This window comes from Flagellimonas amoyensis (assembly GCF_003058265.1).
Classification (GTDB): Bacteria; Bacteroidota; Bacteroidia; order Flavobacteriales; family Flavobacteriaceae; genus Flagellimonas; species Flagellimonas amoyensis.
In genome coordinates this window covers 1-57,671 of sequence record NZ_QBUK01000002.1, presented here as the reverse complement: position 1 = coordinate 57,671, position 57,671 = coordinate 1, and the positions used below count along the sequence as shown (strand labels likewise).

General features: G+C 44.0%; 48 protein-coding genes, 1 tRNA gene and 1 other RNA gene (1 of these 50 running past the window's edge). 23 read left to right on the top strand and 27 right to left on the bottom strand.

All coding sequences use genetic code 11. The features are described from left to right. Together DB398_RS02720 and clpB are read right to left on the bottom strand one after the other, a co-directional pair. On the bottom strand, positions 1-406 hold the start of the coding sequence (locus DB398_RS02720; protein WP_108422880.1) for a gluconate:H+ symporter. The gene continues 908 nt to the left of window position 1, outside the view; only the first 406 of its 1,314 coding nucleotides appear in the window; its start codon is at positions 404-406; its stop codon lies off the left edge, out of view. 279 nt (positions 407-685) lie between these two features. Next, on the bottom strand, positions 686-3,286 hold the full coding sequence (clpB, locus tag DB398_RS02715) for an ATP-dependent chaperone ClpB (RefSeq protein WP_108423206.1): 2,601 nt from the start codon (positions 3,284-3,286) through the stop codon (positions 686-688). A 142-nt stretch (positions 3,287-3,428) separates the two neighbouring features. Between clpB and ytxJ the strand changes: the two genes are divergently transcribed. Next, on the top strand, positions 3,429-3,818 hold the full coding sequence (ytxJ, locus tag DB398_RS02710; RefSeq protein ID WP_108422879.1) for a bacillithiol system redox-active protein YtxJ: 390 nt from the start codon (positions 3,429-3,431) through the stop codon (positions 3,816-3,818). Positions 3,819-3,972: 154 nt separating this feature from the next. On the opposite strand, the gene DB398_RS02705 is transcribed toward ytxJ, so the two are convergent. Further along, positions 3,973-5,157: a hypothetical protein gene (locus DB398_RS02705; RefSeq protein ID WP_108423205.1), complete on the bottom strand. Its 1,185-nt coding sequence runs from the start codon at positions 5,155-5,157 to the stop codon at positions 3,973-3,975. 247 nt (positions 5,158-5,404) lie between these two features. Here DB398_RS02705 and glyA point away from each other — a divergent pair, with 247 nt between their 5' ends. Further along, on the top strand, positions 5,405-6,679 hold the full coding sequence (glyA, locus tag DB398_RS02700) for a serine hydroxymethyltransferase (RefSeq protein WP_108422878.1): 1,275 nt from the start codon (positions 5,405-5,407) through the stop codon (positions 6,677-6,679). Positions 6,680-6,703: 24 nt separating this feature from the next. On the opposite strand, the gene DB398_RS02695 is transcribed toward glyA, so the two are convergent. The 8 genes from DB398_RS02695 to DB398_RS02670 form a co-directional block, all read right to left on the bottom strand. After that, complete coding sequence (locus DB398_RS02695; protein ID WP_108422877.1) at positions 6,704-7,357, bottom strand: hypothetical protein; 654 nt, start codon at positions 7,355-7,357, stop codon at positions 6,704-6,706. Between the two features lie 175 nt (positions 7,358-7,532). After that, positions 7,533-8,201 (bottom strand): response regulator transcription factor, encoded by a 669-nt coding sequence (locus DB398_RS02690; RefSeq protein ID WP_108422876.1) that lies wholly within the window; start codon positions 8,199-8,201, stop codon positions 7,533-7,535. A 23-nt stretch (positions 8,202-8,224) separates the two neighbouring features. Further along, positions 8,225-10,222, bottom strand: a complete 1,998-nt coding sequence (locus DB398_RS02685; RefSeq protein ID WP_159076290.1) for a tetratricopeptide repeat-containing sensor histidine kinase — start codon at positions 10,220-10,222, stop codon at positions 8,225-8,227. Between the two features lie 190 nt (positions 10,223-10,412). Continuing rightward, positions 10,413-10,541 carry a hypothetical protein gene (locus tag DB398_RS18605; protein ID WP_262497735.1) on the bottom strand — a complete coding sequence of 43 codons (129 nt, stop codon included), beginning with the start codon at positions 10,539-10,541 and terminating at the stop codon, positions 10,413-10,415. Between the two features lie 103 nt (positions 10,542-10,644). Further along, positions 10,645-10,815 carry a hypothetical protein gene (locus DB398_RS18295; RefSeq protein WP_159076289.1) on the bottom strand — a complete coding sequence of 57 codons (171 nt, stop codon included), beginning with the start codon at positions 10,813-10,815 and terminating at the stop codon, positions 10,645-10,647. Between the two features lie 143 nt (positions 10,816-10,958). Further along, entirely contained in the window at positions 10,959-11,693 is a 735-nt protein-coding gene (locus tag DB398_RS02680; protein ID WP_108422874.1) for a LytR/AlgR family response regulator transcription factor, read from the bottom strand. A gap of 416 nt (positions 11,694-12,109) precedes the next feature. Further along, complete coding sequence (locus tag DB398_RS02675) at positions 12,110-12,499, bottom strand: acyl-CoA thioesterase (protein WP_108422873.1); 390 nt, start codon at positions 12,497-12,499, stop codon at positions 12,110-12,112. Continuing rightward, entirely contained in the window at positions 12,499-13,563 is a 1,065-nt protein-coding gene (locus DB398_RS02670) for a glutaminyl-peptide cyclotransferase (protein WP_234416008.1), read from the bottom strand. The genes DB398_RS02675 and DB398_RS02670 overlap by 1 nt, the downstream gene beginning before the upstream one ends. Before the next feature lie 75 nt (positions 13,564-13,638). Between DB398_RS02670 and ffs the strand changes: the two genes are divergently transcribed. From ffs to fsa, 3 genes are all read left to right on the top strand, one after another. Further along, an RNA gene (ffs, locus tag DB398_RS02665) (signal recognition particle sRNA small type) lies at positions 13,639-13,737 on the top strand. Between the two features lie 23 nt (positions 13,738-13,760). Next, positions 13,761-14,570, top strand: a complete 810-nt coding sequence (locus DB398_RS02660; RefSeq protein WP_108422872.1) for an SDR family oxidoreductase — start codon at positions 13,761-13,763, stop codon at positions 14,568-14,570. A gap of 39 nt (positions 14,571-14,609) precedes the next feature. After that, positions 14,610-15,266, top strand: coding sequence for a fructose-6-phosphate aldolase (gene fsa, locus DB398_RS02655; RefSeq protein ID WP_108422871.1), 657 nt, complete (start codon positions 14,610-14,612; stop codon positions 15,264-15,266). A gap of 163 nt (positions 15,267-15,429) precedes the next feature. Here the strand turns inward: fsa and DB398_RS02650 are convergent, their stop codons facing one another. Next, the gene (locus tag DB398_RS02650) at positions 15,430-16,821 is read right to left on the bottom strand and encodes a TlpA family protein disulfide reductase (RefSeq protein ID WP_234416006.1); all 1,392 of its coding nucleotides are present in this window, start codon (positions 16,819-16,821) and stop codon (positions 15,430-15,432) included. 173 nt (positions 16,822-16,994) lie between these two features. On the opposite strand from DB398_RS02650, the gene DB398_RS02645 reads away from it, so the two are divergent. Then, complete coding sequence (locus tag DB398_RS02645) at positions 16,995-18,623, top strand: ABC-F family ATP-binding cassette domain-containing protein (protein WP_108422869.1); 1,629 nt, start codon at positions 16,995-16,997, stop codon at positions 18,621-18,623. Here the strand turns inward: DB398_RS02645 and DB398_RS02640 are convergent. Beyond that, positions 18,620-19,339, bottom strand: coding sequence for a hypothetical protein (locus DB398_RS02640; RefSeq protein WP_108422868.1), 720 nt, complete (start codon positions 19,337-19,339; stop codon positions 18,620-18,622). The genes DB398_RS02645 and DB398_RS02640 overlap by 4 nt on opposite strands. Before the next feature lie 212 nt (positions 19,340-19,551). Here DB398_RS02640 and DB398_RS02635 point away from each other — a divergent pair, with 212 nt between their 5' ends. Beyond that, entirely contained in the window at positions 19,552-20,088 is a 537-nt protein-coding gene (locus DB398_RS02635) for a fasciclin domain-containing protein (protein ID WP_108422867.1), read from the top strand. 7 nt (positions 20,089-20,095) lie between these two features. Here DB398_RS02635 and pheT read toward each other — a convergent pair whose 3' ends face one another. Further along, on the bottom strand, positions 20,096-22,510 hold the full coding sequence (pheT, locus tag DB398_RS02630) for a phenylalanine--tRNA ligase subunit beta (protein WP_108422866.1): 2,415 nt from the start codon (positions 22,508-22,510) through the stop codon (positions 20,096-20,098). A 129-nt stretch (positions 22,511-22,639) separates the two neighbouring features. Between pheT and DB398_RS02625 the strand changes: the two genes are divergently transcribed. Then, complete coding sequence (locus tag DB398_RS02625; RefSeq protein ID WP_108422865.1) at positions 22,640-23,869, top strand: peroxiredoxin family protein; 1,230 nt, start codon at positions 22,640-22,642, stop codon at positions 23,867-23,869. Between the two features lie 98 nt (positions 23,870-23,967). Here the strand turns inward: DB398_RS02625 and leuB are convergent, their stop codons facing one another. Together leuB and DB398_RS02615 are read right to left on the bottom strand one after the other, a co-directional pair. Further along, positions 23,968-25,086 (bottom strand): 3-isopropylmalate dehydrogenase, encoded by a 1,119-nt coding sequence (gene leuB, locus DB398_RS02620; RefSeq protein WP_108422864.1) that lies wholly within the window; start codon positions 25,084-25,086, stop codon positions 23,968-23,970. 48 nt (positions 25,087-25,134) lie between these two features. Next, the gene (locus DB398_RS02615) at positions 25,135-26,307 is read right to left on the bottom strand and encodes a 2-isopropylmalate synthase (protein WP_108422863.1); all 1,173 of its coding nucleotides are present in this window, start codon (positions 26,305-26,307) and stop codon (positions 25,135-25,137) included. A gap of 146 nt (positions 26,308-26,453) precedes the next feature. Here DB398_RS02615 and DB398_RS02610 point away from each other — a divergent pair, with 146 nt between their 5' ends. After that, positions 26,454-27,998, top strand: a complete 1,545-nt coding sequence (locus tag DB398_RS02610; protein ID WP_108422862.1) for a hypothetical protein — start codon at positions 26,454-26,456, stop codon at positions 27,996-27,998. On the opposite strand, the gene DB398_RS02605 is transcribed toward DB398_RS02610, so the two are convergent. Beyond that, the gene (locus DB398_RS02605) at positions 27,988-28,695 is read right to left on the bottom strand and encodes an RluA family pseudouridine synthase (RefSeq protein WP_108423203.1); all 708 of its coding nucleotides are present in this window, start codon (positions 28,693-28,695) and stop codon (positions 27,988-27,990) included. The genes DB398_RS02610 and DB398_RS02605 overlap by 11 nt on opposite strands. Before the next feature lie 26 nt (positions 28,696-28,721). Further along, complete coding sequence (panB, locus tag DB398_RS02600; RefSeq protein WP_108422861.1) at positions 28,722-29,540, bottom strand: 3-methyl-2-oxobutanoate hydroxymethyltransferase; 819 nt, start codon at positions 29,538-29,540, stop codon at positions 28,722-28,724. A gap of 70 nt (positions 29,541-29,610) precedes the next feature. On the opposite strand from panB, the gene DB398_RS02595 reads away from it, so the two are divergent. Further along, on the top strand, positions 29,611-30,093 hold the full coding sequence (locus DB398_RS02595) for a nuclear transport factor 2 family protein (RefSeq protein WP_234416004.1): 483 nt from the start codon (positions 29,611-29,613) through the stop codon (positions 30,091-30,093). A gap of 3 nt (positions 30,094-30,096) precedes the next feature. On the opposite strand, the gene DB398_RS02590 is transcribed toward DB398_RS02595, so the two are convergent. Beyond that, entirely contained in the window at positions 30,097-31,206 is a 1,110-nt protein-coding gene (locus DB398_RS02590; RefSeq protein WP_108422860.1) for a glycoside hydrolase family 88/105 protein, read from the bottom strand. 55 nt (positions 31,207-31,261) lie between these two features. Then, positions 31,262-32,686 (bottom strand): L-serine ammonia-lyase, encoded by a 1,425-nt coding sequence (locus tag DB398_RS02585; protein WP_108422859.1) that lies wholly within the window; start codon positions 32,684-32,686, stop codon positions 31,262-31,264. Between the two features lie 219 nt (positions 32,687-32,905). On the opposite strand from DB398_RS02585, the gene dnaK reads away from it, so the two are divergent. Further along, complete coding sequence (dnaK, locus tag DB398_RS02580; RefSeq protein ID WP_108422858.1) at positions 32,906-34,819, top strand: molecular chaperone DnaK; 1,914 nt, start codon at positions 32,906-32,908, stop codon at positions 34,817-34,819. Positions 34,820-34,893: 74 nt separating this feature from the next. Here the strand turns inward: dnaK and DB398_RS02575 are convergent, their stop codons facing one another. Beyond that, positions 34,894-35,538: a response regulator transcription factor gene (locus tag DB398_RS02575; RefSeq protein ID WP_108422857.1), complete on the bottom strand. Its 645-nt coding sequence runs from the start codon at positions 35,536-35,538 to the stop codon at positions 34,894-34,896. A 699-nt stretch (positions 35,539-36,237) separates the two neighbouring features. After that, complete coding sequence (locus DB398_RS02570) at positions 36,238-37,086, bottom strand: TolB-like translocation protein (RefSeq protein ID WP_108422856.1); 849 nt, start codon at positions 37,084-37,086, stop codon at positions 36,238-36,240. Between the two features lie 334 nt (positions 37,087-37,420). On the opposite strand from DB398_RS02570, the gene DB398_RS02565 reads away from it, so the two are divergent. Continuing rightward, positions 37,421-38,905, top strand: a complete 1,485-nt coding sequence (locus tag DB398_RS02565; RefSeq protein ID WP_108422855.1) for a potassium/proton antiporter — start codon at positions 37,421-37,423, stop codon at positions 38,903-38,905. 9 nt (positions 38,906-38,914) lie between these two features. Here DB398_RS02565 and DB398_RS02560 read toward each other — a convergent pair whose 3' ends face one another. Beyond that, complete coding sequence (locus tag DB398_RS02560) at positions 38,915-39,253, bottom strand: tRNA-binding protein (RefSeq protein WP_108422854.1); 339 nt, start codon at positions 39,251-39,253, stop codon at positions 38,915-38,917. A 64-nt stretch (positions 39,254-39,317) separates the two neighbouring features. Further along, the gene (locus DB398_RS02555) at positions 39,318-39,701 is read right to left on the bottom strand and encodes a DoxX family protein (RefSeq protein WP_108422853.1); all 384 of its coding nucleotides are present in this window, start codon (positions 39,699-39,701) and stop codon (positions 39,318-39,320) included. 173 nt (positions 39,702-39,874) lie between these two features. On the opposite strand from DB398_RS02555, the gene DB398_RS02550 reads away from it, so the two are divergent. Further along, entirely contained in the window at positions 39,875-41,032 is a 1,158-nt protein-coding gene (locus DB398_RS02550; RefSeq protein ID WP_159076288.1) for a TlpA disulfide reductase family protein, read from the top strand. A gap of 147 nt (positions 41,033-41,179) precedes the next feature. Here the strand turns inward: DB398_RS02550 and DB398_RS02545 are convergent, their stop codons facing one another. Continuing rightward, positions 41,180-42,229, bottom strand: coding sequence for a ligand-binding sensor domain-containing protein (locus tag DB398_RS02545; RefSeq protein ID WP_108422851.1), 1,050 nt, complete (start codon positions 42,227-42,229; stop codon positions 41,180-41,182). Positions 42,230-42,812: 583 nt separating this feature from the next. Between DB398_RS02545 and DB398_RS02535 the strand changes: the two genes are divergently transcribed. From DB398_RS02535 to DB398_RS02500, 8 genes are all read left to right on the top strand, one after another. Continuing rightward, the gene (locus DB398_RS02535) at positions 42,813-44,375 is read left to right on the top strand and encodes a type I restriction-modification system subunit M (protein WP_108422849.1); all 1,563 of its coding nucleotides are present in this window, start codon (positions 42,813-42,815) and stop codon (positions 44,373-44,375) included. Further along, the gene (locus DB398_RS02530) at positions 44,375-45,658 is read left to right on the top strand and encodes a restriction endonuclease subunit S (protein ID WP_108422848.1); all 1,284 of its coding nucleotides are present in this window, start codon (positions 44,375-44,377) and stop codon (positions 45,656-45,658) included. The genes DB398_RS02535 and DB398_RS02530 overlap by 1 nt, the downstream gene beginning before the upstream one ends. 2 nt (positions 45,659-45,660) lie before the next feature. Continuing rightward, on the top strand, positions 45,661-46,869 hold the full coding sequence (locus DB398_RS02525) for a pentapeptide repeat-containing protein (protein ID WP_108422847.1): 1,209 nt from the start codon (positions 45,661-45,663) through the stop codon (positions 46,867-46,869). A 117-nt stretch (positions 46,870-46,986) separates the two neighbouring features. Beyond that, positions 46,987-48,174, top strand: coding sequence for a PDDEXK-like family protein (locus DB398_RS02520; protein ID WP_108422846.1), 1,188 nt, complete (start codon positions 46,987-46,989; stop codon positions 48,172-48,174). A 13-nt stretch (positions 48,175-48,187) separates the two neighbouring features. Beyond that, entirely contained in the window at positions 48,188-48,754 is a 567-nt protein-coding gene (locus DB398_RS02515) for a hypothetical protein (RefSeq protein WP_108422845.1), read from the top strand. Next, the gene (locus DB398_RS02510; protein WP_108422844.1) at positions 48,755-51,589 is read left to right on the top strand and encodes a type I restriction endonuclease subunit R; all 2,835 of its coding nucleotides are present in this window, start codon (positions 48,755-48,757) and stop codon (positions 51,587-51,589) included. Positions 51,590-51,598: 9 nt separating this feature from the next. Then, on the top strand, positions 51,599-52,423 hold the full coding sequence (locus DB398_RS02505; RefSeq protein WP_108422843.1) for a hypothetical protein: 825 nt from the start codon (positions 51,599-51,601) through the stop codon (positions 52,421-52,423). A 68-nt stretch (positions 52,424-52,491) separates the two neighbouring features. Further along, on the top strand, positions 52,492-53,601 hold the full coding sequence (locus DB398_RS02500) for a DUF4238 domain-containing protein (protein WP_108422842.1): 1,110 nt from the start codon (positions 52,492-52,494) through the stop codon (positions 53,599-53,601). Between the two features lie 79 nt (positions 53,602-53,680). Here DB398_RS02500 and DB398_RS02495 read toward each other — a convergent pair. After that, positions 53,681-53,765, bottom strand: a tRNA-Ser gene (locus DB398_RS02495). 101 nt (positions 53,766-53,866) lie between these two features. Here DB398_RS02495 and DB398_RS02490 point away from each other — a divergent pair. Together DB398_RS02490 and DB398_RS02485 are read left to right on the top strand one after the other, a co-directional pair. Next, complete coding sequence (locus DB398_RS02490; RefSeq protein ID WP_108422841.1) at positions 53,867-54,625, top strand: sulfite exporter TauE/SafE family protein; 759 nt, start codon at positions 53,867-53,869, stop codon at positions 54,623-54,625. Between the two features lie 18 nt (positions 54,626-54,643). Continuing rightward, on the top strand, positions 54,644-55,837 hold the full coding sequence (locus tag DB398_RS02485; protein ID WP_108422840.1) for a DegT/DnrJ/EryC1/StrS family aminotransferase: 1,194 nt from the start codon (positions 54,644-54,646) through the stop codon (positions 55,835-55,837). A gap of 682 nt (positions 55,838-56,519) precedes the next feature. Here the strand turns inward: DB398_RS02485 and DB398_RS02480 are convergent. Beyond that, positions 56,520-57,671 (bottom strand): BspA family leucine-rich repeat surface protein (locus DB398_RS02480; RefSeq protein ID WP_159076287.1); only part of this gene is annotated, 1,152 nt, incomplete at its 5' end.

The following is a 57,671-nucleotide window of genomic DNA, read 5'->3' as shown; positions in this document are numbered from 1 at the left end:
AGGGCAGTCCAGTGGAGATGGCAACGGTAAATACCAAAGGTATCAGGATCACGAAGCCCACCGAATAGAACATGGGAATGCCCACAATGAAACCGGTGACCACCATGGCCCACTGCACATGTTTTATACCGAATTTGGCCACCAGTTGGGTAGTGATCTGTTGGGCGGCCCCACTATCTGCTACCAGTTTGCCCAGCATGGCGCCAAGCCCCAATATCAATACCAAAAAGCCCAGGGTGTTCCCGATGCCCCGTTGGATGGACGACACTAGGTTTCCCAGTTCCATTCCTTGGAAAACCCCAACAAAAAGGCATACAATGATAAAGGACAGAAAGGCATTCAACTTGAATTTGGCAATCAACAGAAAGAGCAAAAGGATGCCCAGAACGGCTATGAGGAGTGGCATATTTCGGAAATGTGTTTGAGCTAAAATAAGGATTTAAACGAAATACACTACGAATGTTGTCGATTTCAAACCAGATGTCCGGAAAATACATGGAAAATAAAAGAGGCTGTCTAAAAAGGGATTTAATTGTCATTTTGAGCTGTCACCCTGAGCGTAGTCGAAGGGACAGTCGAAAAATCTTTATTAACTCAATATATAGTTGAATTAGTAGAAGATTCTTCTTTTCATTCAGAATGACACTTTTTAGACAGCCTCATGTTCTGCAAATGATGGTGGCAATTAATTCACCAACTCATTTTGGTTCCGGAACACCAATTGATCGTCAAAACTGTCCAAGAGAACAATGCTGTCGGTCGTGATTTTTCCGGAGAGCAGTTCCTTGGAAAGGTTGTTCAGCACCTCTTTTTGGATCAATCGCTTTACGGGTCTGGCGCCATATTGGGGGTCGAATCCTTTTTTGGCCAGATAATCGATGGCTTCCTCGGTCGCATCCAACGTAATATGCTGTTTGGACAACATTTTCTTCAGACCGTCCAACTGCAGCCCCACGATATCCTTGATGTCCGACTTGTTCAAAGGTGCGAACATGATGATGTCGTCTATTCGGTTCAAGAATTCTGGGCGAATGCTTTGCTTCAACAATCCCATCACTTCAATTCTTGCGGCTTCCGAGGCACTTTCCAAATCCACTGCATTTTCAAACTTCTCTTGGATAATGTGGCTGCCCATATTGCTCGTCATGATGATGATGGAGTTCTTGAAATCCGCCACCCTGCCTTTGTTGTCGGTCAATCTACCTTCATCCAACACTTGGAGCAGGATGTTGAAGGTATCTGGGTGTGCTTTTTCAATTTCATCCAACAAGATCACGGAATAGGGCTTTCTTCGCACGGCCTCGGTCAACTGACCTCCTTCGTCATAGCCCACATACCCTGGAGGTGCGCCTACCAGACGGCTCACGGAGTGGCGTTCTTGGTATTCGCTCATGTCTATCCGTGTCATGGCGTTCTCGTCATCGAACAGATAGGCGGCCAAGGTTTTTGCCAATTCGGTCTTACCCACCCCGGTAGTTCCCAAGAAAAGGAAGGAACCAATGGGTTTTTTGGAATCCTGCAATCCGGCCCTGCTTCTTCGTATGGCGTCCGAAACGGCAATGATGGCCTCGTCTTGGCCCACTACACGCTTATGGAGCACATCTTCCAGTTTCAGGAGTTTTTCGCGTTCGCTCTGCATCATCTTGGTCACGGGGATTCCCGTCCATTTGGCCACTACCTCGGCAATGTCCTCGTAAGTGACCTCCTCTTTGATCAAGGTGCCAGCAGTCTGTTGGCTTGCAAGTTCATCCTGTAATTTTTCCAGTTTCTCCTGGGCTTCCTTTATCTTTCCATACCGCAGTTCGGCTACCTTTCCGTAGTCCCCGTTCCGTTCGGCACGTTCGGCCTCCAATTTATAGTTTTCAATGTCCTCTTTGGTCTTTTGGATGTTGTCCACCACTGTTTTTTCACTTTCCCATTTGGCAAAGATTTCGTTGCGGTCTTCCTTCAAATTGGCGAGATCCAAGTTCAGGGTCTGCAATTTTGCCTTGTCGTTTTCCCTTTTGATGGCCTCTATCTCAATCTCCAACTGCATGATCTTTCTATCCAGCACATCCAGTTCTTCGGGCTTGGAATTGATTTCCATACGAAGTTTGGATGCAGCTTCGTCCATAAGGTCGATGGCTTTATCGGGCAAGAAACGGTTGGTGATGTAGCGTTGGGAAAGTTCCACGGCACCGATCACCGCCTCATCTTTGATACGGACTTTGTGATGGCTCTCATATTTTTCCTTGATGCCCCTAAGAATGGAGATGGCACTCTCGGTATCGGGCTCGTCCACCATTACTTTTTGGAACCTACGCTCCAAGGCCTTGTCCTTTTCAAAATATTTTTGGTACTCGTCCAGTGTGGTCGCTCCAATGGCTCTTAATTCCCCTCTGGCCAAAGCAGGTTTCAAGATGTTTGCTGCATCCATGGCACCTTGTCCGCCCCCGGCACCCACCAACGTATGGATCTCGTCAATAAAGAGCACGATGTTGCCATCGGATGAGGTGACTTCTTTGATGACGGCCTTCAACCGCTCCTCAAACTCCCCTTTGTATTTGGCCCCGGCGATCAATGCACCCATGTCCAGGGAGTAAATGATCTTGTCCTTCAAGTTTTCAGGTACGTCACCTTGTACAATTCGGTGGGCCAAGCCTTCGGCAATGGCGGTCTTACCTACACCGGGCTCACCGACCAACATGGGGTTGTTCTTGGTCCTTCGGGACAAAATCTGCAAAACCCTTCGGATTTCTTCATCACGCCCGATCACAGGGTCCAATTTTCCGCTGTCCGCAAGTCGGTTGAGGTTGTTCGCGTATTTGTCCAAGGAATTGTAGGTCTCCTCGGCACTTTGCGAAGTCACCTTGCCACCTTTGCGCAATTCTTGGATGGCGGCTGTCAAATCTTTTTCCGAGGCACCCTGATCCTTTAGGATCTGGGCTATTTTGCTCTTTGATTTAAAAATGGCCAGCAAAAGGTGTTCGATGGAAACAAATTCATCGCCCATGTTCTTGGCCACGATGCTCGCTTCGTTCACGGTTTTTCCCGCTTCCCTGGAAAGCATGGTCTCCCCACCGGATACTTTGGCAAAGCTCTGGAGCTCCTTGTCCAGAATTTGGTTGAGCAGGTTCACGTTCACGTTCAATTTCTTCAGGATGAAGGGAAGTACGTTTTCGTCCACTTCCGCAATGGCCTTGAAGAGGTGTTCGTTCTCAATTTGCTGATGCCCTAATTCTTGGGCCAATTGCTGGGCCCGTTGAATGGCTTCCTGTGATTTTATGGTAAAATTATTAAAGTTCATCGTGTTGTTTTTTTTCTGGTATGTCAACAATCCTACCATCTATGGGTTAGCGTCAAAATGTCTGTAAAACAAGAAAAATGCAAGACATTTCGTCAGTTGTAAGCTTTTGCATCAATCCCGACTTATCCCTTAAATTTGCAACATGGGAATATTTGACAGCGTCTTCGGAAGGAAGCAACACACCGAAACTCAAGATACGAAACTACCGTGGATTTTTTTGGAGTCCATGGAACAATTGGAAACGTTGGAAGCTGATTCCAATGAGCGGCCCCAGGTCGTTTTTAAGCACTCATCCACCTGTGGCATCAGTAGTATGGTGCTGAAGATGTTCAACGGGTCGTATGACCCTGCTTTGGATTGTGATCTCTATTTTTTGACCATTCAGGCACATAGGGACCTGTCCAATGCGATTGCGGACAAGTTTGGGGTAAGGCATGAGTCGCCCCAATTGCTGGTCGTCAAAAATGGGGAGGTGACTTTCCATACGTCACACGGTGCCATTGCGGACTTGGATCTGAAGGATCATCTATAAAAGGGGCTAACTGAAAAACTTGTTATCTGTCAGTTCGAGCGTCCCGAAAGCTTTCGGGAAAAACCTAAAATGTCAATAACAATCAAGGGGTTTCGACTGCGCTCAACCTGACAAAGTTGAAATTTTCTGTTTTTGACAGCCTCTTTTTAAAGATTTAGTTGAACTGATATTTTGCTACAATGCCCTTGAGCCTTGCCTTGAGGTCTTCCCCGGCATCGTACACCATTTGCTCATTGGAGGGAAAAGGGACTTCCCTTGCATTTAGAAAGATTAAAAGGTCGTCTTCCAAAGCTCTTTTATCTCCTTGGTAATTGGCAAATACGTGCTCAAAAACAAACTGGCTTGATAGGGGATAGGCATTGATCTCCTGTCCGTTTTTCAAGTCGGTGAACCGTACTTTGGCCCCGATCTGGGCGCTTTTGGTCTGGGTAAACTGGAAGAATTTACAGGTCACGGTACGCATTTTGTCCACTTTGATGCTATTGCCCAAACTGTCCTTGACCACATTGCCGTTCCGGTCCAACAAATATTCCCAGCCATCCTTGATCTGTTTTTCCTTGATGATCTGGGTTTCGTTCACGCGCTCTGGTGAAACATTGATTTCCATAAAATCGAGGTTCATGGCGTAATCATATTTTACGTTGGCCAATGGATTGGTATGGTACTGCAACCAAAAATTGTCGATGCCAAAGGCATTGAAGTCCAGAAGGTCTCGTTCCAAACGCTCGGGAATGATCTGCTCGGTCATGTTTCCGATCTCTACCCGCACAAACTCCAGTCCCTTGTTGTAGGCCTCGTCCATTTTGGATACGGTTTCCTTGTATCCGGGGCTGATTTCCTGCACATATTTCAAATCGTCATAAGCGGCGCGATAATCACTTTTGTATTTGGCGTTTTTCAATAGACCGATGGCATTTTCATACAAATGCTCGGAGAGTTCGTCCTTGGTGTTCAGAATGGCGTTGTCATAGTTCTCAAAATGGAACTTCGCATTCCGCCCTTGGTCGTTGATACGGAGGGGCAGCAATGGTTTGATGCGTTCCTGTATCCGTTTCAACTGCACATATTTGTTGTAGATGGTTTCCAGGTTGGCGGGATTGCCGTCGTTCTGCAAAAAGGCAATTTCCTGTTCTTCCCTTTCCGCATTTTTGGCAAAGGCCTCTTCCAATAGGGTGATGTATTCCTGGTTGCCCTTTTTGGTCTTGTTTTCCGCCAAATTTCTGATGGCCTTGTCCATGGCGGTAACATAGTTGCCGGTGTTCAGGGCCTCTTGGGTCTTCTTGACGCCCCCGCAGGCGGCAATCATCAAAATCGTGGTTAAGAGTAGAATTTTTTTCATGGTGTTGGGTATTGGTTGTTTGATCAAGTTCAATAGCTGTGCCAAAAATGGCTATCTATAAACGAAAAAGTAGCACAGGTAGTGTGCAGGTGAGGTATAAGTTTCAAATATAGAGCATTTAACGATAGTTTCAACTTGCAGCAAGAATGTTAATTTCCGTTTGATAAAATTGGGATGGATATTGCTTTTTTTGAATATAAATCCCCTTTCAATTCGTAATTTTGCGGCTTATCAAAATAATTTGCAGATGCAACGAGACCACAAGATTTTTGAACTGATAGCACAAGAGAAGGACAGACAGATTGAAGGCATAGAGCTGATAGCTTCCGAGAACTTTACCAGCCCGCAGGTCATGGAGGCCGCTGGCTCCGTATTGACCAACAAATATGCCGAGGGCTATCCTGGAAAGCGCTATTATGGGGGTTGTGAAGTGGTGGACCAAGTGGAACAACTGGCCATAGACCGCGCCAAGGAACTGTTTGGGGCCGCCTACGCGAATGTCCAGCCACATTCCGGTTCCCAGGCGAATGCATCTGTATACCACGCCTGTTTGCAGCCCGGGGATACCATTTTGGGCTTTGACCTGTCCCATGGCGGTCACTTGACCCATGGGTCGCCCGTAAATTTCTCCGGAAAACTGTACAATCCCGTTTTCTATGGTGTTGATGAGGAAACAGGTACACTTAACTATGATAAGATCCAAGAGATTGCGGACAAAGAGAAGCCTAAATTGATCATTGCCGGTGCTTCTGCCTATTCCCGAGATATGGATTTTAAACGTTTCCGTGAAATCGCGGACAGTGTTGGGGCCATTTTGATGGCCGATATTTCCCACCCAGCCGGGTTGATCGCCAAAGGTATTTTGAGCGACCCCATCCCACACTGCCATATTGTGACCACGACCACCCACAAAACGTTGAGGGGCCCTCGTGGAGGTCTCATATTGATGGGTGAGGATTTTGACAACCCATTTGGGATCACATTGAAGAACGGAACCCTACGAAAAATGTCGGCCCTTTTGGACCTTGCCGTGTTCCCCGGAAACCAAGGTGGACCATTGGAACATATCATTGCGGCCAAGGCCGTGGCCTTTGGCGAGGCACTTTCCGATGAGTTCCTGCACTACATGATCCAAGTGAAGAAAAATGCGGCGGCCATGGCAAAAGCCTTCATGGCCTTGGATTATAAAGTGATTTCTGGAGGTACGGACAACCACATGATGTTGATAGACCTTAGGAACAAGAACATCACCGGAAAAGATGCCGAAAAAGCGTTGGAACATGCCGCCATCACGGCGAACAAGAACATGGTGCCTTTCGACACACAATCCCCCTTCATTACTTCGGGAATCCGATTTGGTACTCCGGCCATCACCACCAGAGGGTTGAAGGAAGCCGATATGGAGACCATCGTTGGATTCATCAACGAGGTAATCATGGATCCTGAGAACGAGGAGAAATTGGGACAAATAAAACAAAAGGTCAACGATTTGATGAAATCGCGACCTTTGTTCAGTGTTTAGTATATATACTTTTTAAGTTTTTTGCTATTCGAAAAGGAACAGATCTACTTCGTACATTTTTCTTTTGTGTAGGGAGTAGATCATCACTTGGTGGGAATCGTCCTCGAAGTAAAGGCCCCAATAGTCAAAATAACTGCTTTTCCCTTTTTTGGGTTCAAAGACGCTGGGCGCACCATATTCGTATACGGGAACAAATATTTCATAGGGTATTTCGGTAAGGCCTTTGGTGTAGTACACAAAGTGTTCGCTGGCCTTTAGCAGGATATTGCCTATCTGGTCGGGGATACTTTGTTCATAGACCCTCGATATGATGATGGAAGTGTCCTTGAAGTGCAATGAGGCTTCCGATATATCCAAAAGAAAATTGTTTTTGGAGTTCAGTTCCGCAAAGGCCTTTTCAAGGGAAGAGGAGACCTTGTGCTCCCTTTCGGGGAATGTCATACCACCCCATGTGCCACTTGTAAAGAAATGAAGGCTCTCCGTAATACCAAAGTTGAAGTGCAGATCCAGGATCATATCTGTTTTTTTGCTTTCCTTGTCATGCTTGAAATGCATTTTGACCTCGGCAAAAAAATCTTTTTCGATGGTTTTCAGAAACTCGTCCAGCCCATTTGCGGCCTCAAATACCTTTGCGCCACTATGCTGATGATCGGTGTTGTTTTTCCTTGGGAGTGACATATGCTACGGGTTGTAATTTTCTTTCAACCTTAAAGTTAGGATGAATCTTTTTGTTGGGATTGAAGAAAATCCTTAAAAATTCTATGGGTTTTCCTTAGTTTGTAGGCTTTTTACCTCAGGAAGATGTAAAACCAATTACGGAAATCGACCAAAAGCACTTTTGGATACTCGGAGCTTAGATGAAGCCCCTGTTTTTTGCAGCAATGATCAAGGCCATATCATTCTCATTCTCCGTACCGAAAAGCGTCTTTAAGTGCCGTTTTCTGTTCTCGATGGAGGAGGGGGAAAGCCTGATGTGTTTTTCCAAATCCTTGTTTTTGGTACCCATGGAAAGGTGATATAGGATCTGCTTGTCTTTTTCGTCCAGTTCAATGTCGTTGGCCATTTTCTTGCGGATGGCGGACAAGGCCTTGGAGGAATAATAAGGAGGATTCAGGATGATGGTCTTCACGGCATCTTCCAGGGTTTTGGGGTCAATGTCCGTTTTGACCAGATAACCATCCGGGTCCACTGATTTTAGAATACTGTTGATCCTGAAATTGTCGCTGAAAGAGGACATAAAGGCTATTTTGCTTTCGGGGACCAATTTGCGGGCCAGTATGCCGAGATCTTCACCCGAATGTGGTTGGTTCTCGTTTGGGGCGAACAACTGCACATCCAACAAGAGGATATCATATTTAAAGGAGTTCACGGAGTCCTCTATGAGTTTTTTTCCGCCCTCGTAGGTATTGGCGGTATCAACAATAATGTCATAACCCTCAAAATCAATGTTCTCCAGGATGAACTTGTATCCGAGCATTGTCATTTCATGGTCGTCTATTGCCAATATTCTCAATGTCTTCATAACTGTTTTGCTTCTCGTAGGTTTTATGCGTTCATTGCAGGTTTCAAGCTGGTGGGGTCCTTGGCCTGAACCGGTTCAATATATTTTTCAGGAATGGCCACCGAAATCGTGGTGCCTTTTCCTTTGGTGCTTTCTATGTCGAATACGCCGTTTACTTTCTTGACCCGGGATATGATGTTCCTCAGACCAATTCCTCTCTTTCCTTTGTTGGTGTCAAAACCGACGCCGTCGTCCTTGATGGTCAGTTTCAAATTGCCGGCCGCAGACCCAAAGGAAATGGCAATATTTTTACATTTGGCGTGCTTCAAAGAGTTTTTGAGCGTTTCCTGTACAATCCGATAGGCATTGATCTTGATATCGCCCAAAAGGTTGTCCCAGTGTATCTTTTTGTCGTAGGTGAAGGAACACGATATGCCGGAAGACTTTTGAAAGCCATTGACCAGTTCCTCCAACGACACGATAAAATTATGAAATTTTTCATAAGAGGCGTGGTTGAGTTCGTGCGAAATGGTCCTGATATCTTCCTCCACTTCCCGTAATTTCTCTATGAATGCCGCCCGTTGTTCCACCGAATTGCTATCTCCGCGTTCATTCAATCCGCTCAGTAACAGTCGTATGCCGAGCATTTCGCCCAAAATCCCGTCGTGCAGTTCTTCGGAGATGCGTTTTTGTTCCAATTGTCTACCTTCTTCAAATTTGCCCTGTTGGGAGAGCATCAGATTGTAGATCTCCTGATTGCTTTCCTGCTGTTTTTGCTTGAACTTGAGCCTGTTGTTGTTGATGTACTGTAAAACGATCACCGTGGTGGTCAACCCGAATACAACAAGGCCAAGTACGGCCCCGGCCCAGATTTGTCTTTCTCGTGAAAGGATCACGTTCTCTTCCTTGATTTTATCTGTGTCCAGGCGTATCCGGGCAAACTTGTCCCGCTTGGTGCGCTCTTCTTCTTGGATAACTTCGTTGAGATCGTAGTAGGCGTTGGAGTACAAGGCTGCATTGGGTTTGTCCAGTTGGGTGAGCAATCGGAGCACTTCCAGCAAGCGGTCGTTGTTGCGGGTTTCTTGGGCCACAAACCGCGATTCCTTGGCATATTGTAGGGCATTGGCGGTATCACCCTTGGCAGCCAACAATTCGGCATAATACTGCTTGGCTCTGGCTTTGTCATCCAGATAATTGATACTGTCATTTATTTCAATAGCTCTTTCGAGCAATTGCTGTGGCCTCTCTATTTTGTTTTCGCTCTTGAAAATAGCATAGGCCAGACTAGTATTGGCCAATGAATAAAGTTCCAAGTCTGTTTCTTCAAGACCTTTGTCTTTAAGTAGCTTCTCATAGGATACTTTTGCAGATTGGTAATCTTCATTTTGCAAAAGCTCGTATGCAATATTGTTCTGGTTTTGCCAGACAAGATTATCTGCTGAAGGATTGTCGACTTGATTTATATATGCCCCAGCCTGCTTATAGTATTCCAAAGATTTATCCTTATCACCTAAGCCACTGGAAAGAATGCCCAGCAAATTATAGCAATTGTAAATTCTTTGAGTATCTCCCAATTCATCAAAGATTCTCAGGGCGGTGGTAGCACTGATTTCAGCACCCAAATAGTCTTTGTAGGAATCTTGGATCTGCCCCATGCTGTATAATATCCTAGCTCTTAGGGAGCTAGATTCGGGACTCTTAGGGAGCTTTTCAAAACTGTTCAAGGCTTTTTTATAGTGGTAAAAGGCACTGTCCAAGGCCCCATAGGATTTAAAAAAAGAGGCCATATCCCAATGCGAATAGCCAAGCGGGGTATACATGTCGGTTTCTTGGGACATGATCATGACCTGTTTATTGGTGTCCCTAAACCCAAGGGAATCTTTCAAGCTTCTATAAGTCAATGAAATGGTCAAAAGCTGGTCCAAGGTGATGGAGTCGTTGGTGGAGGCGAAGGCTTCCCTTTTGGCTTTCTCCAAAAAGCGGGTCCGCTCTTCAAGGGGAAGTTGTGTGCTGTCCTTGGCCATTTTTGTCCATTTACGCACAGCGTCTGCAGTTGTATCTTGTGTAGAGATTTTCTCTGCGGATGATCCGGAACACCCAAGAAAGATAAAGACTAGCGATATAATGGTCCAATTTTTCAATGGCAACGGGTTGTTTATTGTTGATACAAGGTACTAAAAAAGCCCCATACCTTTTCAGGGGATGGGGCTTTGGTTCAAATTTATATCGTGGTCATAGGCTGCGGTCGTCGTTGGCACTCTGGTTCAAACGGAACATCCTTTTTTGGTCTATCCCAAAAAGTGTTCGCTCGTTGAATGCCTGCTCCTGCGCAGAGGTCCTATTGCCTTCTATCGGTATCATTTTTTGGGATTCGTCCCTATAGCAGAAAAGCATACTGCCAGAAAAGCATAGTAGGAATAATGACCGTATGAGGTTGTTCATTACTTAACCTATCTTTAAATACTTAGTCCTCGCCGTCAGTACGGTCATCATCATTGGAATGTGTTCCATCTGTTGCATTTTGATCCAATTGTTGGAAAAGCGCTTCGGTTTCTTGGATATCGGTTTCAGCTTCGCAAGAGTAGAATCCAACGGTCAATAGAGCAAGGGCCAAAATACTTAGTAATTTTTTCATAATAATAGGTTTTAGGGTGTTAATTAAATTGGTTTGTCTAGACCAAAAGTACCCAAGACCTATACGGCGGCACATTGCAGAACGGACTATTTAGAATCCGTGGGGATTCTGTGAGTATTCTGCCATAAACTGTTAGAATTTTGTCAATTAAGGGCCTTTACGGCCGTTTTGGAGAGCATTTCCTTCAAAAGGTCTATCCTGTCCTTGTAGGTCTTGGAGAAGGGGAGTTCCTCCTCGCTCCCATTACGTAAGGTGCAGATGGATTTGCCATAATTGATACGGGACACATACCTGCTGTTCAGTATATAGCTCTGGTGGATGCGGATGAATACTTTGGGCAATTTGTCCTCGAACGATTTCAACGTTTTGAAGGCGCTGATCACATTGCCGTCCCTCATGAAAAAATCCGTGGTGTTGTTGTCCGATTTTAGATAAAGAATATCCTTGGTGTCCAGATACCTATAATCGTTATAGGATTTAAGGCAGATGGTGGACGGCATATCCTGCTTTGGGTGTTTCTTTCTGAGGCGTAGGATGGTCTTGCGCACATCAAATTCATTGTGTGGAAGGATCCAATAATCAAAGAAGCCACTCTTTATGGCATTGTAGGCATATTTCTTGGAAGTAGAGTATCCTATAATAAGGGGTAGGGACTGCATGTATTGGTTCAGTTCCGTCACCATTTGAAAGTATTCCATGCCATCTTCACCAAGATTGATGAGTACAAGGTCCGGCGTGAACTTCAAAATGGTGTCCAGACCTTCCGCAGCACTGGCGGCCACACCCATACAGGTCAAATCCTCATACTCCTCCAAATAGAGTTGCAGTTGTAGCTTGGTCGCTGCATTGAGGTCTATGATGATATAGGTATATTCCATACGCAAAATGCTGAGTGCAAGTTACTAACGAGTTCAAAAAACTCATTGCAGTTTTCCCTTAAAAAAACTATGGGTTTCTCTTTAAAAGGGGTCTTTTTCTTACAAAAATCCTTAAATTTTCGTTAAAGGGTAACGACCTGCAACAAATCTATGCTTTCCTGAGACTGATTTTTGGATGGATGTCAGGGCAAGATCGTTGATGGGGCAACACGCCGGATCTACATATAAAATTAGTGGTGTTGTTTGGGATGGTTTTCAATAGGTTCATTTGGTTGAGGTGTTGATTTTATACTATGTTACGACTACGAACCATAGAATCAAAGGAATGAAGGGGATTTTTGGGAAGGAGTACCCCAGAATTCGATGAACTACACAAAAAAGGAAACTTGTTCCGGTTGGAAACGGATGGAGATGGTCTATTTGAACAATTCCTGTACAGATTCGGGAACACGCTTGGGACGGAGGGTTTTGGCATCCAAAAGGCACCATTCCGTGATGCTCTTGACCATCAGCTCGCCTGTTTTATGGTTCTTGATCTCAACGCCCCTGATGGACAAGGGGCCTTTGGTGGCCTCAATGTGCGTGGTCACTTCTACCGTATCGCCAAGTACGGCGGATTTGAGATAGGAAATATTGTGGTTCCGCACCACCCAGATCAATTCCTTTTGCATATCTTCATTGGTGACCTGTTCCCAATGTTTTTTGGAAATGTCCTGGATCCATTCCACATACCTGATGTTGTTCACGTGGTTCAGGTCGTCAAGATCGTGCACGGCGACATCAAATATTTCTGAGAAAAACTGCATCAGTCCTTTTTGCGGATGGTGACCTCGAAGAGTTTGTCCCAGTTCTTCCCGGTGACAAAAAAAGTTTTTCGCTCGGGATGGTAGGCCACGCCGTTCAGCACGGAATTGGTATCGTCCCACTCGGCCCCTTTGGAAACCTTGCCTTTCAACCCGCCAAAGTTGATGACCCCATCGATGGCCCCGGAAGTGGCATCAATGATCATCATGCTCTCTTTTTGATAGACGTTGGCGTAGATTTTTCCGTCCACATATTCCAGTTCGTTGGCCATATTGAAGATGGATTTGTTGGTCACGGTCTCTATATGGCCTGTTTCTTCAAGCGTCTCTGGGTCCAAAAACCATATTTTTTCCGTGCCGTCACTTTTGAAGATCTTTTTGCCATCATTGCAAAGTCCCCAACCCTCCCTGCTTTTGCCATAGGAGAAGTTTTTGATTTTTTCCAGATTACCGGCCTTGTACACGAAGCCCATGCCGCTTTGCCAGGTCAATTGGTAGAGCTTATCATCCATCAAGGTAATGCCCTCACCAAAGATGGTATTGTCCATTTCGATTTTTTGTAGGACCTCTCCGGTTTCAAAATTGACCCTTCTTACCGTGGAGCCCCCTCTTTTCCCGGTACTTTCATAAAGTGTCCCGTTATGGAATTCCAGCCCTTGGGTGTAGGCCTTTGTGTCGTGCGGATAGGTTTTCACAATTTCATAGGTATAGACATCGGGAGCGGAAGCGGCCAATAGCTTTAGATTTTCCTCGATTTCGACAGTTTTCCCTTCAATATCGAACTTGGCCTTTAAAATTTTGTTGCCCAAATGGGGAAGGTTCATGGTCAATTGGCCATTCTCCAAGGCAAGTTCTTTCCCGTCCATAAAATAACGGATGTTGGAAATCTCGATCTCTTTTTTGTTCTTGATGGAGACCCCTACCTTTTGGTTTTGCTGTAGGGTCTTGTTTTCCAGCTGGATGGAAAAATGCTTGGAGGGGTCTGCATTCCCTCCGCAGCCCAAAAAGAAGAGCAGCAATCCCAAAAACGAAGCTAATTTGAATACCATTCCGAGTGTGTGTTTCATGGTTTTGATCCTTGGATGTCGAAATTAAGAATGAATTGGGATTGTCACAAATTTAAAAGGTCGTATATTTGCAGTCGGCAAGTCCTACACGACCAGCTCCTGCAGAATCCCCCAGGGTGGGAACGCAGCAAGGGTATGCGGTCGTAGCGGTGCGATGTAGGTAGCTTGCCTTTTTTTGTTCCCTGAACTCAGCTATCATGGAAAAAAAAGTAGTATTGATCACCGGAGGTTCATCCGGCATCGGCAAATCCATAGGAACCTTTTTGGCCTCAAAAGGGTACAAGGTGTACGGCACTACCAGGACTCCCGACAATTATCCCAATTTTGATGTATTTGACCTTATCCAATTGGATGTAAGGGATGTGGACAGCATACAACATGCTGTTTCCCATGTGATAGACAAAGAAGGCCGATTGGACGTGCTGATCAACAATGCAGGTGTGGGCATTACCGGCCCCATAGAAGAGACGCCACACGAAGAGATCCTAAAAGTGTTCGATACCAATTTTCATGGCCCTGTGCACATGATGAAGGCTGTCTTGCCCCAAATGCGCAAACAAGGCGGTGGGGCCATTGTGAACATTACCTCCATTGCAGGATATATGGGATTGCCGTTCCGAGGGTTCTATTCGGCCACCAAAGGTGCGCTGGGACTGATCACAGAGGCCCTTCGTATGGAAACCAAGGATTTTGGGGTGACCATCACCAATGTGGCCCCGGGCGATTTTGCCACCAATATTGCAGCCGGAAGGTACCACGCCCCGGTTTTGGACGGCTCCCCGTATGAGGACAAATATGCGAAAACGATTGATTCCATAAACGGGGACGTGGACAGTGGGGGAGACCCCGAGCAAGTGTCCAAGGCCATATACCTGATCCTCAATAAAAAAAGCCCCAAAGTCCACAATCCGGTAGGAGCTTTTATGCAAAAGTTTTCCCTTACCCTAAAAAGAGCATTGCCCGATAAAGTCTATGAAAAGTTACTGCTCAACCATTATAAGTTGTAGCTTTACACTTCTTGAAAAATCACTTATAAATAGTTAAAAATGAAGTTTTTTATTGATACGGCCAATCTAGATCAAATTAGAGAAGCACAAGAATTAGGGGTTTTGGACGGTGTCACCACCAACCCTTCGTTGATGGCCAAAGAAGGAATCACAGGAAAGGACAATGTCCTAAAGCACTATGTGGATATCTGTAACATCGTTGAAGGCGATGTTTCTGCCGAAGTGGTTGCCACTGATTTGGCAGGAATGATCAAAGAAGGTGAGGAGCTGGCCGAACTGCACGAGCAGATCGTGGTCAAGATCCCGATGATCAAAGATGGAGTAAAAGCATTGAAATATTTCTCGGACAAGGGTATCCGTACCAATTGTACCTTGGTGTTCTCCGCAGGGCAGGCCCTATTGGCCGCTAAAGCTGGAGCCACCTATGTGTCTCCATTCTTGGGACGTTTGGACGATATTTCCACAGATGGACTCAATCTTATTTCAGAGATCAGGCTCATTTATGACAACTATGCCTTTGAAACCCAGATATTGGCAGCATCCATTCGTCACACTATGCATGTGATCGATTGTGCCAAGATCGGCGCCGATGTGATGACAGGCCCATTGTCTTCCATCGAAGGATTGTTGAAACACCCATTGACCGATATAGGTCTGGCCAAATTCTTGGAAGATTACAAAAAGGGAAATTCCTAAAAGAATACGTTGATTCAAAAAATAAAGCCCTGAGAAATCAGGGCTTTTTATATGTTGCCTATTGGCTGTGGGGACAAACTTTCTGAATATTGGATGGTAAATTATTTCAAGCTTGAACCAAGTCAGTCTCAGAATAACTCAACAACAAATAACCAAAGGTTAATTAGAGTGAAGTGTAGAGGTTGGCAAAGCCATCAACTACCAATGTGTCTTTGGTGATCACACATTTGTTGAGGCCATCGACCACCATATTGGTTTGGATTTCCTTGAAGTTTTCGCCATAAAACTGGTTGTCCGTTTCCAAACCATATTCTTCCAACAATAGCTTCCACTGCGGATAGCTGGTCTTTAGGTTGATGCCGACAAAGCGGTAATCCGGATATTTCTTTTGTAGGGTGTTGATATGCTGGCTGATGTTCCTGAAATGGCGTTTCTGCGAAGCCGTCCAAAAATAAATCACCGTATTCTTCTTTTTGTTCACCACATCTTTAAGGTGCACCACATTGTTGTCTGCATCCCTGAGGGCCAAATCTGGGACCTCTTCATTGGGTTGAAGGTTCTTGATGGCGGTGTACAGGTCATCTATTTCCTCCTTGTGTTCCTCGTTGGAGGACAAAGCATGGAACTTGTCGATGAATATTTGGCATTCCTCATTGGGATTGCGCTCCTTCACTAGGTAATCAATGGCAATATTCCTGAACAAGATGTCCCTCAACTCCGTTTCTTTCACTAAGCTGTCCACTAGGGCAAGTTTATGCTTGTTGAAGTGCAGATGATCGCTTCCGTTTATCGCATCAGGATTACAGTTTTCAAGGCACGTCATATAGGACAGGTTCCCAAAATGCAATTGCATAAAATTGAAATAGGGTCTGTAGTAGGTAAGATCCTTATTGCTGAGGTCTATATCCTTTCTGTAGGCATAAAAAGATTCATCAAGGTCATGGAACTTGTCCTCACCGGTCTTTTTCTTATGATAGAAGGGGTATTTTTCTTTGTAGATGTATGCATTGTAATCAATGGAAGCCTCGGCCATGGCCATGACCCGTTCAGAAGCTTCATTGTTCTTTGCAAATTCCTTCAGGTGGCTTAGTTTGATGGCCTGCATGGAATCAATTTTCTGGCTGAATTCCTCTGGATCCAATAGATAATAGCCATGTACCACTGGGTTTTCCTCTTCCACTTCGTTTGCCAGGAACATTTCGATCAAAAAATTGTTGATTTCGCTCCCTTTTCCTGAAAATACAAGGGTTTCGTCGAATTCAATGGTGTTCAAACGGGCCAAAAGGCTGTCCCCGTTTTGCAGATACACATTTTGATATTGTGGGGTGTGGGTAAAATGGTAGAGTCCTTCTTCGATACCGTTGAGGTCGAAGGAGAACCGATTATTGGCGTCCAGTCTGACGGAATCCACATAAGTGTCATTGTGATAAAGGACAACATAATCGCTTGTGGGATTCACAATCTCCCCTCCGAAAAAGATGGGAGTGCACTGTCCAGACTTGTCTGAGCAGGCAGAAATTGACAGTAAGGAGAGGCCGAGTAAAAATCTAACCATATTAAAGGGAACCATCCATTAATCGACCAAAAATAAGAATACCCATGCCCCGACCTTGTTAATGGGTAGTTAAAAGTTACATTGCCCTATTTCTGTCGGGGTCAATAAGGTGCGTGTAAATTAGAAATTAGGTTTGGTTTTAGCTACTTTTGCACAAAAAATAAAACAGCTGCATGTTATCAGTATCCAATTTATCCGTACAGTTTGGCAAAAGAGTGTTGTTCGATGAGGTCAACGTGACCTTCACGCATGGCAACTGCTATGGCATCATTGGCGCCAATGGGGCGGGAAAATCCACTTTTTTGAAGATATTGTCAGGACAGGTGGACCAGACTTCGGGCCATGTGCATTTGGAACCGGGAAAAAGGATGTCCATTTTGGAACAGAACCACAACGCCTATGACGAATACCAAGTTTTGGAGTCGGTGGTCATGGGAAACAAGCCTTTGTTCAAGATAAAACAGGAGATAGATGCACTGTATGCAGACTACACCGATGCGAATGCGGAAAAAATAGGGGAGCTGCAGGTACAGTTCGAGGAGATGAACGGATGGAACGCCGACAGTGACGCGGCCGCCATGCTTTCCAACTTGGGCATATCGGAAGACCTGCACTATGCCACCATGGCGGACATGGACCCAAAATTGAAGGTGCGTGTACTTTTGGCGCAAGCGCTGTTCGGAAACCCGGATGTGCTGGTCATGGACGAACCTACCAACGACCTGGATTATGAGACCATCAATTGGTTGGAGAACTTTTTGGCGAACTACGAGAACACCGTTATCGTAGTTTCCCACGACAGGCACTTTTTGGACGCCGTTTGCACCCACGTTGCAGATATCGATTTTGGAAAGATCAACCTATTCTCCGGCAACTATACCTTCTGGTACGAAAGCAGCCAATTGGCCGCCCGTCAGCGTGCCCAGCAGAACAAGAAAGCTGAGGAAAAGGCCAAGGAACTTCAGGAGTTCATCATGCGTTTCAGTGCCAACGTGGCCAAGAGCAAGCAGGCGACCTCCCGTAAAAAAATGTTGGACAAGCTCAAGGTGGAGGACATCAAACCGTCCAGCAGAAGGTATCCTGCCATTATTTTTGATCGCGAACGGGAGGCGGGTGACCAAATCTTGAACGTGGAGAAACTTTCGGCCACTTCGGAAGATGGCGATTTACTGTTCCAAGATGTGAACATCAACTTGGCCAAAGGGGACAAAGTAGCCATTCTGTCCAAGGATTCAAGGGCAACCACCGCTTTTTATGATATCATTTCCGGTAAGTCAAAAGCGAACAGTGGAAGTTTTCAGTGGGGCGTGACCACCACCCAGTCCTATCTTCCTGCGGACAACTCAGATTACTTCAAGGAAAATATCAACTTGGTAGATTGGCTCCGTCAATGGGCCAAGACGGAGGAAGAGCGCGAGGAAGTCTATATCAGGGGCTTTTTGGGTAAAATGCTTTTCAGTGGCGAGGAGGCCCTGAAAAAAAGTACGGTACTTTCCGGAGGTGAAAAAGTGCGTTGCATGCTCAGCCGAATGATGATGCTACGGGCCAACGTGCTCTTGCTGGACGAGCCTACCAACCACTTGGACCTGGAGAGTATCACGGCGTTCAACAACTCGCTCAAGAACTTCAAAGGGACCATCATGCTCACCACCCACGACCACGAATTTGTGCACACCGTGGCCAATAGGATCATTGAGCTCACGCCCAAAGGAACCATTGATCGCTATTTGACTTTTGACGATTACATGTCGGACAAGGCCATCAAGGAGCAGCGGGACAAAATGTATGCAGTGACCGCTTAGGCGTTGAAATACTTACTGTTCCAAATGGCAGGGTTGAAGTTTTTACCCAGTGCGAATCCATAAAAGATCACCACGGAGGCCATACACTTGAACATAAAGAAGAAAATGATCCAAAACTCTGCTGCGGAGTTGTTCTTGGAGAATAGCCCATTGGGAACCATCAGGGTAACAAAGTAACTCAGAATGAATACGACAAGGGTGAGGTTCACGATATTCTTGAATGGCCAGGCCATCAGTTTTCTCAGCGGATGTAGGTCGTTTCCCCATTTGTGGATCAGATAGAAATAATCGTTGCCGATGGGAGCAAAGAGCAGGGGATCGTCCCTGTCCTCCAATTTGAAGAGCTTGGAAGGCGCCATGATCTTGTATCCTTTGATTTCGGTGTCGTGGGCCGCTTCCAATTCCTTTATTTTTGAAATGGCCGTTTGCGGAATTTCACCCTTAAAAAATGTGCTGTCCAAAAAACGAAGCCGATAGTCGATGCAGATTTTTTTGATCTGGTCCAAATGGAAAATATGATCGGTTTCCAGGAGATCGAACACAAAATCGTTACTGTTTATGGGAGCTTTTGAGGCAAGTTGCCGCGCTATGCCCTCGTTTCCAGTATTTTTTTGCTTCAAAAGGTGCTTCACTTCGGTCAAAATCTGGGCCTCATTGGCCTGTCTTGCCCTTGTTCGGTGCAGCTTTTGCTCAATGTCAGTGCTTCTAAATACCATGGCGTTTTCTTAGCAATTCCCTCAAAGTTAATCATTTGTGCCAGCGATTGGAAGCGTTGGGAAAACAACCTCGAGTTAACATTGTGTTAAATAGAATTCGTTGGAAAAAAAATAATTGCGATTTGGACAAAAAGATGTAACTTATCGAAGTTTTTGGTAGTTAATCGAGAGCACACCCAACCAGCTAAAGTCCCAACATTGAAAAACCATAAATGAAAGCCCCCGTTACTAAAATCCTGCTCGGTCTATGCATGGCCTTTGTCTCTATTTCCTTTGCACAGACCAATACACAAAACTTAAAATCGATTGCCCAGAACGCGAATGAATCTGACGACCACAAGATTCTTTTTGCTGCCGTAAAAGCCACAAACCTGGACGATGTTTTGGAGGAATCGGGACCATTCACGGTTTTTGCCCCATCCGATGCGGCATTTCAAAGGTTTTCCCAGGAAAAAATAGAACAACTCCTCAATGCTAGCGATAAAACCGAGTTGAAGGCTTTGTTGACCTACCATATCGTGGCCGGTCAGTTGACGGCTTCCAAAATCTTGCGTGCCATGTGCCAGGGGAATGGGAAGGCCAGTTTCACCACAGTGCAGGGCAAAAAATTAGTGGCGCATTTGGATGGATATGATATTGTCTTGACCGACCCAATGGGCAACACTGCACGAATCACTACGGCAGACCTTAACCTCAAAAATGGGGTAGTGCACGAAATCGACAGCGTGATATTGCCGACCCAAATGTAAGGGACACTTATCTCAGCTCGGCTCCCAGTTCTTTCTGGTACTGGGCCAACAGTTTCCCCATGATTTTATCTATCTGCTTATCGGTAAGCGTCTTTTTATCATCCGATAGGGTAAAGCTCACTGCATAGGATTTCTTCCCTTTGGGAAGGTTTTTTCCCGTGTACACATCGAAGAGGTTCACATTTTTCAGAAGGCTCTTTTCCGTTTGCCAAGCAATGTCATACACCTTTTGGAAGGTGGTGGAGTCATCCAATAGCAGGGCAAAGTCCCTTGTGACCTCTGGAAATTTGGGTATTTCCCTGAAAACTATGTTTTGGGTCTCCACAGATTCCAAGATGGCATCCCAGTCAAAATCGGCATGGAACACTTCCTGTTTCATGTCAAATTTTTTCAGGACACCTTTGCTGACCAATCCGTAGGAGGCCAAAACCTTTCCATTTTTGGTACAGCTAAGACCTTCGGCAAAAACAGGGTCGCCGGTGGGAAGGGTTTCCACGCCTTTGATGCCCAAACGGCTAAAAATGGATTCCACGATACCCTTTAGGTAGAAGAAATCCGTTTTCTTGGAGACGGTGGACCAATTGTCCTGGGTGCGTTCCCCAGAAATGAAAAGGGCCAAATGACGCTTTTCTTGGTATTCACCACCTGCTTTGCGGTAGGTTTTGCCGAATTCGAAAAGTTTCAAATCCGTTTTTTGGCGATTGTGGTTGTGCAACACGGTCTGAAGGCCGGAAGACAGCATGGATGTGCGGAGTACGGATAGATCCGAACTCAATGGATTCAGCATTTGGACCGGCTCCACATTGTCCCCTGAGGCGGTTTCGGAAGAGACCAGACTGTTTGTCATGATCTCATAAAAGCCCTTGGATGCGAGGGTATTTCCTATGACATCCTGTATCCTGTGATTCTCATATCTTGAGGATTTGGCGATGGATGCATTTAGTTTTTCTTTGAAACCGATGTTGTTATAACCGTATACCCTCAGAATTTCTTCAATGACATCTACTTCCCGGGTAACATCCACGCGATAGGTGGGAATGGTAAGCCCAAGACCGGATTCGGTAACGTTGTTGATGCGGATTTCCAGAGAGGAAAGTATGGATTTGATGGTGTCCCTAGGGATTTCCTGACCGATTAGATTATTGATCTTGTCAAACGTAAGGAACACTTGCCTGTCCTGGTTTTTCTTGGGATAAAGGTCCACAATCTCCGAACTGATGTACCCACCGGCTATTTCACGGATGAGCAGGGCCGCCCTTTTCAGCGCATATTCCGTCATGTTCATGTCTATGCCCCGTTCAAACCTAAAGGAAGCATCCGTGTTGAGACCGTGCCGTTTTGCTGTTTTCCGGATGGATATGGGATCAAAATAGGCACTTTCCAAGAAAATGGCTGACGTGTGTTCAGTCACTCCAGAATGAAGGCCACCAAAAACTCCGGCAATGCACATGGGTTTCTCGGCATCACAGATCATCAGGTCGTCCTCGTGGAGTTCACGTTCCACACTGTCCAATGTCTTGAACTTGGTGCCCGCGGGCAATGTTTTTACCTCAATTTTGTTGCTCTTTATTTTTGATGCATCAAAGGCATGTAGGGGCTGTCCCAGTTCGTGGAGCACGTAGTTGGTGACATCCACCACATTGTTGATGGGGGATAGGCCAATGGACCTCAACCTGTTCTTCAGCCAATCCGGGGATTCCTGAACGATAAGGTTGCTGATCGTGAGTCCACAATATCTGGGTGCCAGTTGGCTGTTCTTGACCTCAACATCGATTTTCAGGGAGCGGTTGTCTATGGAAAAATTACTGGTGGATGGTGTCACCAGCTCTTTTTGGATCTCTTTTTGTTCCAATCCGGCCTTTAGGTCACGGGCCACACCAAAATGGCTCATCGCATCGGCTCGGTTCGGGGTCAGTCCTATCTCAAAAACCTCATCGCTTTCCACGTCGAATACTTTGGAACAAGGGGTTCCGGGTACAAGTTCTTCGTTCAGCACCATGATTCCGTCATGTCCCTGTCCAAGCCCAATCTCATCCTCGGCACAGATCATGCCCTGGCTTTCCTCACCACGGATTTTTCCTTTTTTGATGGTCCAAGCCTCACCTTCCTTGGTGTAGAGCGTGGTACCAATGGTGGCTACGGGGACCTTTTGTCCAACAGCCACGTTCGGGGCACCGCAGACGATCTGCAAGGGAGTTCCCTGGCCTATGTCCACAGTGGTCAATCTCAAGCGGTCCGCATTTGGATGCTGTTCACAGGTGAGCACATGACCCACTACAATACCTTGCAACCCACCTTTAACTGATTCAAAACGGGAAACACCCTCCACCTCAAGACCCAAGTCGGTCAACAGTTCACCTGTTTTCTGTGAGTCCCAATCAATATGCAAAAATTGTTTCAACCAGTTGTAAGAAATCTTCATACCCCAATTTTAGAATCGACAAATATAAAACAATAGGGGAACAGATTCAACGGAAATAATGGTTATAGACCGTTTGGTATTGTAAGTTTTCGGATGTATTTTATACATTTAGGAAAAAACTTTCATTAAATGAAGAGGATTTGGCTGTCAATGATGGTGTTGACACTGATTTTAGGATCCTGTAAAAAGGAAGAAACGAAAGAACTGACCTTGGGTGATTGGCTGGCCGAGATAGAACTGTCCGAATCGCAAAAACTGCCCTTCAATTTTACCGTGGGAAAGGGTGCGGACGGCTATATCATGAAAATGTACAATGCGGAGGAGGTTATCGTGGTAGACGAGATTGAGTTGAACGGAGACTCCATCCGTATCCAGATGCCCATATTTGAAGGATACTTTGTGGGTACTTTTTCCGAAACCGAAATACAAGGAAAGTTCATTGAAGAGAGCAAGGAACGGGAGGTGAACTTCACTGCTGTCCATGGACAGAGTGAACGTTTTGAGGTAAAAAAGAATGCAACCGTAAATATTTCCGGGATTTGGGAGACTTATTTTGATGTCAATACCAACAACGAATATCCCGCCAAGGGCATTTTTATGCAGAGTGGGGACAAGGTGAAAGGGACCTTTAGGACCAAGACAGGGGATTATAGGTATTTGGATGGAGTGGTAACGGGCGACAGCCTAAAACTTTCTGCTTTTGATGGGTCGCATGTGTACCTTTTTATGGCCCAGGTCACGGATAGCACACTGGATGGTAAATTCTATTCTGGAAAGCACGCCGTACAAGAGTTCATGGCCGCCCGGAACGAGGCCTTTGAACTTCCCGAAGCGGACAGTTTGACCTTTTTGAGGGAAGGTCATGATAAGTTTGATTTTTCTTTTCCCGATTCCAAAGGGAAAATGGTCAGCCTTTCCGACCCTAGGTTTGAGAACAAAGTGGTCTTGGTGCAGATCATGGGGTCTTGGTGCCCCAATTGTTTGGACGAGACACGCTTTTATGTGGAGTTTCTTAAAAACAACCCCGATTTGGATATTGAATTGGTGGCTTTGGCCTTTGAATATGCCAAGACAGAGGAAAAGGCGTTCGAGGCCATCGGCAGGCTAAAGGAAAGGGCAGAGGTGCCGTATCCCATTTTATTGGCACAATATGGCACTTCGAACAAGCAAAAGGCCAATGAAAAATTGCCCATGCTCAACCACATTCTTTCCTATCCCACTACAATCTATATTGACAAAAAAGGCGAGGTACGGAAAATACACACCGGTTTCAACGGTCCGGCCACTGGGGAAAAATACGAACAGTTCAAAGCGCAATTCGCAACAACGGTCCAAGAGTTGGCCAATGAGCAGAGCTAAATCCTAAATTGGGTACTGGGTTATTAAGTTAGTGGTGTTTCAAGCTATTTGAACTTGATCTTTGAGTTTGTGCTTGAACTTGAAACTTGAACTTGAAATCAGATAATCGTAGACTTCCCTAAATCGATGTTTTCATCGTTCACACTGAAATTGTCCTCGATATCCACAATGCTATGGGCGATATAATCACCGACCTGTTGGGTGCCGAATTGGCTCTTGGATTTGATATCCGGGGTCACAATGCCTTTTCGCAAGGACTTGTCCACAGCCAGTTTGATGGCCATGGCCTCTTCCATCATCCCAAAATGTTCCAATAGCATTGCAGCCGAAAGAATGGAAGCGATAGGGTTGGCCACGTTTTTTCCTTTGGCCTGAGGATAAGACCCGTGTATGGGTTCAAAAAGGGCGTTTTCATCCCCAATGGATGCGGATGCCAACAAGCCGATGGAACCTCCGATCACGCTTCCCTCATCGGAAAGGATGTTCCCGAATAGATTTTCGGTAAGGATTACATCGAACTGGGTAGGGTTCAGGACCAATTGCATGGCAGCATTGTCCACATATAAAAAATCGAGGGTCACTTCTGGGTAACTTTCCCCAATTCGGGTCACGACCTTGCGCCAAAGTCTGGACGATTCCAGAACATTGGCCTTGTCCACTAGGGTGACCTTCTTTTTTCTGCCCTTCGCGGCCTTGAAGGCCAAATGTGCGATACGGCTGATTTCTGTTTCGGAATATTCACAAAGGTCGGAGGCAACAGTGCCTTCTTCGTTCAATTTTTTCTCACCAAAATAGATGCCCCCTGTAAGTTCTCGGAAAATCACAAAATCGGTCCCGGAAACAATCTCCTTTTTCAATGGCGATTTGCCCAAAAGGCTAGGGTGGGACAGTACGGGCCTGATGTTGGCAAACAGACCAAGACTTTTGCGCAGTTCCAACAGACCTTGCTCTGGTCGTACCTTGGCTTCGGGGTCATTGTCGTATTTGGGGTCGCCTATGGCGCCAAAAAGTACGGCATCGGCCTCTTGGCACAATTTTAAGGTACTCTGGGGGAGCGGCTTGCCTTTTTTGTTGATGGCGGTCGCCCCGACAATTGCCTCCCTGAAAATGAACTGGTGGTTGAAGGTCTCTTCAACGGCTTGCAAACATTTTACTGCTTGGGCCAACACTTCGGGTCCAACACCATCACCAGGTAACAAAGCTATGTTCAAATTCATATGGAAGCCTTAAGCAAGTCGTATTTTGAAGCGGACGGACTATTGAAACTATGCAATACTCTGTATCTGGATATTACTGGTCTCGATGATCTGATGGATGTCCTCGTCCAAGATTTCCTTTTTGCGGTCCGCAAACTTCAAGAAGTTTTCGTAAACGGAGTCCAATTGCACTTTGGTGAGCTCATAGCCCACTTTTTTGGCGCGGTAGGCCAGTGCGGCACGTCCGCTCCTTGCGGTCAATACAATGGAGGATTCATTGACACCCACATCTTTGGGGTCGATGATCTCATAGGTTTCACGTTGCTTGATCACCCCATCTTGGTGTATGCCGGAACTGTGTGCAAATGCATTGGCCCCCACGATTGCCTTATTGGGCTGAACGGGCATACCCATTTTCTGGGAAACCATTCGGCTGGTGTCCCACAACAGCTTGCTGTTGATGTTGGTGTCAAGGTTTAGATAGGGGTGCTGTCTCAAGATCATCACCACTTCTTCCAAAGAGGTGTTCCCGGCGCGTTCCCCGATACCGTTGATGGTACACTCGATCTGTCTTGCACCGTTGATGACACCGGCAATGGAATTCGCGGTGGCCAGTCCAAGGTCGTTATGGCAGTGGCAAGAAAGAATGGCCCTGTCAATCCCCTTCACATTCTCTTTCAAATACTTCATTTTGGCACCGTATTCCTCTGGAAGGCAATATCCGGTAGTATCAGGGATGTTGAGCACAGTGGCCCCGGCCTTGATGACGGCCTCACATACCCTGGCCAAAAACTCATTGTCCGTACGTCCGGCATCTTCCGCATAGAACTCCACGTCCTCCACAAAGGATTTTGCGTAGGAAACGGCTTCCACAGCGCGTTCGATGATTTGATCTTGAGTGGAGTTGAACTTGTATTTGATGTGCGAATCAGAGGTTCCGATTCCTGTATGTATTCTTGGTTTCTTTGCTATTTTGATGGCCTCGGCGGCCACTTCGATGTCTTTTTTTACGGCACGGGTCAAACCACAGACAGTTGCATTTTGGACCAATTTTGCAATTTCGTGGACGGATTTGAAATCCCCGGGGCTCGAAATGGGGAAGCCAGCCTCGATCACATCCACTCCTAGCTCATCCAAGCGTTTGGCGATGACCAATTTTTGCTCCGTGTCCAACTTACATCCTGGAACTTGTTCTCCATCCCTAAGTGTCGTATCAAAAATTTGTACCTTATCTTTACCCATTATTCCAATCTGTTTGTTCTGAGACATACGAAAATAGATAAGGGAGGGCGAAGAATAAAAGTAGGCCGGTGCCTGTTACAACGTTAAATTGCAATAGGTGCAACATAAAAATCTGTAAAACAACACTTTAAATAATATTTTTTACGATGACAAATGCCCATAAGGATGCGTTGTTTGTGTTGATAAAATCGCTGTCCAAATCGGAAAAGCGTCAATTCAAACTCTATGTTGGCCGTTTGGGGGTCAACACGGATGCGAAGTTTTTGGCCCTTTTTAACCTGTTGGACAAAATGCGGAAGTATGATGAACACCAAATTTTGGATAGTGGCATTGTCACCAAGGCACAACTTTCCAACCTGAAGGCGCATTTGTACAAGCAGATATTGGTGAGTCTTCGCTTGAACCCGGTGAACCAGAACGTACGCATCCAGATCAGGGAGCAGTTGGATTTTGCCACCATCCTTTATCAAAAGGGGCTTTACAAGCAAAGCTTGAAGATTTTGGACAAGGCGAAAAGTTTTGCCATCGAAAATGAAGAGAAAAATGTGGCCTACGAGATCGTGGAGCTGGAAAAGGTTATAGAGACACAATACATTACCCGTAGTATTCCGGACCGGGCAGATGAACTGGCGGTGCAGGCCAAGGAACTCTCCGCCCATAATGTAATGACCAGCAAGCTGTCCAATCTATCCCTTCAACTGTATGGGATGATGCTGAAAGTGGGTTATGTACGCAGCGATGAGGACCTCAGCACGGTGAAGACCTATTTTGAGACCCATTTGCCCGCCTACGATTTGGACAAACTCGGATTCCGGGAAAAGTTATGGCTCTACAAGGCCTATTTGTGGTACAGCTTGTTGACGCAGGACTTTTTGTCCGCCTACAGATATGCCAGCAAATGGGTGGATCTTTTCTATGAGAACGAAAGCATGATCCCGTTGAATCCCGTATTCTTCTTGAAAGGGAACCACTACCTTTTGGAATCCCTCTTTTTTGTGAAGTACGCGTCCCAATTCCGGGAAACCTTGGACAGGTTGGAACATCAAGTGGAAAGTCCGGAATTTCCCCAAAATGACAATATCGCTTCCCTGGCCTTTTTGTACATCAATACGAACAAACTTAACCTCCACTTTTTGGAAGGTACTTTTGATAAGGGGCTATATTTGGTGAACATCATTGAGTATGGCATCAAAAAGCATGGTGAGCGGATAGACGAGCACCATATCATGTTGCTCTACTACAAGATTGCCTGTCTGTATTTTGGTAATGGCGACAATAAGAACTGTATTGTTTACCTCAAAAAGATCATATCCAACAAAAATCTCAAAATGCGGGAAGACCTCATGTGTTTTGCCCGGGTATTGAGTCTGGTGGCCCATTATGAGGCAGGTATGGACTACCATTTGGAGGTACAACTTAAAAGCACCTATAAGTTCTTGTTGAAAATGAATGACTTACATGCGGTGCAGAAAGAAATGATCAAGTTTTTGAGAGGGTTGGGGGAAATCTATCCGCACGAATTGCGCAACGAGTTCCAAAAACTCTATAACGAGCTGAAGAAATACGAGAACCACCCGTACGAGAAAAGGGCCTTCCTTTATTTGGATATCCTTTCTTGGCTCGAAAGTCATTTGGAGAACAAACCCGTAGGGCAGATCATCCGCGAAAAGGCGCTGATGCTCACCCGTTGACGCAGGCATCCCAGACCGGGTCGGGAGGCAATGGGGCTGTAAACTGCATCATTTCCTTTTTCACGGGGTGTTCCAGTTCCAGATAGCGGGCATGCAGGTGTATGCCCCCGTCTTTGTTGCTGCGGTCCGCCCCGTATTTCAAATCTCCTTTGATGTGACACCCCAAGGCTACCAATTGCGCCCGTATTTGATGATGTCTACCCGTTTTTAAATTGATTTCCAGTAGAAAAAAGCTCTTCAGTTTTTTGAGCAGTTGATACTCAAGAACTGCCTTTTTGCTGTCAGGGACCTCTTGCCCATGCGCATAGGACTTGTTCTGTTTGGGATTGCGGACCAGCCAATGGGTAAGGATCTCACTTTCATGTGGAGGGGCATTGTCCACAACGGCCCAATATATCTTTTTGGTCTTTCCCTCGGAAAACAGCTTGTTCAATCGGGGCAGTGCCTTGGAGGTCTTGGCAAATAGGACAATGCCCGATGTGGGTCGGTCCAGTCGATGCACCACGCCCAGATACACATTGCCCGGTTTGTTGTATTTTTCTTTGAGATATTCCTTCACCACATCACTCAAAGGGGAATCCCCGGTTTTATCCCCTTGGACAATATCGCCGACACGCTTGTTGATGACGATAAGATGGTTGTCCTCGAAGAGGACTTGTAGATTTGTTGATGTGGAGTGCGGTATTTTTTCTGCCAATTGTTTATTGTTAATTGAACATTGAATCAATACGATTCTTCCTCGTTGGGAAAATCCTTGCGTTTCACATCGTCCACATATTGGGAGATGGCATTGCTCATTTCATCATATAGATTCAAATAGCGTCTCAGGAACCTTGGGTGGAACTCGTGGGTCATGCCCAGCATATCGTGCACGACCAAGACCTGTCCGTCCACATGGCCGCCAGCTCCAATACCGATAATGGGAATGGAAACGCTTTCTGCGACCTCCTTGGCCAGTTGGGCGGGAATTTTTTCCAGAACAATGGCAAAACAGCCCAGTTCTTCGAGCAGTTTGGCGTCATCCTTCAGTTTTTGGGCCTCTTCTTCCTCCTTGGCCCTAACGGTATAGGTCCCAAACTTGTAGATGGACTGTGGGGTAAGGCCCAAGTGTCCCATCACGGGTATGCCGGCCTGAAGAATACGGCCAACGGATTCCTTGATCTCACTGCCACCTTCCACCTTAACGGCATGGGCGCCACTTTCCTTCATGATCCGGATGGCGGAGCGCAGGGCTTCCTTGGAATCACTTTGATAGCTTCCAAAAGGAATGTCCACGACCACCAAGGCCCTTTTTGCGGCGCGGACCACGGAAGAGGCATGGTAGATCATTTGGTCCAAGGTGATGGGAAGGGTTGTCTCGTGGCCGGCCATTACATTGCTGGCGGAATCGCCCACCAAAATAGCGTCGATGTTGGCTGCGTCCACGATCTTTGCCATGGAATAGTCATAAGCGGTGAGCATACTGATCTTCTCGCCGTTCTGTTTCATTTCCACCAAGGATTTCACCGTGATTCTTTTGTATTCTTTTTTTACAACAGACATTATGTTCTTCTTTAGCGGTTAAATGTAAGCAGATTTGTTTAATTTGGACTTCAATCAAAAAACTTAACGAATGGGAAAGCTGTTCTGCCTTATGGCACTGTTGATTTTGGGTGTTTCCGTGCAGGCCCAAGTATCCGACGCATCTGATGTTGCCTCAAAAGAAGCGGTAAAGAAAGTGATAGAGACCTTTTTTGAGGGCTTCCACAAGCAAGATTCCACCATCATCAATTCCACTGTTGCCGATCAAGTGGTGCTGCAGACCACCGGAAGAAATCCTGCGGGAAAGACCATGTTCCGGACGGAGGAATTTTCAAAGTTCATCAAATCCATCATCAGCATTCCAGACAGCATCCAGTACGAAGAAAAACTCACCTCATTTTCCATCCAAGTGGACCGTACCATGGCCAATGCATGGGTTGGGTATGAGTTTTGGCTCAATGGGAATTTCAGCCATTGCGGCATCAATTCGTTCCAACTTGTCAATTTTGATGGGGAATGGAAGATCATCTACCTTATCGACACCAGGGGTAAGGAAGGTTGTTTGGAAGACTAATCATTACTTGCCGCCATACAATTTATAAACCTCTGTGCCAGCACTGAGAAACGCTCCTGCGCCGTACACTTCAGTTTTGTCTGGCCACGCTTTTCCGGGAGCTGCACCGATGGGCTGTACATAGCCGAGCATACCCTCCTTGTTGACATGGCCCACCAATGCCTTCCAGGCTTTATCAACGGCAGGACCGTAGGTTTTTTTATCCAAAATGCCATGATTGATGCCCCAAGCAAGGCCATAGACATAAAATGAAGTGCCACTTGTTTCTGGGGTTGGATAAAATTCCTGTCCCAATAAGCTCATGGCCCAATGCCCTTCAGGTGTCTGAATTTTTAAAAGTTTAGCGGCCATTTTTTCAAAAAGACCTTTGAAATATTGATACTCGTCACTTTTAGGGTCCAATTCGTTCATGATATTGGCCAATCCGGCAAAGACCCATCCGTTGCCCCGTGACCAAAATATCTTGGTGCCGTTATCAAGTTTTCCCATATAACTTTCATCACGATAGTATAGATTTTCATCTTTATCAAAAAGAAAATCGGTGGTGGCCTTGAACTCGGTCATCATGAAATCCAGATACTTCAGCTCTCCCGTAATGTTGTACAATTTTGCCCAAACCGGAGGGGACATAAAGAGTGCATCGCACCAATTCCAACGGGATTGGTGGTACGGGCTTTGCCATTTCAGGGAAGTGTTGGCCGGATGGTATAGTATAAAGTTGAACTGCTCTTGGGTAGGGTTCAACATTTTTTTGTCTCCAAATTTTTTATAGAGGTCCAGATAAAATTGTCCCACGGTATGGTCATCGGCATGATAGGTCCGGCTGTGCAATTTCCAGTCATTCAACTCCCCAATGGTTTTTAGCCATACATAATAGGTGTCGTCCTCTGCCATTTCGGCCCATTTCACCATTCCAACATATAAAGCTCCGTTGGTCCAGTCAAGTGGATGATGGGGATTTTCATAGGTGAAAGCATCCCGAAAGTGTTCAATTTGCCAATCCGCCACCTTTTTCATGATGTTTTTGACTTCTTCTGGCTTTGTATCCTGTGCAAAGGATAAACTGGAGAAGAGTAGCACAAATCCTAGAGTAATGGTTTGAAGTTTAGTCATTTTATATAATTGTTAGGTTTATGGTCTCATTTGTGTTTAAAATTCATGGGCACCATCAACAATCACTCAAAAACACACCTACGGCCAAGCCTCCCTCGGAAGTTTCCTTGTATTTGGAACTCATGTCCTTTGCAGTTTCCCACATGGTGTTGACCACCTTGTCCAAGGGTACTTTGGCCTCTTTGGGGTCGCTGTCCAGTGCCAGTTCCGCAGCGTTGATGGCCTTGATGGCCCCCATGGCGTTCCGTTCGATGCAAGGCACCTGCACCAATCCCCCAATGGGGTCACAGGTAAGTCCCAAGTGGTGTTCCATGGCAATCTCTGCCGCCATGAGCACCTGTTCGGGGGTGCCACCCATGAGCTCGGTCAATCCTGCGGCGGCCATGGCCGATGAGACTCCTATTTCTGCCTGACATCCGCCCATGGCAGCGGATATGGTGGCCCCTTTTTTGAAAATACTGCCCACTTCACTGGCTGCCAGAAGAAACTGGCGGATATCGTCAAAGTTGGCGTCATGGTTTTCAATCACCATATAGTACATCAACACGGCGGGAATGACTCCGGCACTCCCGTTGGTGGGAGCGGTCACTACGCGTCCGAGGGAAGCGTTCACTTCGTTGACGCTGAGGGCAAAACAGCTCACCCATTTGATGATCTGTCGGAATTTCACCTCTGTCTCCCTAATGCTTTCCAGCCATTCCTGTGGATTGGAGTAGGGGATGTCTCCCTTGAGTTTTTGGTGCATTTCAAAGGCCCTTCGCTTCACGTTCAGACCTCCGGGCAGTTTCCCTTCGGTATGACAGCCCACGTACATGCTTTCCAACATGGTGTCCCAAATGCGCTGGATGCCTTCATTGATTTCGGCTTCTGTTCGTAGCGAAAGTTCGTTCACCAGTACAATTTCTGAAATGGATTTGTTTTCCGCTTCGCAGAACTGGAGCAGTTCGCTGCCGGTCGTTACGGGATAGGGGAAAGTCTGGAACGTTTCTTTGTTCTCTTTGGAATGGATGAGCTCTTCCTTCACCACAAATCCTCCGCCTATGGAATAATAGGTTTCTGAAACCGATGTGCCGTCTTTCAACTGTGCCTCAAATCGGATACCATTGGCATGGAAGGGCAGAAATTCCTTTTTGAAGACGATGTCTTTATCAAAATGGAAAGGAATGTTGCGTTCACCGGAAAGATTCAGGAGGTTTTCTGTCTTTACCCTGTCAATACTTCCTGAAATACTGTCAATGGGAACCGTCTGGGGGTCCGTGCCCAGCAGCCCCATGACCACGGCAATATCCGTGGCATGCCCCTTTCCAGTGAGGGAGAGGGAGCCGTAGAGGGAAACGGAAACGGTCTGTACCTGATTAAAAAGCTGTTGTTCCTTGAGTTCGCCGATCCAACGTTCCGCTGCCCGCCAAGGGCCAAGGGTGTGTGAACTGGAAGGTCCCACCCCGATCTTGAGCATGTCAAACACACTGATACATTCCATAGGTAACGATTGCGGTTTCAAATATAGGAAGCTAATATGATATAAATGGCGAATATCCGACCAAGGGGACACCTATTTTGTGGGTAATGGAACAGCTCTTTTCGCAGGGGAGATTCAATTAGCTGACACCTTGTCATATTCTTGCCCATGGCATAATCATTGACACTTCATGACCAAGGACAAAAAATAATTTTTAAACAGATATAACTTTTAGATACGATGAGCAAAATTATAGGTATAGACTTGGGTACGACCAACTCCTGCGTCTCTGTAATGGAAGGAAACGAACCTGTGGTGATTCCAAATGCCGAAGGTAAGCGCACGACCCCATCCATGATCGCCTTTGTGGAAGGCGGTGAGATCAAGGTAGGTGACCCAGCTAAAAGACAGGCGGTGACCAATCCCCACAAAACGATTTATTCCATCAAGCGATTCATGGGGAACAAATACTCCGAATCGCAAAAGGAAGCGGATAGGGTGCCCTATAAAGTGGTAAAAGGTGACAACGACACCCCAAGGGTGGATATCGATGGTCGTTTGTACACCCCACAAGAACTATCGGCCATGATTCTTCAAAAAATGAAGAAAACTGCCGAGGACTACTTGGGACAAGATGTAACCAGGGCGGTAATCACCGTTCCTGCGTATTTTAACGATTCCCAAAGACAAGCTACCAAAGAGGCCGGTGAAATCGCTGGACTTACCGTGGAGCGAATCATCAACGAGCCAACAGCTGCCTCTTTGGCCTACGGTCTCGATAAAAAAGATACCGATCAAAAGATTGTGGTATTCGACTTTGGGGGTGGTACGCACGACGTTTCCATCCTAGAGTTGGGAGATGGTGTGTTCGAAGTATTGGCCACAGATGGTGACACGCACTTGGGAGGTGACGATGTGGACCAAAAAATCATTGATTGGTTGGCAGAGGAATTCAAGAAGGACGAGGATATGGACCTTCGAAAAGACGCCATGGCCCTTCAGCGTTTGCGTGAAGCTGCAGAAAAGGCAAAAATTGAATTGTCATCTTCTGCCCAAACAGAGATCAACTTGCCTTATGTAACGGCAACAGCTTCAGGACCAAAGCACTTGGTGAGAACATTGTCAAGGGCCAAGTTTGAGCAATTGATTGCCGATTTGGTGAAAAGGACCATTGCTCCCTGCGAGACTGCATTGAAATCTGCCGGACTTTCCAAAAGCGATATCGATGAGATCATCTTGGTAGGGGGTTCCACCCGTATTCCTGCGGTTCAGGAGGCGGTTGAGAAATTCTTCGGAAAAAAACCATCCAAAGGGGTGAACCCTGATGAGGTTGTGGCCGTAGGTGCCGCTATCCAAGGAGGTGTGTTGACCGGGGATGTGAAGGATGTACTCTTGTTGGACGTTACCCCACTTTCTTTGGGTATCGAGACCATGGGAGGTGTATTGACCAAATTGATCGAGTCCAACACCACCATTCCAACAAAGAAATCGCAGGTGTTCTCTACTGCGGCAGACAACCAACCTTCGGTTGAAATCCATGTGTTGCAAGGAGAACGTCCCATGGCAGCGGACAACAAGACCATTGGTAGGTTCCACTTGGACGGCATTCCACCAGCGCCAAGGGGTACTCCTCAAATCGAGGTAACTTTTGATATCGATGCAAACGGTATCATCAAGGTTTCTGCGACGGACAAAGCCACGAACAAGACCCAGGATATCCGTATCGAGGCGTCTTCCGGTTTGACCGAGGAAGAGATCAAAAAGATGAAGGCAGAAGCTGAAGCCAATGCCGAAGCGGACAAAAAAGCGAAAGAAACCGCAGATAAGTTGAACGAGGCCGATGGTATGATCTTCCAGACTGAAAAGCAGTTGAAGGAGTTTGGCGATAAATTGTCGGATGACAAGAAAAAGCCCATCGAGGATGCTTTGGAAGAATTGAAAAAGGCCTACGAGAGCAAGGATTTGGCGGTTATTGAGCCTGCGTTGAACAAGATCAACGAAGCTTGGAAAGTCGCTTCCGAGGAAATGTACAAGGCCCAAGCCGATGCGGCACAGGCCAATGGTGCAGGTGCTTCTGCTGGAGCGGATAGCGCAGCAGGAGGAGCCAAGGAAGGTGACAACGTTGAAGACGTTGATTTCGAGGAAGTGAAATAATTATTCCACATCAAATAATCAAAAAAGGCCCCGACATTTATGTCGGGGCCTTTTGTTTTTTGGTCAAAACAAGGTTAAGCCGCATTCAGCTGTCGTATCTCCATTTCCTTTAACTTTTGCAATGCCTCCGACTTGGAGTTCACATTCAGTTTGACGTAGATGTTCTGGATGTGGAAATTCACCGCGCTGGGCGTTACACAGAGCCTATCGGCAATCATCTTGTAGGTGAAACCTTGGGTGAGCAGTTCTATGATCTGGTTTTCCTTTCGGGAGAACGATTCAAAGCTCTTCGTTTGGAACGAGTTGATGATCTTTTTGGCCACATCGTGCTCCAGGGCCACACCATGCAGGTGCAGGGCTTCCAATGCATTGAAGAACCTCTCCTTGGTCAATGGTTTGACAAGATAGCCCGAAGCACCCTTTTTAAAGGCTTCCTTGATGAGTTTGAAATCATTTTTTTTGCTCATCATCAGTACTTTGAGCTCTTCATTTTTTCGCAGGAAATAGTCCAGGCCATCTATTCCCGAAATACCGTTGAGTTGGGCCTCGCAAATGATGATATCTGGATGCGAACGGCCAAAGCTCGACAGGAGTTCGTGTACGGATTTGTAGATCCCGTGGAGTTCATACCCGACATTTTCACTGAAATAAAGCCGATAAATAGGGTCAAGTGCCACATCGTTGTCGATGATGGCAATTTTTAAGATGTTAGTTTTCATGATAAGAAAGATTTGGGGGGATTGACAATTTTTACATTTTCTTTGAATTTAAAGGTTGCAACAAGGCATAAAGAGCCCGTTCCACAGTTTGAAAGGCGTAAAAAAAGGGTGCAATATGCAAGTTCAAGCCCTTGGACGACCAAAAAGCTTGTGCCATACAGACCCGTTCCTGGACTTTCAATCCGGGTATGATCCATCGGGATCAGGTCAAAAAATAAAGTTTAGAAGAGGTAGGTTATCTTCTTAAAAAGGAGGATCCAAATGAGGTTTGGGGATGCCTTTTTTCCGAGAGTTGTAGTTTTTTTTCATGACTAATAGATTTGGGATTGTATTATTTCAAGAGTTAAAGTAGAATTTTTTCGCATTGGATAGAATTTTTTGTAGTTCTTTTCGTTCAAATGCACTTGTGGCTACCTTCCAAAATCATCCAAAAGTAGTTTGATTTATATGATTTTTTTGATTCAATAAACTGTATATCAATGGTATAAATAAAAAAAATAGGATGCTTTTGAGAGCATCCTATTCTTGGTGAAAAAATCGGTCAGATTGAAATAATACAACCCGCTTTCTATGATAGACTGTCAGTTCCCCCTGTCTTTCTTATCATGGTCATGAGTGTTTCGAATTCTCGGCTATGAAACGCATCAGTTGACACTTTACCAGGTAGTTGACCGATTTTTTTAGTCGTTCAGATCAAGGTTATTTGTCCTCGAAAGAGGTATCTGTGTATTTGTATTCAGATGTTACGTTCATTGCGGTCTGCAGATCAATGTCGCTTTGGGCAATGTCCTTGTAGTCATCTTGTTTTTCAGTGCGTCCGTAGGCCACTGTATATTGTGATATGGTGTTGTTGTAGCCCCTGTTGGACACTACAAATCCCAATTTCTTTTCTGGGCTCAACTGTATGGCGTAGTCATCGCTGCCACTGTTGATGTGGTTTCCTAGGTTAACGGAAGGGGTAAGGGTGTTCTGTACTACTTGGGTGGCATACAGGTCCAATCCGCCATAACCGTCACGTCCTTCGGAAGCGAAGAACAGCAAGGTGCCGTTGTAAATGCTAGGGTAGAGTTCGTCCTCTTTGGTGTTCACTTTTGGGCCTAGGTTCTTGGAGACCCCAAGACTGCCATCTTTGTTGATGTCGGCCACATAAATGTCATATTTTCCATAACTGCCTTTCATGTTCGATGCGAAGAACAGTCGCTTTCCATCATCGGAAACGGTGGGGTGCTTGGCGGAGTAGTGCTGAGGGCATACTTCCATTTTGGTGATATTGGTCCATTTACCGTTGATGTATTCCGTACGGTAGATCTCGTGTATCAATTCTTTTTTGGAGAACACACCATATAGTGGTTTCTGATAGGTGGCTTTGCTGAAGTAGGCAATTTTTCCATTCTTGGTGACAGACATGGAGGGCACATAACCATCTACGGTGGAAACACCTCCGCTTATGTTCTCATCTATCATTTCTTTTGCCATTTGTCCAAAGGTGCTTTGGGTGGCAAGAATCATTCCTGAAACAAGTAGGCTGTAAATTGTAGATCGTGTCATGATGTATAGATTTGGGGGTTAATACATGACAAAGATCAAAAAGAAACCAAGCAAATACTTATCAATTTTTCATAGGTTTTCACTTTTAACGACTAAAAAGTGCATTTCATCGAATAAATTTGAACTATTTAACAGACGAAAAGACTCTAAAATACCAGTAAACGAACTTTTTGTGCCGATGGACGACTGAAAACCAGATTTATAACAAATGGACTTTATCCTAATCAGGGAAGGCTATCCTGGCCATAAATCGGTCAAATTCGATTAAATTAGCCATTTCGATAAACGCCCGAACAAATAGTTTGGTACATTTTACAGCCACTATCCTGAACATATGAACATTACCATAGAAAACATCATCCTTATAGGATCGGTGCTCCTTTTGATCAGTATCATTGCCGGTAAGACCAGCTATCGTTTTGGGGTTCCCACCCTGTTGCTGTTCTTGACGATAGGGATGTTGGCAGGATCGGACGGTATAGGCGGCATTTATTTTGACAATCCCAAGATTGCCCAGTTTGTGGGCGTGGTCTCCCTGAACTTCATTCTGTTTTCAGGAGGGCTGGACACCAACTGGCAATCGGTGAAGCCCGTACTCAAAGAGGGTGTGGCCCTTTCCACCTTGGGAGTTTTGCTCACGGCCGTGGGTTTGGGGTATTTTGTGTACTTGATCACCGATTTTGGGCTGTATGAAAGTTTATTGCTGGGCGCCATTGTTTCCTCCACGGATGCGGCGGCAGTGTTCTCCATCCTGAGAGGAAAGAACCTTGCCCTCAAAAAGAACCTGAGACCGACATTGGAACTGGAGAGCGGAAGTAACGACCCCATGGCCTATGTGCTGACCATCGCTTTCCTGTCGTTGGTACAAGAACCGGAGAAAAGTATCCTTTCCGTACTACCGCTATTTTTTATGCAAATGGTGATCGGTGGTATTGCAGGGTTTCTCTTCGGGAAGCTGAGCAAGATCATCATCAACCGTATCCAGTTGGATTTTGAAGGACTTTATCCCGTACTCACCATCGCCCTGATGTTCATAACCTTTTCGGCGACCGACTTTGTGGGAGGCAACGGATTTTTGGCCATATACATCTGTTCGGTATATCTGGGGAACCAGAACCTGATACACAAAAAGACCATCATGCGGATGTTCGATGGGCTGGCCTGGTTGATGCAGATAGCCCTCTTCTTGACATTGGGCCTACTGGTCTTTCCTTCGCAGATTGTGCCTTTTATAGGAATAGGGTTGATGATTTCCCTCTTTTTGATTTTTGTGGCGCGTCCTATGGCCGTGCTCATCTCGTTGTTGCCCTTCCGGATGAAGTTGAGGCGCAGGTTCTACATTTCCTGGGTAGGGTTGAGGGGTGCTGTACCCATCGTTTTTGCCACCTATCCGCTCTTGGCGGGCATAGATAAGGCCAACACGATATTCAACATTGTGTTCTTTGTGTCGCTGACATCAGTGCTCATACAGGGTAGCACACTGTCCCTAGTGGCCAAATGGCTGCATGTGGGCCTGCCGGAAAACGTAAAGCCGTTATCGCCCACGGATGAACTTCTCACGGAACATCCCAAGGCCATCATGAAGGAGATTGCCATAAAAGAAGGTTGCCCCACGGTGGGACTGAAGATCGTGAACCTCAACTTCCCCAAAAAGGCCATCATTGCCATGATAGAGCGCGACGGAAATTACCTTACCCCTAATGGTTCAACTGAATTGCAGGCAAACGACAGGTTGGTGGTGCTCACGGACAAGCCTGAGATCTTGGAGAAGGTCTATGAATCCTTATCGTTGTCCGGGGCCAATGGAGCAGAAGGATAAGGTTGCTCATTACCCGATCCGCGTACCGTTTTCCACACGTCTTTCCGGTTGGATCAAGGTCACCTCACCGTTATCGTCCACGCCACCCAAGACCAAGCATTCACTCATCATATTGGCAATCTGTTTCGGAGGAAAGTTGACCACGGCCACGACCTGTTTTCCGATGAGTTCATCAGGTTGGTAAAGTTTGGTGATCTGAGCGGATGTTTTTCGCTGGCCCAAAGGGCCAAAGTCAACGAGCATTTTGTAGGCAGGGTTCCGCACTTCTTCAAACGTCTCGGCCGATAGGATGGTACCCACTACCATTTCCACTTTCATAAAATCGCTCCAGGTCAAATTTTCAGGCATTGTATTCTTTTTTGAGGGGTTAAAAATAACCTCAATTTGACAAAGCCCCTATGCTTTGAGTGCATTATCTTTTGAAGAAAGGAATCTGCCCTCGTTCTACCCAGGCCAAAGCCGAGCAGCACACAAAAGTGATAAGGGCCAGCATGAACAGGGTTCCGCCATCATCCTGAACCACCACCCCAAGTGTGGTGATGTGGGAGAAAAGGGCTCCGGCCATGATTCCCATACCTAGTAGCGCACCGATCCAAGTGGTCCGGGGAACAAGAAGGAGCACCGCGGTAACGAGTTCAACAATCCCCAACCCGGTCCGGCCGTATGGTTCCAGTCCCAATGTTTCAAAAATGAACACCGATTCCGGGGCGGCCGAAAACTTGAAATAAAGGGTCTGCAATAGAATGATGGCGGGAACGATCCGGAGCAGGGCAAAGGCAATTCGTTTGGTTTTCATGAAGAAGTTGTGTGTGATTACACCGTTTGGTCGTAAAATAGAGCTTCGCATAACCGTTAACTGTTATTAAATGGTCTTTTATATCAAGAAGAGGTTGGGTGAAGCAATCTGTAATTCAGTAATTTTACAGCATGAGATTTGTATTTCCCTTAGTAGTTTTCCTAACCGTTTTGATGGGAGCTTGTTCAAAACCTCCCCAGATTTCAGGTACGTTGGATCTTTCCGATGGAAGTGAATGGAATTCCAAAATATACCTTCTCCAACCCGAGAAGTGGAGCGATGTGGGCCAAAGCTTTGTGGGCCGTGTTTTGGATTCGGCCGTGGTGGACAAGGATGGCCATTTTAGCTTTTCTGGATTGCCCACCTTGGAAAACCCTACTTTGTTGGTGCTGACAGTCCAAAAGAGGGGAGTGGCCTATGCCAATCTGTTGACGAACGAAGATCCCCGCACCGACAATTACTTTCCCTTGGTCTGGAAGACAGGGGAGCGACAAAAAATAAAGGCTGACATCCATAGGCTACAAGCCAGCTTGTCCATGGAATCCCCATCAGGGGCAAATGCAGAGATATTACGGCTGCGGGATTTGAGGTTGCGGGCCTATAATGAATATATGGAAAGTTCTTCCGGTGTTGGTGACGCAGATGAGGCACTGTTGGATCGGGAAAAGAAGAAGCTTCATTATCAATCCGAATTGATGGAGTTTGCGAACGGCACTGAAGAGCTATTGGCCGCACTGCTGGCCATCAGATGGGTGAGTCCCGAAGGGGATTACGAGCGGGTCGCCGAATTTTTGTACACGCAGGCCCAAGAATGGGGCGCATTGTATCCCGAACATCCCTGGGTGCAGGAATTGGTCCTTAAAGCGGACAAGGACAACTTGCCCCTATTGCAAGGCGATTTGATGCCGCAGTTGGAATTTCCCATGCGAAACGGCGAAACTTTGCTTTTGGGTGATGTATTGAAAGGAAATAAACTAGTCCTTCTGGATGTTTGGGCGTCCTGGTGTGCTCCCTGCCGTATCGAGAACCGAAATGTGCTCCTGCCTCTTTGGGAAAAGTACCGCCCCGATCATTTCCAGATACTGGCCTACGGGTTGGAAAGTAACGAAAAGGCATGGGTAAATGCCATGGAAAGAGATGGGGCCGACAGATGGCTGCATGCTTCCCATTTGTTGGGCGACCAAAATCCGTTGATGGATGCCCTGAGGTTGAGAACCATTCCCGCCAACTTTCTACTGGACACTGAGGGTAGGGTGTTGGCCAAAAACTTACATGGAGAAGAACTCATCCAATTTGTGGAGAGCTATATGGCCGGACCTACAAGGGAATGAGGGAGATTCTTTTTGAATCAGATGGTTGCAGGGGCATAATAAAAAAGTACGGCACCTTCGGTGATTGTCATGGTCCCAATGGAACTTGAGGGCAATTTTCAGCTTGTTGTCAACGCTTATACAATGTTAACTGTAGCTTTTCAGTCGTTATTTCACGAATTTTTCAAATGTTGTTCCATTGAATTTATAAGCGCCATTTTCGTGAGTCCCAAGCCAAAGTTCTCCGTTATTGTCTTTGTATATGCTGAATAAAGTAATCTGTTTGGATTTTTCTTGAATGGGATAATGTGTAATTAAAGTTCCGTCATATTTCCAAACACCATCAAGATAGGTCACAAACCATAAATCATTATTGTCATCTCTTACTGTTGATAGATACTCGTCCAAATTGCTATCTATTTTTCCATCTAAACCGCCTATACTTTTGTGTCTTGTGTAAAATTTATTGCTTTTTAATGTCGTGCTGTCGTAAACACTATAACGATATTCGGTATTGAACCAAAAGTCACCATTTTTGTCCTCGGTAATGGAACGCACTCCATTTGCACCTTCGTTACGGAATTCCGTTACATCTTCTTCGGTAATCCATTCAAATGATTTACCATCGTATCGGCATACTCCAACAGGGTTGGTGCCAAACCAAACATTTCCTTTTCTATCTTTATAAATGCTGTAGACATCAAATGGATTGGACAAATTGGGAGGGCTGGGAAATTGTAATTCAAATAAAGTAGAACCATCATAGCGATATACTTTTCCCGTATTTCCATAAGAATCTTTAAACCACATATCTGTGGGTTCAAGTTTCCAGTTTTCACTGGGAACTGCCTTCAAAGTTGTGAATGTTTTTCCGTTAAACTTTGATAGTTCAGCCGTTACGATTGCGCTGGAAAAATAAATATTGCCAAATGTATCTTCTTTTATTTCATCAACTCTATTGCTTAGCAAACCGTGTTTGGTGGTGTAGTTGACCAATTCTTTTCCATCGTATTTATATACTCCCGTTTCCCAACTGCCAAACCAATACACATTCCTTTTATCTTGATAAATAACCATTATACTTTTACCAAGTTCCATTACCTTATCGCCTTCTACAATATTTTCTGTTTTAGCTTTTCGTTCTGGAATCTGTCCGTTACAAGAGGTCAATAAAACCAATATGTTGAAAAAAGTAATTAAGTTCAATTTTATATTCATTACTTGAAGTTTGTACGGTCGTTTTTGAGTTACAGCTAACGGTCTAGGCTATGAGTAGTTGCGTGGGTTAGCACTTAACTATGCAAGTACATGCCGAATTAACACGTGCAAAATCCATACGGATTTTCCACACTAACGAAAAGATAGCAAAATGAAATGAATTCCTGTGAAGATGTTCGGTGAGAATGGACAAGTGGCTGCCACCTAAAAAACAAAAGCCCCTTAAAAAGGGGCTTTACCATTGCTTTTGCGGAGAAAGAGGTACAGCCGTGATAAACATCAATTAGTAGTATGTTTTGGATTCAAGCTAGGCGAGAATGATAAAATTCCATGTATCGTCAAAGAAGTTCAGGAATTTGAAAACTGGAAGTATAATGCAAAGGAGATGGATTGGATTAATACAATGACAGGCAAAAGATTAACGGAGTACCATATTGATTACCAACTCGAAAATATTTTGAAAGACCATATTGATTTAGAGCTTTGCTAATGAGTCAAAGAAAAACATAAACTCAAAATTTTCTAACCGTTTCCATATATTTGAGAAAATAAGATTTCCCCTACCCAAAATAAATAACACTTCATGTCCGAAGAACAAAAGAAACTGCTCGAAACGCAATTGTGGAACATTGCCAACGAGTTGAGAGGCAAAATGGATGCCGATGAATTTAGAGATTACATACTAGGCTTTATTTTCTACAAATACCTTTCTGAAAAACAATACCTCTATGCCAATACGTTATTGGAAACTGAACAAGTCAAGGATTACCTTTTACTTACCGATGCTGGAGATTTGGAAGCTATTAAAGAGGAATCGCTTTTAAAGTTAGGCTACTTTTTAAAACCCGAAGAACTCTTTAGTTCCATCGCCAAAAAGGGGAATGCCAATACCGAGAATGAAAGCAATTTTATCCTTGCTGATTTGGAAAGCATTCTCAATAGCATTGAGCAAAGCACCATGGGTACAGAAAGTGAGGACGATTTCAATAAACTTTTTGAAGACCTAGACCTCAACAGTACCAAATTGGGTAGAAGTACCGATGCCAGAAACAGTCTTATCTCCAAAGTGTTGTTTCATTTGGATAAAATTGATTTTGCCTTGGAAGATGCCGATGCCGATGTATTGGGCGATGCCTACGAATACCTCATTTCTCAATTTGCCAGTGGAGCAGGTAAAAAGGCGGGGGAGTTCTACACCCCTCAGCAAGTCTCTAAAATACTGGCCAAAATAGTGACCACAGGTAAAAAACGTCTTAAAAGTGTGTATGACCCCACTTGTGGTTCAGGTTCGTTGCTCTTGCGAGTAAGTAGGGAAGTGCCTGTAGATGATTTTTTTGGACAGGAACTTAACCGGACTACCTACAATTTGGCACGAATGAACATGATTTTGCATGATGTTCATTTTAGGCATTTCGATATTAGGCAAGAGGACACCTTGGAGCAACCCCAACATTTGGATATGAGGTTTGAGGCTATAGTAGCCAATCCACCATTTTCGGCCAAATGGAAAGGAAAAGACAACCCACTCAATGAAAATGACGAACGTTTTAGCCAATACGGGCGTTTGGCACCCACCAGCAAAGCGGATTTTGCCTTTGTGCAGCATATGCTCTACCAATTGGCGGAAAATGGCACTATGGCCTGTGTATTGCCCCATGGTGTATTGTTTAGGGGAAGTGCCGAAGGCACAATCAGGGAGTATCTCATAAAAGAACTTAATTATTTGGATGCGGTTATAGGCTTGCCCGCCAATGTATTTTACGGCACAAGCATCCCCACCTGTATTTTGGTGTTGAGTAAATGCAGGGTACACAGTGACGATATTTTGTTTATTGATGCCTCACAAGGATTTGAGAAGGATGGCAATAAAAATAAATTGGGCGAAGCCCATATTGATGCCATAATAGACACCTACCGAACCCGAAGCGTTACTGATAGATTTAGCTATGTGGCAACTTTGGATGAGGTGGCCGAAAATGACTACAATCTGAACATACCCCACTATGTGGACACCTTTGAGGAAGAAGAACCCGTGGATTTGAACCAAGTGGCCGCCGACTTACAGGCTTTGGAAAAAGATATGGTCGAAACTGATGCTTTGATAGCTGATTTCTGCAAGCAACTCAATATAAAAACACCGTTTTAATGATGAAAGAACAAAAACGGGTGCCGAATTTGCGGTTTGCCGAGTTTTCTGGGGAGTGGGCTACGGCTAGTTTACAAGATTTATGTAGAAAAACTATTTCTTATGGGATTGTGCAAACTGGTGAAAATATTGAAAAGGGGATACCGTGTGTAAGGGTAGTAGACTTGACTAGTTTTAAATTAGATGTTTCAAATATGATTAAAACATCTAAAAAAGTAAGTGATTCTAATAAGAAAACAATTTTAGAAGAAAACGAAATCATGTTAGCTCTCAGAGGGGAAATAGGCTTGGTTAGGTTGGTTGAAAAAGAACTTGTTGGAGCTAATTTAACCAGAGGAGTGGCTCGTATAAGCACCAAAGAGTCAATTGTAACACCTTCTTTTATGAATTGGGTTTTGCAATCTGAAAACTCAATAATTAATATAAACAAAAAAGTCAATGGCTCTGCATTAAAAGAAATTCCATTAAGTGCGCTAAGAAAAGTAAAAGTTTTTTTTTCTAAAACAATAGAAGAACAACAAAAAATAGCCTCTTTCCTTTCAACAGTTGATAAAAAAATACAGCAATTACAACAAAAGAACAGCCTTTTGGAACAATACAAAAAAGGGGTGATGCAGCAACTTTTCCCTTCGGCAGGCTCAGGGCAAGTTCCACAATTGCGGTTTACTCGAGAAGATGGGAGTACATATCCTGATTGGGAGGAGAAACGGTTGGGGGAGATTGGAGAATTTCAAACAAGCAGTGTGGATAAGTTATCAAAGCCAGATGAAAAGGAAGTTTTTTTGGTTAATTATATGGATGTGTATAATCACAATGAAATCAATAATGAAACTGTAAAAGAATACCAAATAGTTACTGCCAATGATAATCAAATTAAATCCTGTGATTTAAGAAAAGGAGATGTTTTATTTACACCATCATCTGAAACACCTGACGATATTGGACATTCTGTTGTCATTTTTGAGGATATTGAAAATGCTGTTTATAGTTATCATGTTTTGCGCTTTAGACCAAATATTGAATTAGACATTCTCTACTCTCATTATTTTTGTAATAATAATGATGTTTTGAGACAATTATCCAGAATGGCAACTGGAAGTACACGTTTTACAATTTCTAAAGGAAATTTTTCTAAGGTGGTTATCAAATTGCCAAACATAGAAGAACAAACCCAAATCGCCCAATTTTTAAGTTCCATCGATAAAAAAATAGCCGTGGTACAGACCCAAATAGAACATACCCAGCAGTTTAAAAAAGGCTTGTTGCAGCAAATGTTTGTCTAGAAATGGAAGATTTAAGACCAGTCAATAGCGAGAAAGAACTTGAGGAATTATTCAAACAAAATTATTTTAAAGTTGATGAGGAATTCTATTTTGGTGTAAAAAACTTAGCAATAAACTTTCCATTGACCCTACCAATAAGTGAAGAAAGAATAATACCTAAATCAGCTATTGAAGAACGACAAGTTGGATTTTCAATTATCAATTTTAAGCAACATTTTGCATTTTCAAATTGCAAGTTTGACCTTTTGCTTGAGCTTAAGGATTCTGAAAGTAATCTTCACTTTAATAGCTGCAAATTTAATTATGTTGATGCTGAAAATTCATATTTGAGCGGCAAAATAAGATTTCGGGAATGTTATTTTTATAACTATACAAATTTTAGAAATACAACATTTTATGATTTGGCTGATTTTTGGAGAAGTATTTTTTATTCCCCAACAATTTTCTTTAAAACCGAATTTTTAGGGACAACTGTTTTTAGCGCTACAACCTTTAAAGAAAATGTACTTTTCACCTATAGCCTCATTGACAAACTCATTCTTTTTAGGGGAACAAAAATTGAAAAGGGTTTTGATATATCCACAGCTATCCGTTCAGGTGAAATGGGCATCTTTGATTTTCATGTTAAAGATTATGAAAGTCTAAATAAAAATCTTTCAGAGGAAGCTTATGAAAGAGCGATTTCTGAAACGGCTGAAATACCCATAAAGAATAAGAGGGAAACTTTTCGAATTTTAAAACAAGAGCATATTTCTCAAAATAACGTAGTACACAGCATAGAGTATAAAACCCTTGAGAATGAAACCTATCTAAATGAAAACCTTTCCAAACTATACAGAGGGGAGTCAATTGTTTCCTGTGTATCTAATTTGTTTGTCCTAACATTAAATTGGCTCTCCAGTAGATTTGGGGTGTCATATTTCCAAGCAGCCCTTTTCACGCTGAGTTTTGGGGCTTTGTTCTACTATTTCACAATTATAAGCACTTCAAAATACGAAATGGCCATGAACCTCGATTGGAACACGATATATGAAAATATACCAGCCTATAGTTCTTACCTATTGCCCACACACAGGTTTGATTTTCTTGGCGAAGAGTTTGGTAAAAAATATTCCTTCAGTAACTGGTTTTACTTTTTTGACATATTTGGAAGAATTGTAATCGGCTATGGAATTTATCAAACCATACAGGCCTTTAGAAAATTTAGATAATGACCATCCAACCTGAATACATCTAACAAGAAGCCTATCAAACCAATTTCAAGTTGAAAACTCCCAAACTTTTAATAAAGTCTTATTGCAGCAACTATTTGTTCAAACGCATAGAAAATGACGTATCCCAACGAAAAAAAACTGATCCAAGATGCCAAGAGAATCATTGCCCACCACAATGAGGTATCGAGGTTAAAGGGGGAAAACTTCAATGTATTTTCCATCCTCAACATGGAACATAAGGAAAATGGAACGCATTCCGCCTTTCTGGGGGAACTTCTCCATCCCAAAGGTTCACATTCCAAAGGAAACCTATTTTTAAAATTGTTCTTGGAAATCGTTGGGGACAATACCATCGACCTGGAGAAGGCAAGCGTTGTTTTGGAGAAGCATATAGGTAAGCGTGACGATGCCAACCTACTAGGTGGCAGGGTAGATATTTACATCACTGACCAAGTCAATAGCATCTGTATCGAAAATAAAATCTACGCATCCGATCAAAATGTTCAAATCCAGCGCTATTGCAACCATAACAAGGAGAACAACACAGTGTATTATTTGACACTTAATGGTTCTGATGCTTCATCGGAGAGCAAAGGAAAACTGGTTCTGGATAAAGATTATTATTGTCTTTCGTACAAAACGGACATCATTGAATGGCTGGAAACTTGCCTAAAGGAGTCAGCCGAAGAGCCTATTCTAAGGGAATCCATAAAGCAATACATCATTCTATTAAAAAAGCTGACCAACCAATTATCTAATAAAGAAATGGAAAATGAAATGCACAAACTGGTAAGGGAAAACTACAATGCAGCTCAAACCATAAGCACTGCAATCTCCGATGTTGAGTTGGAAACCACTAAACAGTTTGCAGATGAGATAGCCGTAAGACTTCGGAAAGAATTAAGCAATAGTTGGCGTGTTGAGGTAGATAATGATTTAAATGATCCATGGACAGGGATTACCATTGCCAATGTCAATTGGCCGGAAAACATTGCTGTCAAACTCGAAGGACAATCCAAAATACCTTGGCAAAAATCCATTTATGGAATAATAGCGACCAAAGAGAAAGTGGACAGAGCTCCTTTGAAAGCAGCCTTGGGGCAACACGATTTTTTTCAGTCAGGGTTTAGGGAAAGCCAAGTATGGCCATATAACAGGGACATACTGTATTTCAATGATGTGAATGAACGCTCCAAGTTGTTCAACACTAGTCAACGGGAAGATCTGATCGAGCTTGTTAAAGAGAAGCTTTTAGAGTTATGTGAGGTAAGTGAAACTCTATTGGCATCGTTAAAGAAGTAAACTACTTTTTATCATGGATAAGTACCAAAACAAATTTATTTACAATGAGATTTGGACACTCACTTTTGGTGCAGCGTTTCAAAGAGCAAATGTTTATGTGAAGGGCGCCAAAGATGATTATAAAAAGAATTTTAAAAAATACCTACAAGAATATATAGAAACGAACATATTACCAGAATATCAAAACAATTCCAGAATTGATGATTTAACGCACCTGAAGCAAATAAAACGTATTTCCGAAGCCTCCGATAAGTATCGGAAAAGTGCCATATTATCCAATCATAAATTAAATTTCGGTGTCAGTCAAAAACTACTCAATTTATTGTTGAAATACGTTTGGTGTCTTTTTGGTTATCCTGAGCCTCCCCATTTTCCTTTAGATAGACGTATTCAGGAGTCATTAATTGATTTGGCAAGAAACTCCAATGTTTCGCCAAGAGCAATCATTAGTTGGACTCAGATGACAGAAAGTGATGATTATATGGCTATCATTGAATACATTAGAAGTAATTTTCTTAATGATCAAACTTTAGCCCAATTTGAATTGGAACACTTCGAGAGAAGAAGAAATCAATCATAAATGACCACCCAACCAGAATATATTTTAGAAGAAAACCTCGTTGATCAATTGGAGGCCTTAGGCTATGCCAAAGTCAGTATAAAAGATGAGGTGGAGTTGATTGCCAATTTAAAGGGGCAGTTGGAAAAACATAATAAGACCGTTTTTTCAGAAGCCGACTTCACGCAAATATTAAATCAGCTTTCCAAGGGTAATATTTATGAGAAGGCCAAGACATTGCGGGATCGTATTACCTATACCAAAGATAACGGGGAAACAGGTTACGTTGAATTGATCAACCAAGTACATTGGTGCAAAAATCAATACCAAGTTACCCACCAAGTAACCATGGAAGGTTCATATAAAAACCGATACGATGTTACCATACTCATAAACGGCTTGCCACTAGTTCAAATTGAGCTGAAAAAGCGTGGCTTGGAAATGAAGGAAGCATTCAACCAAATTAACCGTTACGAGAGGCATTCATTTAGTTCGGGTAGTGGATTATTCCAATATGTGCAGCTCTTTGTCATCAGCAATGGGGTAAATACAAAGTATTTTGCCAACAACCCTGTAAAAGCACGTTCCTTTAAACAAACCTTCTTTTGGGCGGATAGGGAGAATAACATCATCACGCAATTAAGTGATTTTGCTACAGCATTTTTAGAGCCTTGTCATCTCTCTAAAATGATAACCAAGTACATTGTTCTGAACACCTCAAATATTTTAATGGTATTGCGGCCTTATCAGTACTATGCCACCGAAGCCATTGTGGAACGTGTGAAAAATAGCAACAAATTTGGTTATGTATGGCATACCACAGGTTCGGGCAAAACATTGACCTCATTTAAAGCGGCCCAAATACTGACCAATTTAGGGGACGTGCTTAAGGTTGTCTTTGTGGTAGACCGTAAGGATTTGGATTATCAAACTATTAAAGAGTTCAACAGCTTCAGTGAAGGCAGTATAGATGCCACCGATAACACCAGCAAATTGGTGAGGCAGTTGGCAGATGAAACCAAACTCATTGTAACCACGATACAAAAATTAAATACTGCGATTTCAAAGCCAAAGCACATGGCCAAAGTGGATAAGCTAAAAAACGAACGTATTGTATTTATTTTTGATGAATGCCATCGTAGCCAATTTGGTGACACCCATAATGCTATTAAAGGCTACTTTGAAAATGCCCAAATGTTCGGTTTTACGGGTACTCCTATTTTTGCGGATAATTCTGTGAAGAATAAGCTGGGAAGACGTACCACGAAGGATCTGTTTGAGGAGTGTTTGCATAAATATGTTATAACCGACGCCATACGGGATAGGAATGTTCTGAAGTTTTCCATTGAATACATGAATACCGTAAAGGTAAAAGAGGGGATCGTTGATATAAAAGTAGAGGACATCAATACCGCTGAGGTACTAGAGGCTCCTGAACGATTGGAGAATAACGTTGATTTCATAATCAATAATCATAATCGTAAAACGCATAATAGGCGTTTTACGGCTATTCTTTGCGTTCAGAATGTAAAGACCCTTATTAAGTACTATGAGTTGTTCCAAACCAAAAAAGAAGCAGGTGAACACGATTTAAAAGTGGCGACAATTTACTCTTACCAAGCCAATCAGTTGGATGAAGATGCACAAGGCTTTATCCCAGATGAGGATTATGAGGATTTTGCAGCCGAACCTTCATCAAAATATGATTCAAAGCATACAAGGGACAAATTGGAAGAGTTTATTGGTGATTATAATCGGATGTTTAAAACCAATTATTCCACCAATGAATTTTATTCCTATTACAAGGATATTGGGAAGCGTGTAAAAAATAAACAGGTTGATATTTTATTGGTGGTCAATATGTTTTTGACGGGCTTCGACAGTAAACTGCTGAACACGATATATGTGGATAAGAACCTAAAGCATCATGGATTAATTCAAGCCTATTCACGTACCAACCGGATATTGGATGAGGTGAAATCCCAAGGCAATGTTGTTGCTTTTAGGAATCTTAAAGAAGCCACTGATGAAGCCATAACACTCTTTTCCAATAAAGAAGCCATTGAGGAAATCATAGTACAGCCTTATGAGGATTATATTGAAAAGTTTGATGAAGCCGTAGAGCGTGTGAAAGCCATTGCACCGACATTCGACAGTGTAAACGATTTGGTATCTGAAGCTGAGGAACTGGAATTTGTAAAGGCCTTTAGGGAATTGATGCGTGTTAAAAATGTACTTGGGACTTTTACTGAATTCAGTTTTGAGGATTTGGGAATGGACGAACAAACGTTTGAGAACTACAAAAGCAAGTATTTGGATCTGTACGATACAATAAGGTCGGAAACACAGAAAGAAAAGGTGTCTATTCTCAATGACATCGATTTTGAATTGGAGTTGATCAGAAGGGATGAAATTAATGTCACTTATATATTGACCCTATTGGCCAAACTTCACGATTCAGAGCCAAAAGAACAAGAAGGACAGCGGAAAGCAATTTCAGATATATTGGCTTCAGAGACACAATTAAGAAGCAAAAAAGAATTGATTGAGAAGTTCATAGAGGAAAATTTACCACTGATAACGGACTCAGAACTGGTAGCCAACGAGTTTGAATCCTTCTGGACAGTAGAGAAGAAAAAAGCCATACTTGGATTGGCAAAGGAAGAGGGCTTAGAATATAATAAGTTGGTTGATTTAGTGAGTAACTTCCTGTTCACTGAAAAGGAACCATTGCGTGATGAGATTATTGCCGTAATGCATGAAAGGCCAAGCCTTAAAGATAGAGCAACCTCATCAGGGAGGATCCTGAATAAGATTAAAGACTTCATAGAGACTTTTATTGACGGGATGGGATAATAATGCAATATGAAAAATAATATAACATACCAACGTAAACTTATAAAGGTGGAGTCCCGTTTGGGATTTCTGTATGTGCCATCTAAGGCTAGAAGTCTAATGCCCAATGAAAGCGGTGAAGTTAATGTGGTTATTAAAAATACTACTGATTCTCAAGTAAAAAAATATAATGCTGATTACAATCGTATTTTCGGCATGACTTCTTTTTATAATGAGCTTAGCGTATCTGTTGGAGATGTTTTAACGGTTGAGGTAACTAAAGAAATTATTACAATTAGTTCAAAGGAAGCTGAGTTAGTTGAAGATTCGGAAGAAACTGATGATGAGTATTTTATTGACACCTCTGGTTTATCTGCACAATCTAAGGGAAATATTGGTGAGGATAGGGTAAAGGAAATAATTCTCTTATATAGCCAAGGTCTTTTAAATGTTTTTAAACCGGTAATTGACGAAAGGGGAATAGATTTAATTGTGCTTAAAGAAAAGATATATAACCCAATTTACATACAAGTAAAAACACGTTTCAATGTCTATAAGCGGAATAGAATGATATTGAATATAAATGGGAATACTTTTAAGGCACACCATTCATATTACATAGTAGGTCTATCCTTCAATCCTGCAAAAATGGAGATGGATGAAGAAATACTTTTTTTACCCTCAAAGGATGTGACCAAGTTGGCAAGTCGTCTAACGAATGGAGATTATCGCATAACTATTTCAATGGCAAACGGGAAGACTTCCGGCAAATACAAAAAGTATTTTGTTTCCAAAGAAGAGATGGTGAATAAACTAATTGAGCGTATTGACCTAGTAAATGAAATCGTGAATTAATATATTCACCATGCTATAATTAAGGCCGATATTTTTAATGTTGCCAACAATCTTTTAATTGCTTAGTAATGTCAAACCCTATTAGACAACATTATATTCCACGTTCCTATCTAAAAAATTTTGCAACCACAGGGAAGAAAAATAAACAGTTTGTTGATGTTTATCAAATAGAGAACGAAGTCATCTTGGGGCAGGTAAGCACAAAAGATATTTGTGTGCAAAAAAACCTTTATACGATTCCTTCCGAAATGATTGAAGCAAAATACGCTCTGGAAAAGCATTATGCGGAAAATGTGGATGGAGAATATTCCAAAATTTATAATCTGTTAATTGATAAAAGTGTTCTGGAAGTTTCACCTGAGCAAAAAGTACAAGTATTGTATGTCTGCTTATCGCTATACTTTAGAACTCCTAGAATCCTAAATCTACAAAAGGATTTTAATAAAAAGATTTTTGAAAGGGCAGCAATGCTGGCCGATAATGATGGTGAAGTTAAACTAACATTTGGTGAAGAAGAAACTATCTCATTTCACATCAATGACATTGATAAAGTTAGGAAAGGGTATGACGAAAAGGCAAGAATAAAGTTTTTAATTCAACATCTTGAACAATGGGGAGATTTTGTGAGATTTAAATATGATTGTACAATAAATGTAATTGAAATTAAGGATTCAGATGCCCCAATCATAACATGTGATAATCCAATATCTATCAGACATTTTGAAACAAACCAGTTCAATGGACTGTATGACCCTAAAGCAGTCATTACAATGCCTCTGGATTCTAGGCGATACCTAGAAATTCATCCTAATGACCTTGCTAATGGTCAAACTAGGATAAATAGGTTAATACATGATAAAGATTTCGCATTTACAACTAATGCGGTGACGCATCAAAATGCTATGAGTTATTTGATTGCAAATAAAGGCGATATAGATAAGCATCTAAAGATTCAAAGAGAATATGAAGAAGATGAGAATGCTGAGAAATTCGTCGAGAAGGCAAAATTCAAAGCTGAGCAGATGACACTACTTACCGCTGTTATTGAAAATGAGGGGCTCCGGTCAAAAGAATGTGTATCAAAAATAAAGGATTTATTAAAACACCCACATTTTCAAGATGATGAGCAAATAATAAGGTTGAAAAAATTGCTTATAGCATTAAGAGCATGGGAATAATAAATCTTATATTTCTGTCACCTATATTGTCAACCAAAAAACAAAAGCCCCTTAAAAAGGGGCTTTACCATTGCTTTTGCGGAGAAAGAGGGATTCGAACCCCCGGAGGTGTGACCCTCAACAGTTTTCAAGACTGCCGCATTCGACCACTCTGCCATTTCTCCCAATGCGGGTGCAAATATAACAACCTTTTTAATTCTGAGAAAAAACCGACAACTTTATTTTTGTCAAGGTCAATTGAACAATACCCATTATTTTTGCCCCTATGCTTGAATGGTATTACTATTTGCTTTTGGTGGCGGTAGGTTTTGCAGTGGGTTTCATCAATACGGTGGCTGGCGGCGGATCGCTACTTTCCTTGCCGACCCTCATTTTTTTAGGTTTGCCAGCAGCCGTGGCCAATGGGACCAATAGGGTGGCCATTGTGGTGCAGACTGCCATGTCCACAGCGGGCTTCAAGAGCAAGGGCGTATCCACCTATCCGTTCAATGTTTATCTGGGATTTGCATCCTTTTTGGGCTCCATTATTGGGGCCTATATTGCTGTGGACATCAACGGGGAGACCTTCAACAGGATTTTGTCCATAGTGATGTTGGCAGTGGTGTTCATCATTGTTTTCACGCCAAAGATGCGATCGGAGCATATGGAAGAAAGGCTTACGGGAAAGTATCTTTGGGTAAGTGTCGTGGTGTTTTTCCTTTTCGGTATCTATGGCGGGTTCATCAATGCCGGACTTGGTTTTTTGATGATGCTGTTCAACCACTATTATAACCGAATGAATTTGGTGCGCTCCAATGCCACCAAAGTAGTGGTCGTGTTCATTTACATGTTGTCCGCCTTGGCGGTTTTTGCCCTAAATGACAAGGTCAACTGGAAAATGGGACTTATTTTGGCCATTGGCAATGGATCGGGAGCTTGGGTGGCAAGTCGATTCTCTGTTCAGAAAGGAGACGGGTTCATCAAGACTTTTTTGGTGGTGGTAGTGGTCATTATGGCGATCAAACTGTGGTTTATAGATCAATAACAATAAGAAAGAAATAAAATGCCTGGATTTGAATTTTTTGGGGACAAGGAAAGAAAGGAAGTACAAGATGTATTGGACACCGGCGTTTTGATGCGTTATGGTTTTGATGGTATGCGCAACGGGCATTGGAAGGCGCGTGAACTGGAGACCGCCCTTGCCAATAAGATGCAGACCGAACATGCCCACCTGGTGAGCAGTGGTACGGCAGCGTTGACGATTGCCCTGGCCAGTGCCGGTGTGGGGGCAGGAGATGAAGTGATCATGCCCACGTTCACCTTTGTCGCCAGTTTCGAGTCCATTTTGGCATTGGGGGCCATTCCTATATTGGTGGATATCGACGATACCCTTACCCTAAATCCCGAAGCCGTAAAAAAGGCCATAACGCCGAGGACCAAAGTGGTAATGCCCGTCCATATGTGCGGTTCCATGGCCAACTTGGCCGCATTGCGGGAAATTTGCGACGAACACAAGCTTCTGTTGCTCGAAGATGCCTGCCAGGCCATCGGTGGGAGTTATAAAGGCAAACCATTGGGCAGTATCGGTGATCTGGGCTGCTTTTCCTTCGATTATGTAAAAACGATCACGTGTGGCGAAGGGGGCGCTATCATCACCAACCATAAAGATTACTACGAGAACGCCCATAAATATTCCGATCATGGGCATGATCATGTAGGCAACGATAGGGGAGCGGAGCAACATCCCTTTTTGGGGTACAATTTTCGAATTTCTGAAATGAATGCGGCAGTCGGTTTGGCACAACTTTCCCGATTGGACGAATTTCTTTCCATCCAAAAAAGGAACTATGCCATATTGAGGGATGCCCTGTCACAAATCCCGGAAATCGTGTTCCGAAGTGTGCCCGAAGGAGGGGAGGAGAACTATTCGTTCCTCAGTTTTTTCCTTCCTTCGGAAGAACTGGCGCAAAAAGCCCACAAGGCACTGGGAGAAAATGGTGTGGACGCCTGTTTTTATTGGTACAAGAACAACTGGCACTACTACAAAAAGTGGGAACACCTCTCCCAACTGAAATCGCTGGGCCAATTGCCAAAAGAGGTAAGAGAAAACCTTCCCGACTATTCCAAGGCGGACTTTTCGGAATCGGACCATTGGATGGGTAGGACCATTTCCTGTTTGATCAAACTGGGATGGACCGAAGCAGAAGTAGGAGAAAGGGCCAAAAGAATGGTGGAGGCCATTAAAAAGGTTCTCTAGGCCGGTAAAAGTTCAAGCTCAAGTTTCAAGTTCAAGGAGGGAGCAGAATTTCAAGATTGGGGTTTCTAGTTTTGTATTGAAGGGTAAAGGGTAAATCCAATCTACAATGGACAATTAGCAATGACCAATAACTCAGTGACCGAATCATCCAAGTCTATTTTCTATAGTCTATGTTCTTTCGTCTCTTCCAACGTTTCGACTACGCTCAACGTGACACTTCTGACCTCGGACATCAGAATATAGAAGAATCCTTTTTTCGGGTCAGATTCTTCAAACACTCCGTGTTTTCAGAATGACAAGCACCACGAATAACTCAGTAACCGAATGACCTCATCCAGTGCAACTGGTCCCCTCGAGGGGACCTTAGGGGTGTTTTTTAGTGGACACGAATTGCACCAATATACACGAATAAATTTTCGGACTTCTGACTTCCGACAATCAAAGCATTTCTTTTTGGAGTGGAGATTCTTCAAACACTTCGTGTTTTCAGAATGACAAGCACCACGAATAACCCAGTAACCGAATCACCAAATAACAGAATAACCGAAATCTATTCTCTACGGTCTATGTTCTTTCGTCTCTTCGGACAACCCAATCATCAAATAAAAAACCACCGAAGGACACAACGGCCCCTCGGTGGCAAGATTATATCTATGTTAAGAAATAAGCTATTCCTATTGGATCAAAAACCCTCGCAGTTGGCCTCGTACCCGGCAGTTCCCGTGTACGTCCAGCCATAATTCTGGTTGAGGGTATTTGCATGTTGGGCGGATTCATTACAGAAAGTAAGACCATCCATGCCCAAAATGATGTCGTTGGGGCCGTTGTTTGCCATCACAAACTGTAACCAGCCCGACAGGGTGTCCCTCAGATGGGCTCTTGACAGACCGCAACCATCAAGCATAGAGGCCATATTTGTAACATTACCAATGTTCCAATTGCCCAGATTCTGATCAAAGGCAGTGGCCCCTTCGAACATAGAAGACATGATGGTAACATTGGAGGTGTCCCAGGAACTAATATCTTGGTTAAAGGAAGACGCACCTCGGAACATGTCTGACATTGTGGTCAAACTAGAGGTATCCCAACCACCAATGTCTTGATTAAAGGCAGTGGCCCGGCTGAACATACCTTCCAAACTCGTCACACTGGAGGTATCCCAACCGCCAATGTCCCCATTAAAGGCAGTGGCTCCAGCGAACATATAGGACATATCGGTCACATTGGAGGTGTCCCAACCGCTGATGTCCCCGTTAAAGGCGGCTGCCCCAATAAACATGCCTGACATATCTGTCACCTTAGCCAAGTCGGGTACATCCGTGGCATTATATGTCATTTCTACACATTCTTCAAAGGCACTGGATAGACTTTCCCATTCTATACTTCCCCACTGTTCAATTGACATTAAATTGTATACTGAGCTGTTTCCAATAAGGTAATGAATTGTGGGAAATTGTCCTTTTATAGCTACAGTATAGGTCCCTGCCACTGCATAGGTATGGGACTTAGGGGTACCGCTAGTGACCTGTTCCACGGTGCCGTCTCCCCAATCAATGGCATAGTCGTAGGTAAGGTTGACATCCGTGCCAATAACAATCTCCTCATTCGCTACTGTGGTCTTCCAAGTGGTGATAAATGAGGCAGGGTCATCGGCGAGGCCGACTTCTCCACCTTCGTTCACGTTGGTCACCTTGATGGTGATCTGTGCGGTGGCGGTCTTGTCGCCGTCGCTCACCCGTACGGTAATGCTGTGCTGTGTCTTGGTCTCGAAGTCCAGGGTCTTGCCCGCCAAGAGGGAGAGTGCCCCTGCAGGAGTGATCTCGAAGAGGTCGGT

Coding starts and splice junctions, on each gene's coding strand:
- DB398_RS18295 (WP_159076289.1), bottom strand. CDS start 10,815: ATGAAAAAATTACTAAGTATTTTGGCCCTTGCTCTATTGACCGTTGGA.
- DB398_RS02485 (WP_108422840.1), top strand. CDS start 54,644: ATGCCTGGATTTGAATTTTTTGGGGACAAGGAAAGAAAGGAAGTACAA.
- DB398_RS02640 (WP_108422868.1), bottom strand. CDS start 19,339: ATGGTATTTAGAAGCACTGACATTGAGCAAAAGCTGCACCGAACAAGG.
- DB398_RS02675 (WP_108422873.1), bottom strand. CDS start 12,499: ATGCAGTTTTTCTCAGAAATATTTGATGTCGCCGTGCACGATCTTGAC.
- DB398_RS02690 (WP_108422876.1), bottom strand. CDS start 8,201: ATGAAGACATTGAGAATATTGGCAATAGACGACCATGAAATGACAATG.
- clpB (WP_108423206.1), bottom strand. CDS start 3,286: ATGAACTTTAATAATTTTACCATAAAATCACAGGAAGCCATTCAACGG.
- DB398_RS02660 (WP_108422872.1), top strand. CDS start 13,761: ATGGAAAAAAAAGTAGTATTGATCACCGGAGGTTCATCCGGCATCGGC.
- leuB (WP_108422864.1), bottom strand. CDS start 25,086: ATGAATTTGAACATAGCTTTGTTACCTGGTGATGGTGTTGGACCCGAA.
- DB398_RS02570 (WP_108422856.1), bottom strand. CDS start 37,086: ATGACACGATCTACAATTTACAGCCTACTTGTTTCAGGAATGATTCTT.
- glyA (WP_108422878.1), top strand. CDS start 5,405: ATGCAACGAGACCACAAGATTTTTGAACTGATAGCACAAGAGAAGGAC.
- DB398_RS02550 (WP_159076288.1), top strand. CDS start 39,875: ATGGGAGCTTGTTCAAAACCTCCCCAGATTTCAGGTACGTTGGATCTT.
- DB398_RS02530 (WP_108422848.1), top strand. CDS start 44,375: ATGATGAAAGAACAAAAACGGGTGCCGAATTTGCGGTTTGCCGAGTTT.
- DB398_RS02625 (WP_108422865.1), top strand. CDS start 22,640: ATGAAGAGGATTTGGCTGTCAATGATGGTGTTGACACTGATTTTAGGA.
- panB (WP_108422861.1), bottom strand. CDS start 29,540: ATGTCTGTTGTAAAAAAAGAATACAAAAGAATCACGGTGAAATCCTTG.
- DB398_RS02670 (WP_234416008.1), bottom strand. CDS start 13,563: ATGAAACACACACTCGGAATGGTATTCAAATTAGCTTCGTTTTTGGGA.
- DB398_RS02560 (WP_108422854.1), bottom strand. CDS start 39,253: ATGCCTGAAAATTTGACCTGGAGCGATTTTATGAAAGTGGAAATGGTA.
- DB398_RS02490 (WP_108422841.1), top strand. CDS start 53,867: ATGCTTGAATGGTATTACTATTTGCTTTTGGTGGCGGTAGGTTTTGCA.
- DB398_RS02505 (WP_108422843.1), top strand. CDS start 51,599: ATGAAAAATAATATAACATACCAACGTAAACTTATAAAGGTGGAGTCC.
- ytxJ (WP_108422879.1), top strand. CDS start 3,429: ATGGGAATATTTGACAGCGTCTTCGGAAGGAAGCAACACACCGAAACT.
- dnaK (WP_108422858.1), top strand. CDS start 32,906: ATGAGCAAAATTATAGGTATAGACTTGGGTACGACCAACTCCTGCGTC.
- DB398_RS02680 (WP_108422874.1), bottom strand. CDS start 11,693: ATGGAATATACCTATATCATCATAGACCTCAATGCAGCGACCAAGCTA.
- DB398_RS02705 (WP_108423205.1), bottom strand. CDS start 5,157: ATGAAAAAAATTCTACTCTTAACCACGATTTTGATGATTGCCGCCTGC.
- DB398_RS02565 (WP_108422855.1), top strand. CDS start 37,421: ATGAACATTACCATAGAAAACATCATCCTTATAGGATCGGTGCTCCTT.
- DB398_RS02595 (WP_234416004.1), top strand. CDS start 29,611: ATGGGAAAGCTGTTCTGCCTTATGGCACTGTTGATTTTGGGTGTTTCC.
- DB398_RS02520 (WP_108422846.1), top strand. CDS start 46,987: ATGACGTATCCCAACGAAAAAAAACTGATCCAAGATGCCAAGAGAATC.
- DB398_RS02650 (WP_234416006.1), bottom strand. CDS start 16,821: ATGGTTAGATTTTTACTCGGCCTCTCCTTACTGTCAATTTCTGCCTGC.
- DB398_RS02555 (WP_108422853.1), bottom strand. CDS start 39,701: ATGAAAACCAAACGAATTGCCTTTGCCCTGCTCCGGATCGTTCCCGCC.
- DB398_RS18605 (WP_262497735.1), bottom strand. CDS start 10,541: ATGATACCGATAGAAGGCAATAGGACCTCTGCGCAGGAGCAGGCATTC.
- DB398_RS02645 (WP_108422869.1), top strand. CDS start 16,995: ATGTTATCAGTATCCAATTTATCCGTACAGTTTGGCAAAAGAGTGTTG.
- DB398_RS02525 (WP_108422847.1), top strand. CDS start 45,661: ATGGAAGATTTAAGACCAGTCAATAGCGAGAAAGAACTTGAGGAATTA.
- fsa (WP_108422871.1), top strand. CDS start 14,610: ATGAAGTTTTTTATTGATACGGCCAATCTAGATCAAATTAGAGAAGCA.
- pheT (WP_108422866.1), bottom strand. CDS start 22,510: ATGAAGATTTCTTACAACTGGTTGAAACAATTTTTGCATATTGATTGG.
- DB398_RS02610 (WP_108422862.1), top strand. CDS start 26,454: ATGACAAATGCCCATAAGGATGCGTTGTTTGTGTTGATAAAATCGCTG.
- DB398_RS02635 (WP_108422867.1), top strand. CDS start 19,552: ATGAAAGCCCCCGTTACTAAAATCCTGCTCGGTCTATGCATGGCCTTT.
- DB398_RS02615 (WP_108422863.1), bottom strand. CDS start 26,307: ATGGGTAAAGATAAGGTACAAATTTTTGATACGACACTTAGGGATGGA.
- DB398_RS02500 (WP_108422842.1), top strand. CDS start 52,492: ATGTCAAACCCTATTAGACAACATTATATTCCACGTTCCTATCTAAAA.
- DB398_RS02510 (WP_108422844.1), top strand. CDS start 48,755: ATGACCACCCAACCAGAATATATTTTAGAAGAAAACCTCGTTGATCAA.
- DB398_RS02545 (WP_108422851.1), bottom strand. CDS start 42,229: ATGAATATAAAATTGAACTTAATTACTTTTTTCAACATATTGGTTTTA.
- DB398_RS02575 (WP_108422857.1), bottom strand. CDS start 35,538: ATGAAAACTAACATCTTAAAAATTGCCATCATCGACAACGATGTGGCA.
- DB398_RS02695 (WP_108422877.1), bottom strand. CDS start 7,357: ATGTCACTCCCAAGGAAAAACAACACCGATCATCAGCATAGTGGCGCA.
- DB398_RS02585 (WP_108422859.1), bottom strand. CDS start 32,686: ATGGAATGTATCAGTGTGTTTGACATGCTCAAGATCGGGGTGGGACCT.
- DB398_RS02515 (WP_108422845.1), top strand. CDS start 48,188: ATGGATAAGTACCAAAACAAATTTATTTACAATGAGATTTGGACACTC.
- DB398_RS02535 (WP_108422849.1), top strand. CDS start 42,813: ATGTCCGAAGAACAAAAGAAACTGCTCGAAACGCAATTGTGGAACATT.
- DB398_RS02590 (WP_108422860.1), bottom strand. CDS start 31,206: ATGACTAAACTTCAAACCATTACTCTAGGATTTGTGCTACTCTTCTCC.